44 protein-coding genes and 1 riboswitch (1 of these 45 only partly in view) are annotated in these 57,671 nt (G+C 73.1%); of the genes, 25 read left to right on the top strand and 19 right to left on the bottom strand.

Annotation, left to right across the window (positions count from 1 at the left end; genetic code table 11):
* Positions 1-922, top strand: partial view of an MFS transporter gene (locus ACIG47_RS14690; protein ID WP_397431651.1) — the 3' portion only. It extends 329 nt beyond the left edge of the window; only the last 922 of its 1,251 coding nucleotides appear in the window; the start codon falls outside the window, past its left edge; the stop codon is at positions 920-922.
* 12 nt (positions 923-934) lie between these two features.
* Here ACIG47_RS14690 and ACIG47_RS14685 read toward each other — a convergent pair whose 3' ends face one another.
* Positions 935-1,993, bottom strand: coding sequence for an SDR family NAD(P)-dependent oxidoreductase (locus tag ACIG47_RS14685; protein ID WP_397431650.1), 1,059 nt, complete (start codon positions 1,991-1,993; stop codon positions 935-937).
* A gap of 60 nt (positions 1,994-2,053) precedes the next feature.
* Between ACIG47_RS14685 and ACIG47_RS14680 the strand changes: the two genes are divergently transcribed.
* Positions 2,054-2,710, top strand: coding sequence for a TetR/AcrR family transcriptional regulator (locus tag ACIG47_RS14680; protein WP_397431648.1), 657 nt, complete (start codon positions 2,054-2,056; stop codon positions 2,708-2,710).
* Positions 2,711-2,834: 124 nt separating this feature from the next.
* Positions 2,835-4,487, top strand: coding sequence for a bifunctional phosphoribosylaminoimidazolecarboxamide formyltransferase/IMP cyclohydrolase (gene purH, locus ACIG47_RS14675; protein WP_397431647.1), 1,653 nt, complete (start codon positions 2,835-2,837; stop codon positions 4,485-4,487).
* Between the two features lie 193 nt (positions 4,488-4,680).
* Here the strand turns inward: purH and ACIG47_RS14670 are convergent, their stop codons facing one another.
* The gene (locus ACIG47_RS14670; RefSeq protein ID WP_397431645.1) at positions 4,681-6,114 is read right to left on the bottom strand and encodes an NAD(P)/FAD-dependent oxidoreductase; all 1,434 of its coding nucleotides are present in this window, start codon (positions 6,112-6,114) and stop codon (positions 4,681-4,683) included.
* Positions 6,115-6,223: 109 nt separating this feature from the next.
* On the opposite strand from ACIG47_RS14670, the gene ACIG47_RS14665 reads away from it, so the two are divergent.
* Positions 6,224-6,673 carry a DUF3017 domain-containing protein gene (locus ACIG47_RS14665; protein WP_397410501.1) on the top strand — a complete coding sequence of 150 codons (450 nt, stop codon included), beginning with the start codon at positions 6,224-6,226 and terminating at the stop codon, positions 6,671-6,673.
* Between the two features lie 69 nt (positions 6,674-6,742).
* Here ACIG47_RS14665 and ACIG47_RS14660 read toward each other — a convergent pair whose 3' ends face one another.
* Together ACIG47_RS14660 and ACIG47_RS14655 are read right to left on the bottom strand one after the other, a co-directional pair.
* On the bottom strand, positions 6,743-7,918 hold the full coding sequence (locus ACIG47_RS14660; RefSeq protein WP_397431643.1) for a septum formation family protein: 1,176 nt from the start codon (positions 7,916-7,918) through the stop codon (positions 6,743-6,745).
* Positions 7,919-8,119: 201 nt separating this feature from the next.
* Complete coding sequence (locus tag ACIG47_RS14655; RefSeq protein ID WP_397431642.1) at positions 8,120-9,091, bottom strand: MIP/aquaporin family protein; 972 nt, start codon at positions 9,089-9,091, stop codon at positions 8,120-8,122.
* 173 nt (positions 9,092-9,264) lie between these two features.
* On the opposite strand from ACIG47_RS14655, the gene ACIG47_RS14650 reads away from it, so the two are divergent.
* The 4 genes from ACIG47_RS14650 to ACIG47_RS14635 all read left to right on the top strand — a co-directional run bounded on the left by ACIG47_RS14650 (position 9,265) and on the right by ACIG47_RS14635 (position 17,666).
* Complete coding sequence (locus ACIG47_RS14650) at positions 9,265-10,254, top strand: malate dehydrogenase (RefSeq protein ID WP_397431641.1); 990 nt, start codon at positions 9,265-9,267, stop codon at positions 10,252-10,254.
* Between the two features lie 32 nt (positions 10,255-10,286).
* Positions 10,287-11,612, top strand: a complete 1,326-nt coding sequence (locus ACIG47_RS14645; protein WP_397431639.1) for an MFS transporter — start codon at positions 10,287-10,289, stop codon at positions 11,610-11,612.
* A gap of 48 nt (positions 11,613-11,660) precedes the next feature.
* Entirely contained in the window at positions 11,661-13,871 is a 2,211-nt protein-coding gene (locus tag ACIG47_RS14640; RefSeq protein ID WP_397431637.1) for an NADP-dependent isocitrate dehydrogenase, read from the top strand.
* A 147-nt stretch (positions 13,872-14,018) separates the two neighbouring features.
* Positions 14,019-17,666 carry an ATP-binding cassette domain-containing protein gene (locus tag ACIG47_RS14635; RefSeq protein ID WP_397431635.1) on the top strand — a complete coding sequence of 1,216 codons (3,648 nt, stop codon included), beginning with the start codon at positions 14,019-14,021 and terminating at the stop codon, positions 17,664-17,666.
* Positions 17,667-17,681: 15 nt separating this feature from the next.
* Here the strand turns inward: ACIG47_RS14635 and ACIG47_RS14630 are convergent, their stop codons facing one another.
* Positions 17,682-19,169 (bottom strand): MFS transporter, encoded by a 1,488-nt coding sequence (locus ACIG47_RS14630; RefSeq protein WP_397431634.1) that lies wholly within the window; start codon positions 19,167-19,169, stop codon positions 17,682-17,684.
* A gap of 46 nt (positions 19,170-19,215) precedes the next feature.
* Between ACIG47_RS14630 and ACIG47_RS14625 the strand changes: the two genes are divergently transcribed.
* From ACIG47_RS14625 to ACIG47_RS14605, 5 genes are all read left to right on the top strand, one after another.
* Complete coding sequence (locus ACIG47_RS14625) at positions 19,216-19,662, top strand: GNAT family N-acetyltransferase (RefSeq protein ID WP_397431633.1); 447 nt, start codon at positions 19,216-19,218, stop codon at positions 19,660-19,662.
* 296 nt (positions 19,663-19,958) lie between these two features.
* Positions 19,959-25,487: a pullulanase-type alpha-1,6-glucosidase gene (gene pulA, locus ACIG47_RS14620; protein ID WP_397431631.1), complete on the top strand. Its 5,529-nt coding sequence runs from the start codon at positions 19,959-19,961 to the stop codon at positions 25,485-25,487.
* A gap of 287 nt (positions 25,488-25,774) precedes the next feature.
* A complete protein-coding gene (locus tag ACIG47_RS14615; protein WP_397431630.1) occupies positions 25,775-27,124 on the top strand; it encodes an extracellular solute-binding protein in 1,350 nt (449 codons plus the stop codon).
* Between the two features lie 4 nt (positions 27,125-27,128).
* The gene (locus ACIG47_RS14610) at positions 27,129-28,004 is read left to right on the top strand and encodes a carbohydrate ABC transporter permease (protein ID WP_397431628.1); all 876 of its coding nucleotides are present in this window, start codon (positions 27,129-27,131) and stop codon (positions 28,002-28,004) included.
* Positions 28,004-28,891 carry a carbohydrate ABC transporter permease gene (locus ACIG47_RS14605; protein ID WP_397431626.1) on the top strand — a complete coding sequence of 296 codons (888 nt, stop codon included), beginning with the start codon at positions 28,004-28,006 and terminating at the stop codon, positions 28,889-28,891. Before ACIG47_RS14610 ends, ACIG47_RS14605 begins: the two co-directional genes overlap by 1 nt.
* Positions 28,892-29,044: 153 nt before the next feature.
* Here ACIG47_RS14605 and purU read toward each other — a convergent pair whose 3' ends face one another.
* Together purU and ACIG47_RS14595 are read right to left on the bottom strand one after the other, a co-directional pair.
* Positions 29,045-29,905: a formyltetrahydrofolate deformylase gene (purU, locus tag ACIG47_RS14600; RefSeq protein ID WP_397431625.1), complete on the bottom strand. Its 861-nt coding sequence runs from the start codon at positions 29,903-29,905 to the stop codon at positions 29,045-29,047.
* Between the two features lie 9 nt (positions 29,906-29,914).
* A complete protein-coding gene (locus ACIG47_RS14595; RefSeq protein WP_397431623.1) occupies positions 29,915-30,547 on the bottom strand; it encodes a GNAT family N-acetyltransferase in 633 nt (210 codons plus the stop codon).
* Positions 30,548-30,635: 88 nt separating this feature from the next.
* Here ACIG47_RS14595 and ACIG47_RS14590 point away from each other — a divergent pair, with 88 nt between their 5' ends.
* The gene (locus ACIG47_RS14590) at positions 30,636-31,151 is read left to right on the top strand and encodes a GNAT family N-acetyltransferase (protein ID WP_397410533.1); all 516 of its coding nucleotides are present in this window, start codon (positions 30,636-30,638) and stop codon (positions 31,149-31,151) included.
* Between the two features lies 1 nt (position 31,152).
* On the opposite strand, the gene ACIG47_RS14585 is transcribed toward ACIG47_RS14590, so the two are convergent.
* Positions 31,153-32,202 (bottom strand): hypothetical protein, encoded by a 1,050-nt coding sequence (locus ACIG47_RS14585; RefSeq protein ID WP_397431622.1) that lies wholly within the window; start codon positions 32,200-32,202, stop codon positions 31,153-31,155.
* A 132-nt stretch (positions 32,203-32,334) separates the two neighbouring features.
* A riboswitch (ZMP/ZTP riboswitch) is annotated at positions 32,335-32,421 on the top strand.
* A gap of 95 nt (positions 32,422-32,516) precedes the next feature.
* On the opposite strand from ACIG47_RS14585, the gene glyA reads away from it, so the two are divergent.
* The 4 genes from glyA to ACIG47_RS14565 all read left to right on the top strand — a co-directional run bounded on the left by glyA (position 32,517) and on the right by ACIG47_RS14565 (position 36,247).
* Complete coding sequence (glyA, locus tag ACIG47_RS14580; RefSeq protein ID WP_397431620.1) at positions 32,517-33,797, top strand: serine hydroxymethyltransferase; 1,281 nt, start codon at positions 32,517-32,519, stop codon at positions 33,795-33,797.
* Positions 33,798-33,801: 4 nt separating this feature from the next.
* Positions 33,802-34,686: a bifunctional methylenetetrahydrofolate dehydrogenase/methenyltetrahydrofolate cyclohydrolase gene (locus ACIG47_RS14575; RefSeq protein ID WP_397431618.1), complete on the top strand. Its 885-nt coding sequence runs from the start codon at positions 33,802-33,804 to the stop codon at positions 34,684-34,686.
* Positions 34,687-34,872: 186 nt separating this feature from the next.
* Positions 34,873-35,355, top strand: coding sequence for a VOC family protein (locus ACIG47_RS14570; RefSeq protein WP_397431617.1), 483 nt, complete (start codon positions 34,873-34,875; stop codon positions 35,353-35,355).
* Between the two features lie 67 nt (positions 35,356-35,422).
* Positions 35,423-36,247, top strand: coding sequence for an exodeoxyribonuclease III (locus tag ACIG47_RS14565; RefSeq protein ID WP_397431615.1), 825 nt, complete (start codon positions 35,423-35,425; stop codon positions 36,245-36,247).
* A gap of 164 nt (positions 36,248-36,411) precedes the next feature.
* Here the strand turns inward: ACIG47_RS14565 and galK are convergent, their stop codons facing one another.
* The 4 genes from galK to ACIG47_RS14545 form a co-directional block, all read right to left on the bottom strand.
* Entirely contained in the window at positions 36,412-37,644 is a 1,233-nt protein-coding gene (gene galK / locus ACIG47_RS14560; RefSeq protein ID WP_397431614.1) for a galactokinase, read from the bottom strand.
* Between the two features lie 83 nt (positions 37,645-37,727).
* A complete protein-coding gene (locus tag ACIG47_RS14555) occupies positions 37,728-39,830 on the bottom strand; it encodes a beta-galactosidase (RefSeq protein ID WP_397431612.1) in 2,103 nt (700 codons plus the stop codon).
* 76 nt (positions 39,831-39,906) lie between these two features.
* Positions 39,907-40,932, bottom strand: a complete 1,026-nt coding sequence (locus ACIG47_RS14550) for an NAD-dependent epimerase/dehydratase family protein (protein WP_397431611.1) — start codon at positions 40,930-40,932, stop codon at positions 39,907-39,909.
* Positions 40,933-41,291: 359 nt separating this feature from the next.
* The gene (locus ACIG47_RS14545) at positions 41,292-42,431 is read right to left on the bottom strand and encodes an Mrp/NBP35 family ATP-binding protein (RefSeq protein WP_397431610.1); all 1,140 of its coding nucleotides are present in this window, start codon (positions 42,429-42,431) and stop codon (positions 41,292-41,294) included.
* Between the two features lie 111 nt (positions 42,432-42,542).
* On the opposite strand from ACIG47_RS14545, the gene ACIG47_RS14540 reads away from it, so the two are divergent.
* Positions 42,543-44,654 (top strand): hypothetical protein, encoded by a 2,112-nt coding sequence (locus tag ACIG47_RS14540; protein ID WP_397431608.1) that lies wholly within the window; start codon positions 42,543-42,545, stop codon positions 44,652-44,654.
* 3 nt (positions 44,655-44,657) lie between these two features.
* Here the strand turns inward: ACIG47_RS14540 and ACIG47_RS14535 are convergent, their stop codons facing one another.
* Complete coding sequence (locus ACIG47_RS14535) at positions 44,658-45,173, bottom strand: DUF1003 domain-containing protein (protein ID WP_397410554.1); 516 nt, start codon at positions 45,171-45,173, stop codon at positions 44,658-44,660.
* On the bottom strand, positions 45,166-46,497 hold the full coding sequence (locus ACIG47_RS14530) for a magnesium transporter MgtE N-terminal domain-containing protein (protein WP_397431606.1): 1,332 nt from the start codon (positions 46,495-46,497) through the stop codon (positions 45,166-45,168). Before ACIG47_RS14530 ends, ACIG47_RS14535 begins: the two co-directional genes overlap by 8 nt.
* A gap of 72 nt (positions 46,498-46,569) precedes the next feature.
* Here ACIG47_RS14530 and ACIG47_RS14525 point away from each other — a divergent pair, with 72 nt between their 5' ends.
* The 3 genes from ACIG47_RS14525 (at position 46,570) to ACIG47_RS14515 (ending at position 49,197) form a co-directional block, all read left to right on the top strand.
* Entirely contained in the window at positions 46,570-47,502 is a 933-nt protein-coding gene (locus ACIG47_RS14525; RefSeq protein ID WP_397431604.1) for a general stress protein, read from the top strand.
* A 2-nt stretch (positions 47,503-47,504) separates the two neighbouring features.
* Positions 47,505-47,660, top strand: coding sequence for a hypothetical protein (locus ACIG47_RS14520; RefSeq protein ID WP_397431602.1), 156 nt, complete (start codon positions 47,505-47,507; stop codon positions 47,658-47,660).
* A 562-nt stretch (positions 47,661-48,222) separates the two neighbouring features.
* Entirely contained in the window at positions 48,223-49,197 is a 975-nt protein-coding gene (locus tag ACIG47_RS14515) for a hypothetical protein (protein ID WP_397431600.1), read from the top strand.
* 538 nt (positions 49,198-49,735) lie between these two features.
* Here ACIG47_RS14515 and ACIG47_RS14510 read toward each other — a convergent pair.
* Together ACIG47_RS14510 and ACIG47_RS14505 are read right to left on the bottom strand one after the other, a co-directional pair.
* On the bottom strand, positions 49,736-51,274 hold the full coding sequence (locus ACIG47_RS14510; protein WP_397431598.1) for an aminopeptidase P family protein: 1,539 nt from the start codon (positions 51,272-51,274) through the stop codon (positions 49,736-49,738).
* 12 nt (positions 51,275-51,286) lie between these two features.
* Entirely contained in the window at positions 51,287-52,123 is an 837-nt protein-coding gene (locus ACIG47_RS14505; RefSeq protein ID WP_397431596.1) for an alpha/beta fold hydrolase, read from the bottom strand.
* A gap of 175 nt (positions 52,124-52,298) precedes the next feature.
* On the opposite strand from ACIG47_RS14505, the gene ACIG47_RS14500 reads away from it, so the two are divergent.
* Positions 52,299-53,147: a PHP domain-containing protein gene (locus tag ACIG47_RS14500; RefSeq protein ID WP_397431594.1), complete on the top strand. Its 849-nt coding sequence runs from the start codon at positions 52,299-52,301 to the stop codon at positions 53,145-53,147.
* The gene (locus tag ACIG47_RS14495; protein ID WP_397414388.1) at positions 53,144-53,779 is read left to right on the top strand and encodes a MarC family protein; all 636 of its coding nucleotides are present in this window, start codon (positions 53,144-53,146) and stop codon (positions 53,777-53,779) included. Before ACIG47_RS14500 ends, ACIG47_RS14495 begins: the two co-directional genes overlap by 4 nt.
* Positions 53,780-53,797: 18 nt before the next feature.
* Here ACIG47_RS14495 and ACIG47_RS14490 read toward each other — a convergent pair whose 3' ends face one another.
* From ACIG47_RS14490 to ACIG47_RS14480, 3 genes are all read right to left on the bottom strand, one after another.
* Positions 53,798-54,094 carry a DUF1905 domain-containing protein gene (locus ACIG47_RS14490; RefSeq protein WP_397431593.1) on the bottom strand — a complete coding sequence of 99 codons (297 nt, stop codon included), beginning with the start codon at positions 54,092-54,094 and terminating at the stop codon, positions 53,798-53,800.
* A 142-nt stretch (positions 54,095-54,236) separates the two neighbouring features.
* Positions 54,237-55,916 (bottom strand): DEAD/DEAH box helicase, encoded by a 1,680-nt coding sequence (locus tag ACIG47_RS14485; protein ID WP_397431591.1) that lies wholly within the window; start codon positions 55,914-55,916, stop codon positions 54,237-54,239.
* 303 nt (positions 55,917-56,219) lie between these two features.
* On the bottom strand, positions 56,220-56,441 hold the full coding sequence (locus tag ACIG47_RS14480) for a DUF3107 domain-containing protein (RefSeq protein ID WP_397414380.1): 222 nt from the start codon (positions 56,439-56,441) through the stop codon (positions 56,220-56,222).
* A gap of 215 nt (positions 56,442-56,656) precedes the next feature.
* Here ACIG47_RS14480 and ACIG47_RS14475 point away from each other — a divergent pair, with 215 nt between their 5' ends.
* On the top strand, positions 56,657-57,643 hold the full coding sequence (locus ACIG47_RS14475) for a DUF3152 domain-containing protein (protein ID WP_397431589.1): 987 nt from the start codon (positions 56,657-56,659) through the stop codon (positions 57,641-57,643).
* Positions 57,644-57,671 lie beyond the last annotated feature (28 nt).

Raw genomic sequence — 57,671 nt, 5'->3', positions numbered from 1 at the left:
TTCGACGGTGAGCGCGTTCGTGAACCCGGCGTCGGGCGCAGCGTTGCGCGCCGTCGTGCCCGCTGCGCAGATGGCGGACGCGATGGCGGTCAACCAGGGGCGGATGGCGGCCGTCGCCCTGTTCGCCGGGCCCGTCGGCGGCTTCCTGTACGGCATGGCGCACGTGCTGCCGTTCACGGCGTCCGTGGTGGGGCACGCGATCGAGCTGGTGGCGGTCTCGTTCGTGCGCCGCCCGCTGGGCGAGGAGCGCACGGGTGCGACGCACCCGCTGGCCGATCTGCGCGAGGGGCTGCGGTTCGTGGGTCAGGTGCCGCTGTTCCGGGCGGTGCTCGTGCTCATCACGCTGCTGAACCTGACCTCGATCGCGCTGGTCGTGGCCGTCAACCTGGAGCTGGTGCGCACCGGCACCGACCCGCGGCTCATCGGCCTGGTCGACGCGTGCGCGGGGATCAGCATGCTGGCAGGCGCCGTCGTCGCGGGCCCGATCGTGCGGCGCGCGCGGGTAGGCCGGCTCGGTGTGCTGACCATCGGGCTGCTCGCCGTCGCGCTCGCCGTCATGGCGCTGGCGCCGACGTACTGGGTGTTCGTCGCGATGCTCGCCGTCGGCGTGTTCCTGTACCCGGCGCTCAACGCGGGCTTCACCGGCTACCTCACCGTGATCATCCCGGACCGCATGATGGGCCGCGCCACGTCGCTGCTCGGCCTGACCGGGCTGATCGCCGCGCCCGCCGCTCCCGTGCTCGGCAGCGCGCTGCTGGAGGGCTGGGGGATCGGCGGCACGCTCTGGGTGATGACGGGCGCCGTGCTGATCGTGCTCGTGGCCCTTGCCCTCACCCGTCCGCTGATGCGGATCGGCACGCCGGACACCTGGGCCGTCGATGCGATCGACTGGCCGGCGGCGCGGACGCCATCGGTCACCTGACGGCCGCTCCGCTCAGACGGCCGACCAGCCGCCGTCCGCCGCGACGATCGCGCCGTTGAGGTTCACGGAGTCCTGCGAGAGGAGGAACGTGATCGTCGCCGCGAGCTCCTCGGCCATCGCGAGGCTCAGGATGTTGACCTGGTGCGGGCGCAGCACCGCCGCGCCGAACTCCGCCTGGCCGGGCACGGGGATGCCCGTGGCGACGCCGCCGGGCGCCACGGCGTTGGTGCGGATGCCGTGCTTGGCGTACATCACGGCGTTCGACCTGGTCAGCCCGACCACAGCGTGCTTGGAGGCGGTGTAGGCCGCGCCGGCCGCGGAACCCCGCAGCCCGGCCTCCGAGGCGACGTTGACGATGCGGCCCTGGCCGGCCGCCAGCATGCCCGGCACGACGGCGCGGGTGAGTCGCATCGTGCCCTCCAGGTTCACGCGCAGCACCCGCTCCCACAGGGCGTCGCTGACCTCGTGGACCGCCGACATGTCGTCCATGATCCCGGCGACGTTGGCCAGCGCGTCCACGCGGCCCTCCGCGGCGGCGACGATCCGGGCGACGTCGTCCTCGTCCGAGATGTCGCCCGCCACGGGCACGACCTGCGCCCCGGAGGGCAGGTCGGTCAGCGTGGACGCGAGGTCGTCGAGCTTCTGCGCGGAGATGTCGGCGGCGATCACGCGGCCGCCCTCGCGGGCCACCCGGGAGGCGACGGCCCGGCCGATGCCGGAGGCCGCGCCCGTGACGACCACGGTCTGCCCGGCGAACCGGCCGGTCGTGATCCGCTCGGACCAGCCTGCGGCCGTGCCGGTGGCGGCGTGCTCGGCATCCGCGGTGTCCGAGTCCGCGGTCTCGCCGGCCTCCTCGGGTGCGGCCTCCCGGTAGGCGGCCATCAGGCCGTCGAGCATCTCGGCGGGGAACGCACCCCCGGACAGGGCGACGAGCTGTTCCAGCGGCAGGCCGCGGGCCGGCGTCAGGGAGTCCGGGGTGGCGCCGCCCTGTGCGAGGAGCCCGGCGAGGATCTGGCCGCCGACAGGGTGGTCGAGCCACTCGCCGACGGTGGAGTGAACGGTCAGTGCCATGGTGTGCTCCTCGAACGTGATCGATACCGGACAACGTTGTCCGGTATCTAGGATAGCGCCATGACCGGTGTGCTTCGCGACCCTCGACGCGGCGCGGTTCCTCGCACGTCCGCGGCGCGCGGTGGCGCGCTCAACCTCGGCCCCCGGGCCGCGGCGGGCAACCGGGCGGCGCTGCTGTCCGCGGCCCGCGAGGTCTTCGGCACCGCCGGGACCGGCGCCCCGCTGAGCGCGGTGGCCAAGCGGGCGGGCGTGGGGCAGGGCAGTCTCTACCGGCACTTCCCGGAGCGCCTGGACCTGGTGGTGGCGGTCTTCGAGGAGCAGGTCGTGCTGGTCGAGGAGCTCGCCGCGACCGGCGTCGCCCTGCCGGACCTCCTCGGGCTGGTCACGCGGCACGCCGTCGACTCGGTCGCATTCGTGGACCTCGTCCGCTCGGGGGAGCCCGACCGGCGGGTGGTCGCGCTGGGGGACCGGGTCGCCGCCGTGCTGGGCGCCCGGCTCGACGAGGCCGTCGCGTCCGGCGCGGCACCGGCCGGCACGACGCCGGACGACCTGCTGCTCGCCGTCGCGATGGTCGCGGGCGGGCTGTCGGGCTCTGACGGCGACGCCCGGGTGCGCCGGGCGGAGCGCGCCTGGGAGCTGCTGGGGTTCGAGGTACGGATCCCGGCCTCGGACGGCGCGGACCCGTCGCACGGCGGGGCGGGGCGCAGCCACCGGTAGACTGCCCGTGGCCGTGACTGGCGAGGGTGGGTCACCACCGGGGAGCGGCCGAGCGACCCGTGATGCGCGCCGCCCGCCTGGGTGCCAGGGTTTTCCGCGAAGCTACCTTGCGAGGAGAACCGCCATGTCCGGCGCCCCGTCCACCCCTGACGTCCAGCTCACCGACGACTCGCAGCGCCCCGTCCGGCGCGCCCTGCTGAGCGTCTACGACAAGACCGGCCTGATCGAGCTCGCCACCGCGCTCCACGAGGCGGGGGTCGAGCTGGTCTCGACCGGCTCCACCGCGTCGAAGATCGCCGACGCCGGCGTCCCCGTCACCCCGGTCGAGGAGCTCACGGGCTTCCCCGAGTGCCTGGAGGGCCGCGTCAAGACGCTGCACCCGCGCGTGCACGCCGGCATCCTGGCCGACACCCGCAAGCAGGACCACCTGGACCAGCTCGCGCAGCTCGACATCGCGCCGTTCGAGCTCGTCGTCGTGAACCTCTACCCGTTCGCCGCCACCGTCGCCTCGGGCGCCGGGCCGGACGCCGTCGTCGAGCAGATCGACATCGGCGGCCCGTCCATGGTGCGCGCCGCGGCGAAGAACCACCCGTCCGTCGCCGTGGTCGTCGACCCGGCCGCCTACCCGGCCGTCGTCGACGCCGTGCGGGCCGGCGGGTTCACCTACGCGCAGCGCAAGGCGCTCGCGGCCCAGGCCTTCGTGCACACCGCGACGTACGACGTCGCCGTCGCGTCGTGGATGGGCAGCGTCGTGTCCCCCACGGACGAGGTGACGGTCGACGGCGAGCCGCAGCACTCCGGCTTCCCGGCCTGGATCGGCGGCACGTGGGACCGCTCGGACGTGCTCCGGTACGGCGAGAACCCGCACCAGCGTGCCGCCCTGTACACCCGAGGCGACGGCGTGACGGGCCTGGCCCAGGCCGAGCAGCTGCACGGCAAGGCCATGAGCTACAACAACTACGTGGACGCCGACGCCGCGTGGCGCGCCGCCTGGGACCACGAGGGCCCCGCCGTCGCGATCATCAAGCACGCCAACCCGTGCGGCATCGCCGTGGGCGCGGACATCGCACAGGCGCACGCGAAGGCGCACGCGACCGACCCGGTCAGCGCCTACGGCGGCGTGATCGCGGCCAACCGCCCGGTGACCGCGGACGCCGCGCGGCAGATCGCCCCGGTGTTCACCGAGGTCGTCGTCGCCCCCGGCTTCGAGCCGGAGGCGCTGGAGATCCTCCAGGCCAAGAAGAACATCCGGCTGCTCGTCGTCCCGGAGGCGCCGGCCGTCGCCGTCGAGACCCGGCCCATCTCGGGCGGGCTGCTCATGCAGGCCACCGACCGGTTCCAGGCCGACGGCGACGCCCCCGAGCACTGGACCCTGGCCACCGGCGAGGCCGCCTCGCCCGAGGTGCTCGCCGACCTCGCCTTCGCGTGGAAGGCGGTGCGGGCCGCCAAGTCGAACGCGATCCTCCTGGCCAAGGACGGCGCGGCCGTCGGCATCGGCATGGGTCAGGTGAACCGCGTGGACTCGTGCCGCCTCTCGGTCGAGCGTGCCAACACCCTGGCCGACGGCGAGTCCGGGCTGGTCGAGCGCGCCCGGGGCGCCGTCGCGGCGTCGGACGCCTTCTTCCCGTTCGCGGACGGCCTCCAGGTGCTGCTCGACGCCGGGGTCACCGCCGTCGTGCAGCCGGGCGGGTCGATCCGGGACGAAGAGGTGGTCAAGGCCGCCGAGGCGGCCGGCATCACGATGTACCTGACGGGCACGCGACACTTCGCGCACTGAGGCCAACAGAGGGTCACCGCGGCGCCCGGCGCGATCGGGGTGCCGGGTCATGGTGCCCCGCGGAGCTCGGTTGCTCTGTGTAGACAACGTCTACGCAGAGCAACCGAAGCTCGCGAGAGAAGGTGTCCCTGGCGACCTACCGGGGCGTCTCGCCGCCGTGCGCGAAGATCCGGCTGCCGGAGCGCCCGCACGGTCAGAGCACGGCGTCCTTGAGCTTCGTGCCCGGGTCCAGAGCGCGGTCCAGGTCGATCTCCAGCGGGACGCTGCGGTTCATCAGCTTGCGTACCTGCCCCACCTCGCGGGGGGAGTCGACGAGCAGCACCGCCCGGACGGTCGCCACGCGGTGGCCGTCCGGGGTGCGGCGGGGGTGCCGGTCCAGCGCGCGCTCCAGGTAGAGCGCGGTCCAGCCGCCCGCGCTGCCGCCCGAGGCGCTGCCCGCCCCTGGCTCGCCGGGCGCCGGCGGCGCCCCGCGCAGCACCACCTCGTCGAACGGGGACGGCGCGCCGAACAGCGCCAGGTCGTGCCCGAGCTGCTGCGAGAAGACGTACGGCGCGTGCGCGGGGACGGGGGCCAGACCCAGCCGGGCGCGCACGTGCTCCGGCTCGGCGGCGCGCTCGTCCAGGCCGAGCAGCGCGCGGACGGTCGGCTCGGGGTCGTGCAGGGCGGCCGACCAGTGCCCGCCCGGCACCGGGCCGAACACCGGGTGCTCCCGGGTGGCGACGTCACCCACGGCCCACACCCGCCGCAGCGCGTCGAGGTGCAGGTGCCCGGCGGGGTCGGTGGGGGAGTGCAGCCCCATGAAGCGGCCCGCCCGGTTGACCCGCAGGCCGCCGTTGGACTCGAGCGGCAGCGAACCGGCCAGCCAGCCCGACGCCGGACGCGCGCCCACGGCCGCCAGCACCAGGTCGGCCTCCAGCACGCGGCCGTCGTCGAGGGTCACGCGGGCACCGTCCGGCGCACCCTCCTGCCGCCCGGCCAGCACCTGGTCGACGGCGATGTCGGTGAGCAGGGTGACGCCGGCGTCGTCGTACCAGGGGGTCAGCAGGCCGCCCACCCGGCGGCCGAGCTGGCGCTCCAGCGGGACCGGGCCCGCCTCCACGACCGTGACCCGCGCCCCGGCGCCCGCCGCGACCCCTGCGATCTCGGCACCGATCCAGCCCGCGCCGACCACCACGAGCCGGGCGCCGGGTACGAGTGCGGCGCGCAGCCGGTCGGCGTCAGCCGCGGTGTGCAGGGTGACGGCGGCGTCCCAGCCCGCCGGGCGGACCGGCGCGCTGCCGCAGGCGAGCACCACGGCGTCGGCCTCGACGTCGTCGCCCGACGCCGTCCGCACGACCACGTGCTCGCGGTCCACCCGGAGCCGGACGGCCGGGTCAGCGAGGCGCAGGTCGTCGGCGAGGGCGGGCAGGTCGATGCCGAGGTCGTCGGCCAGCCAGACCGGCTCGGTGCGCTTGAACAGCTCCTTGGACAGCGGCGGCCGGTCGTAGGGCGGCAGGCCCTCGGCGCCGAGCACCGTCAGGTGCCCCTCGAAACCGTGCGTGCGCAGGGCTGCGGCGGTCTGCGCGCCCGCCAGCCCCGCACCCACGACCACGACGCTGCTGGGGACCTGTGCTGAGGGTGAGGGCATGGACCTCACGGTAGCTCGCAGGCCGCCAACCTGGGAACGCGCTGGCATTCTGGTTGCAAGCAGGTCACGGCTCTCCTGAATCGCGACGTTTCGGTTGTACTCTCGTGCCGTGGATCTCAGTGAGACGCGGACCGCCCCCGGCGCACCGGGTGGCGCCACGACGCTCCTCGAGCCGGGCCCCGCCGGAACCGCTACGCTCGAACGCGCCGGACAGGCAGGCCTGGCCGGGGCCGCCACGACGACCACCCGGGAGCCTGACCGTAGTGAGCCAGCCAGCGGCGAGGCCGCCGACATGACGCTCCCGGAGCTGCAGCGCAGCAACCTCGCGATCTGGATGGTGCTCGGCGGCGTCGTGCTCTCGGTCCTGCTCGGCATGGTCGCCGGCGCGCGAGCCGGGGCGATCGGCATCGGAGTGGTGCTCGTGGTCTGCGCGATCTTCCGCGCGGTGCTCGACAGCCCGGTCGGCCTCGTGATCCGCACGCGGACCATCGACATCGTGCTCTACGGCTCGACCGCGGTGCTCATCGGCATCCTCGCGGTGGCGACGCCGAGCATCTGAGCCCTTTCCTCTGGTTCTTCCCCGTCCAGCTCTCCGGGCGCCCGGCTCCCGCGGCTCCCGCCGGACGGGTCAGCGCTCGGCGTCCCGCAGCGTTCCCGTCACCGGCGTCTCCGACTCGACGACGCACAGGATGCGCCGGTCACCCTCGGCCCAGCTCTCCTCCGACGGCGCGATGGGCCAGTACAGCAGCTCCGACCGCGCCCAGCGCAGCCCCACGAACCTCGCGAACTGCGGGTAGCAGTAGGCGTCGGCCGCGTCCCAGAGCGCCTGCTGGGTGGGCGCCTCGCCGTCCTTCGCCAGGCTGTCGTCGGCCGTCGTCTCCGCGTAGATCTCGCCGCCGTGCGCCGTGGTGCAGGACACCACGGGGATCCGGTACAGCGTGGACTGGCCGGACGTCGCACTGGTGTCGAAGCAGTCGCCGACCTCCAGGTCGGGGATCTCCGCTCCGGACGTGGCCGTCGTGTCCGGCCCCGGGTCCGCCGCGCCGCCGTCCTCCGGGGAGGTGCCGGGGTCGGTGCCGTCGGCCGGGTCCTCGCCGTACCCGCCCTCACCGGCGTCCTCGCCGGACTGGTCGTCCCCGTACGGGTCCTGGGCGTACGGGTCCTGCGCGGAGAGGTCCCCTCCGTACGGATCCTCTCCGTACGGATCCTCGGCGTACGGGTCGTCCGCGTACGGGTCGCCGGACGGTGCGGCGGTCGACGTCGGGGCGACGCCGTCGTCGGGCGCACCGATGCCCAGCGGGCCGGCCAGCGCCGGGGGCACGAACGACCGGGCCGCCGCGACGACGCCCGGCGGGAGCGACGACGCGTAGGTGGGTGCGGCCACGATGCCGACCGCCAGCGCGACCAGGCCGACCACGCCCGTGGTCACCGCACCGAGCGCGAAGTCGAGGGTGTGCACCGACGACTTCCTGGCGCGGCGGAAGCTGCCCGTGCCGTTGGCCTCGGCGGTCCGCATCGAGAGCACGAGCGCGGGGATCGCGAGCGGCCAGAAGAAGAGGAAGGCCGCGACGACCCAGCCGACCCGCGTCGAGGAAGGGCCGGTGGGGGCGTCGTCGTCGGTGCCGATCGTCTCGGCGCCAGCCGAGGTGTCGGCCGCCGTGTCAGTCGTCGTGTCAGTCGTCGTGTCAGTCGTCGTGCGAGCCGTCGTGTCCGCGTCGCCCGGCTCGTCGGCCGTCACCTGTGGCTCCGCCGCGGCCGGTTCCGGGGCGTCGGCGTCGCGGGAGCTCTGCGTGGTGTCGGCCATGATGCGCGATCGTAGCGGGGTGGAGTTTCGCGACGGAAGCCTGCCGGACGCCGTCCGGGCCGGGCCACCCGCCGGTCACCTGCTGGTCGTCCGCCGGTCACCGAGCGGGCCCACGACGCCGGGGCTCCACCCTCCGGGGAGAGAGTGGGGCCCCGCCGTCGTGCGAGCAGTGCGCGATCAGGTCTTGACCAGGCTGTGTGGTCAGGCCTTGTCGTCGGCCTTCTTCCCGGGCTCCGCGGACTCCTGCGCGGCCTCCTCGGCAACGGGCGTCGCAGCGGGCGTCGCAGCGGGCTCGGCGGCGGCCGGCTCGACGACGGACTCGTCGTCATCGTCCTCGTCGTCGTCCTCGTCGAGGTCCTCGAGCTCCTCCTCGGCCTCGGCCGAGCCGAACGCGCGGTAGAAGAGCGCGGCCAGGGCGGCGCCGACGAGCGGCGCGACCCAGAACAGCCAGAGCTGGCGGCCGGAGCCGTCGGCGCCCCAGCTGTTGGCGAAGAGCGCGGCGGCCGTGGAGCGGGCCGGGTTCATGCCCGCGTTGGTGACGAACCACGAGACCAGGGTGAGCGCGGCGATGGCGCTGCCGACGGCGACCGGGGCGTAGCCGACCTTGCTCCGCGGGTCGTTGACACCGAGGTACACGCCGACGAGCACGGCCGAGATGATGACCTCGACCAGCAGGGCCGGGAGCCAGTCGAACTGCGCCTGGCCCTGGGTCTGCAGGTAGAGCGGGGAGTTCTGCGCGAAGCCGTTGACCGCGGAGTCGAAGGCGTCGGGCGTGCTCTCCTTGCCGAGCAGCGTGAGGAGCGGCTGCGGCACGGTCGCGAACAGCACGGCCGCCGCGAGGATCGCGCCCACGAGCTGCGCACCCCAGTAGCTGAACATGCTGGAGATCGAGATGCGCCCGCCGAGCCAGGCACCCAGCGAGATCGCGGGGTTGAAGTGCGCTCCGGAGACGCGGCCGACGGCCGCGGCACCCGCGATGTAGGCGAACGCCCCACCGAGCGCCACACCGAGCCCGCCGACCGTGTTCAGCGGGCTGTAGACGAGCACACCCACGATCACGAGCGTCAGCAGGAACGTGCCGAAGGTCTCGGCGAGCAGGCGGGAGAGCAGGCTCGGCGTCCGCTCCTCCTCGACCTCGGTGACGCCGCTGGTCGCGGCGAGGTCCTGGGACATGAAGTCAGATCCTTTCAGTGGCGCACCGTCGGGTGCGCGTCGAGGCGGCGTGCGTGCGATGTCGCGCACATCCTGCCATTACCCGCCTGAACAAAACCTGAATCCACGCAGGCGTTTTCTTCATGATGCGCGAGGGCTGGGCGTATGGCCCCCGTCGATGCAAGAGTGGGGCCATGACTGAACCCGTGAATGTCACCGTCACCGGAGCCGCTGGCCAGATCGGGTACGCGCTCCTCTTCCGTATAGCCGCGGGCGAGATGCTCGGCGCGGACACCCCCGTGCGGCTCCGCCTCCTCGAGATCCCGCAGGCCGTGGCGGCCGCCGAGGGCACCGCCATGGAGCTCGACGACTGCGCCTTCCCGACCCTGGCCGGCGTCGACATCTTCGACGACCCGGCCAAGGCCTTCGACGGCGTGAACGTGGCGCTCCTGGTCGGTGCGCGCCCGCGTGGCGCGGGCATGGAGCGCGCCGACCTGCTGGAGGCCAACGGCGGCATCTTCGGCCCGCAGGGCCGCGCGATCAACGACGGCGCCGCCGCCGACGTCCGGGTGCTCGTGGTGGGCAACCCCGCCAACACCAACGCGCTCATCGCGGCGTCCAACGCACCCGACGTGCCCGCGACGCGGTTCACCGCCATGACCCGGCTCGACCACAACCGCGCACTCTCCCAGGTCGCCGCACGGACCGGAACCCCCGTGGCCGACATCCGCAAGCTCACCATCTGGGGCAACCACTCTGCCTCGCAGTACCCCGACCTGTTCCACGCCGAGGTCGGCGGTCGCCCCGGCGCCGAGGTCGCGGCCGACACGGCGTGGCTGACGGACGACTTCATCCCGACCGTCGCCAAGCGCGGTGCGGCGATCATCCAGGCCCGCGGGGCGTCGTCGGCGGCGTCGGCCGCGAACGCGGCCATCGCGCACGTGCGCGACTGGACGCTCGGCACGCCCGGCGGCGACTGGACCTCGGCGGGTATCTGGTCCTCCGGCGAGTACGGGGTACCGGAGGGGCTCGTCTCCTCGTTCCCGGTGACCTCGGACGGCAGCGGTGAGTGGAAGATCGTCGAAGGGCTGGAGATCGACGAGTTCTCGCGTGCCCGCATCGACGCGAGCGTCGCCGAGCTCGCGGAGGAGCGCGACGCCGTCCGGTCCCTGGGCCTGATCTAGCACCCCGGCTCCGGGTGCCGGGAGGAGGCCCGATGCTCGGGCGGGCGTTTCGCTGGTTCTGGGCCGGCGAGGCCGTGTCCGAGCTCGGCACGTACGTCACGACCGTCGCGCTGCAGGTGCTCGTGGTCCTCACGCTCGGTGCGAGCGCGACCGAGCTGGGCGTGGTCAACGCCGCGCGCTGGGTCCCGTACCTCGTGCTGGGACTGGTGCTCGGTGTGGTCGTCGACCGCTGGCGACGCCGGCCGGTGCTGATCACCACGGACCTGGCCAGGGGCGTCCTGCTCGGTGCGGTGCCGCTGCTCTGGTGGGTAGGGGCGCTGACCGTCCCCGTGCTCGCCGGGTTCATGGTGGTGCTCGGCGTGGCGTCGCTGCTCAACGACGCGGCATCCCAGTCGTTCGTGCCCCGGCTCGTGCCGCGTAGCGCCCTGGTCCGCGCGAACGCCCGGCTCGACCAGACGGGCGCGGTCGCACAGGCCTCCGGTCCGGCGGTCGGCGGCGCCGTCACGACGGCGCTGGGCGCCCCGCTGGCGGTGCTGGTCGACGCGGCCACCTACCTGCTCGCCGCGTTCGCCGTCTGGCGGGCGAAGGTGCCCGAGCCGAACCCGGTCCGCACCGCGACACGCGCCGGCGGCGGTCTGCGGCACGCCACCCGCCGGTTGCTCGACGACGTCCGCGAGGGCCTGCGCTGGGTGTACCGCCACACGACGCTCGCGCCGCTGGCTCTCGCCACCCACGGCTGGTTCCTCTGCAACGGCGTCGTGACCACGGTGCTCGCCCCGTTCGCTCTCGTCGGGCTGGGGCTGTCCGCCTTCCAGCTCGGGCTGGCGCTCGCGGCGGCGGGCGCAGCCGGCCTGGTCGGTGCGCTGTTCTCGGAGCGTGCCGGCCGTGTCTGGGGCGCGGGGCGCACGGTGGTCGTGGCCCGCGCGGCCATGGTCCCCGCCTGGTCGGTCGTCGCGCTGGCGCCGGTCGGCGACCCCGACGGCGCGGCGGCCTGGCTGACGGTGGCGGTCGTCGCGCTGGCGCCGGTCGGCGACCCCGACGGCGCGGCGGCCTGGCTGACGGTGGCGGTCGTCGCCGCCGGCCAGGCGCTGTACGGGTTGGCGATGGGTCTCGAGAACGCGAACGAGATGGGCTACCGCCAGGCGGTGACCCCCGATCACCTGCAGGCACGCACCAACACGACGATCCGCAGCGTCAACCGGGCGATGCTCGTCGTCGGTGCGCCGGCCGGGGGCCTGCTCGCGGATCATGTCGGCTACCGGCCCGCGTTGTGGCTGGGCGTGGCCGGTTTCACGCTGGTGGCGGCACTCCTGGGGTTCTCCCGATTCAGGACGGCGCAGCACCCTCAGGTATCTTGATATCGAGAGATCGGCACATTCCACTAACCCGGGGAGTCAGCCACACCCATGTCCACCATCATCTATACCCACACGGACGAGGCCCCGCTTCTGGCGACGTACTCGTTCCTGCCGATCGTCTCGGCTTACGCGGCCAAGGCCGGTGTGGACGTCGAGACCCGCGACATCTCGCTCGCCGGCCGCATCATCGCGCAGTTCCCGGAGCGCCTCACGGACGAGCAGCGCCAGCCGGACGCGCTCGCCGAGCTGGGTGAGCTGGCGAACGACCCGTCGGCCAACATCATCAAGCTGCCGAACATCTCGGCGTCGGTGCCGCAGCTCAAGGCGGCCATCGCCGAGCTCCAGGCCCTCGGCTACGACCTGCCGGACTTCCCGGAGAGCGTCGAGACCGACGAGCAGAAGGACGCGCGCGAGCGCTACGGCCGCGTCATGGGCTCCGCCGTGAACCCGGTGCTGCGCCAGGGCAACTCCGACCGCCGCGCGCCGGCGTCGGTCAAGAACTACGCGAAGGCGCACCCGCACCGCATGGGTGCGTGGACGGCCGACTCGAAGACCAACGTGGCGACGATGGGCCACGACGACTTCTTCTCGAACGAGAAGTCCGTGATCATCCCGGCCGACGACACCCTGCGCATCGAGCACGTCGCCGCCGACGGCACGGTGACCGTCCTCAAGGACGGGCTGAAGGTCCTGGCGGGCGAGGTCGTGGACGGTACGTTCCTGGACGCCGCCGCGCTGGACGCCTTCCTCGCGGAGTCGATCGAGCGGGCCAAGGCCGAGGGCGTGCTGTTCTCCGTGCACCTCAAGGCCACGATGATGAAGGTCTCGGACCCGATCATCTTCGGTCACGTGGTGCGGGCCTTCTTCAAGCCGGTCTTCGAGAAGTACGGCCAGGACCTGGCCGCTGCCGGGCTGTCGGCGAACGACGGCCTGGGCGGCATCTTCGCCGGCCTGTCGGCGCTGCCGAACGGTGACGAGATCCGCGCCGCGTTCGACGCCGCGCTGGCCGACGGCCCGAAGATGGCCATGGTGAACTCCGACAAGGGGATCACCAACCTGCACGTTCCGTCCGACGTCATCGTCGACGCCTCGATGCCCGCCATGATCCGCATCGGCGGCCACATGTGGGGGCCGGACGGCGAGGAGGCGGACACCCTCGCGGTGATCCCCGACTCCTCGTACGCCGGGATCTACCAGACCGTCATCGACGACTGCCGTGCCAACGGCGCCCTCGACCCGGCCACGATGGGCTCCGTCCCGAACGTGGGCCTCATGGCGCAGGCCGCCGAGGAGTACGGCTCGCACGACAAGACGTTCGAGATCGCCGCCGACGGCACCGTGCGCATCGTGAACGGCGCGGGCGAGGTCGTCATGGAGCACGACGTGCACGCCGGCGACGTCTGGCGCGCCTGCCAGACCAAGGACGCCCCGATCCGCGACTGGGTCAAGCTGGCCGTCACCCGCGCCCGGCTGTCGGACACGCCCGCCGTGTTCTGGCTGAACTCGCGCCGTGCGCACGACGCCAACCTGATCCAGAAGCTGGAGCAGTACCTCCCGGAGCACGACACCGAGGGCCTCGAGATCCACGTCATGGACCCGGCGGAGGCGACGGCGTTCTCGCTGGCGCGCATCCGCCAGGGCCTGGACACCATCTCGGTGACCGGCAACGTGCTGCGCGACTACAACACCGACCTGTTCCCGATCCTCGAGGTCGGCACGTCGGCGAAGATGCTCTCGATCGTGCCGCTGATGAACGGCGGCGGCCTGTTCGAGACGGGCGCCGGCGGCTCCGCGCCCAAGCACGTGCAGCAGCTCGTCGAGGAGGACTACCTGCGCTGGGACTCGCTGGGCGAGTTCTTCGCACTGGCCGCGTCCTTCGAGCACCTCGCGGTGAGCGAGGGCAACGCCCGGGCGCAGGTGCTGGCCGACACCCTCGACCGCGCCACCGGCACGTTCCTCAACGAGGACCGGTCCCCGGGCCGCAAGCTCGGCACGATCGACAACCGCGGCTCGCACTTCTACCTCGCCCTGTACTGGGCCCGCGAGCTCGCGGCACAGTCCGACGACGCCGAGCTGGCCGCCACGTTCAAGCCGCTCGCCGAGGCGCTGGGCGCGGGCGAGGAGAAGATCGTGGAGGAGCTGCTCGCCGTCCAGGGCAAGGCCGCCGACATCGGTGGCTACTACCGTCCGGACGACGCCAAGGCGACCGCGGTGATGCGCCCGAGCACCACGTTCAACGAGGCGCTCGCGTCCCTCTGACGCCGGTCTCCGCCGACGTGCCAGGCCCTCAGGTCGCTCCGGTGACCTGGGGGCCTGACACGTGAGGGCGGACGGGGAGTGACGTTGGTCGCCCGGTGCGAAAAAGAGGCAGGGACTGTCGGTGTCTCGACGTAGCCTCAGGAAACGATGATCGACGCGCCACAGACTCCCCAGACCTCGCCCGTTCCCGAGGCGTCGCCTCCCCCTGCCCGCGTGCTGACGGACGACCCTGCGCGCCGGCTGGACTGGCGCCGCCTGCGTGGCGTGGCCGCCGTGGTGGCGCTGCTCGCCCTCACCGCGGGCGCCGTCGGGCAGGCCCTGGGCACGGCCGCGGCCGGTCAGCTCGCGGCGCACGCGACCGTCGCGGGGTTGCTGCTCCTCGCCGCGTGCGTGGTCGGCGGCGCGGTGCTCGACGGCGTCGGCCAGGTGGTCTGGGCCGGTGTCGTGGACCGCGCCGAGGGCAAGCTCCGCAGCGACCTGCTCAGCGCCGCCCTGCGTCAGCCGCTGGCGACGCTCTCGGAGCAGGCCGTCGGCGAGGTGCTGGACCGGGTCGACGACGACACGCACGCCGTCGGCACGCTCGTGCGCCGCCAGCTCTGGAGCGCGGGCCGCACCGTCGTGGGCACGGTGCCGATGTGGATCGTCGCGGGCATCACCTGGTGGCCCGCCTGGTTCCTCTTCCCGGTGCTGGGCGTGCTCGTCGCGCTGCTGACCCGGCCGCTGCTCGGTGAGATCGCGCGTCGCAAGGTGATCGAGGAGGCCGCGTGGACCGACCACGCCGCCGCCTTCGAGGAAGCCGTTGCGGCTCGGAACGACCTGCGGACCAGCCTGGGGCAGGCGTTCGCGGTGCGGCGGGTCGCTCAGCTCTCGGCGGTCGTGCACCGCAAGTTCAAGGACGTGGTGCGCGTCGAGGAGCGGCTGCTGCGCCGGGCCGGCCTGGTGATGTACGCGTTGCTGGCCGGGACCGCCGTGGCGTGCGCGGTGGTCGCGTCCGGCGGTGGGCTGTCCGTGGACCAGCTCGTGACGCTCTTCCTGGTCACGGCCATGTTCGTGGGGCAGATGGACAACCTGGTGCACCACCTGCCGGACATCCAGGAGGGCCTCGGCGCCGTGCTCCGCATCCGCCAGATGCTCGCGGTGGAGCCGGAGCCCGAGGGCGGACGGGACGTGCCGGAGGGGCCGCTCGAGCTCGAGCTGCGCGACCTGAGCTTCGCCTACGCCGAGGGCACGTTCGCGCTGTCGGACGTCGACCTCACGGTGCCCGCGGGTGAGACCGTGGCCCTCGTGGGCCGCACCGGCTCGGGCAAGTCGACGCTGGCCGCGCTGCTCTCGCGCGCTGTCGAGCCCGAGCCAGGGTCGGTGTTCCTGGGCGGCGTCGACGTGCGCGACCTGGACCTGCAGAAGCTGCGCGGGGCCGTGGGCGTCGTCACGCAGCGCACGGAGATCCTTGCGGGCACTCTCGCGGAGAACATCGGCCTGTTCGCGGACGTGCCGCGCGACGACGTCGAGGGTGCCGTGCGTGAGCTGGGCCTGACCGAGTGGGTCGCGGGCATGCCTGACGGCCTCGACACCCTCCTCGGACCGGGCGGCACCACGCTGTCCGCGGGGGAGGAGCAGCTGGTCGCGTTCGCGCGGCTCCTCGTGCGGAACGTGCAGCTCGTCGTGCTCGACGAGGCCACGGCTCGTATGGACCCCCTCACCGAGGCGCGCGTCGTGGCCGCGTCCGACCGGCTGCTCACGGGGCGCACCGGCGTGCTCATCGCGCACCGGCTGGGCACCATCGAGCGCGCCGGGCTCGTCGCGGTGCTCGATCACGGGCGCGTGGTGCAGCAGGGACGGCGCGCCGCCCTCGCGCGCACACCCGGTCCGTTCCGCACGCTTCTGGAGGCAGGGGCGAGCGACGGGTCGCTCGACGGGGCTTCCAGCGACGACGGCGTGGCGGCTGCCGCGACCGGTGACGTCGCTGTCGATGCGGCGGAGGTGCGTGCTCAGGCTGTCACTGCGACCGCCGACGCCACCTTCACCGGTGCCGACGGGTCCGTTACCGACGGGGCCGACGCCGTCGGCGGCCGGCGCCGGACCGGGACCCCGCCTGACCTGCCGCAGCCCGGAACCGGCCCGAGTCTCGCGCGGGGCGTGCTGCACGCGCTGTTCGTGCGGCCGAAGTGGGGCGTGTTCGGTGCGGTCCTGTTCCTGCTGGCGAGCCTGGTCGCGGCGCAGGGCGCGGTCAGCGGCTACCTGTGGGGCCGCACGGTCGAGGAGGTCGGGTCGGGTGTGCTGCCGGTCGGCCTGCTCGTCGCGCTCGCGCTGCTGCTGATCGTGCAGCCGCTCTTCATCTCCCGTGCGCTGGGCGTGTACCCGCGCTGGTGGATCGAGATCCTGCTGCGTATCCGCATGTCCGTCATGCACGGGCAGACCCGGCAGTACCGGCTGCCGGCCACCCCGCCGGGCGAGGTCGTGGCCCGGTCCATGGACGCCGACCGGTTCGTGCGCTACGCCGACCGCTGGGTCGACTTCGTCAACGGGCTCCTGATCGTGGCGGCCACCGCGCTGATCAGCGGGACGTGGACGGCCGGCGCCGTGCTGCTGGCCGTCATGGTGGTCTCCGCCGCGGCGTCGGCCATCGGGCGGCCCATCGCAGGCCGGTCCGCGGCAGGCTCCTCGGCGGCCCGCGCCCGGTTCGGCCGCGCCCTCGTCTCGGCCCTGGACTCCGCGCGCACGGTGAAGCTCGCGGCCCGCACGCCCGACGTGCGCCGGCACCTGGGCACGGTGGACTCCGGCCGGGTGAAGGCAGCGATCTTCGAGCACCGGGTGCAGGCCGTCCTCGACTCGGTGCCGCTGGTGACGCTGTACCTCGGCGTCGTCGCAGCCTGGGGATTCCTGCTCACGGGCCGGTGGGACCTGGCCACGACCCTGCTGGTCGCCAACGCCGTCACCGGCTTCGCCTGGTTCGGCGTCGTGGCGGGCGCGGTCGTCACCGAGGCCCCGGGCACCCGGGCGTGGCAGGTCGCGACGGCCCGGTTCGCGGGCGGGGTCGACCTGGTGTCGCGGCAGCCGGGGGTGGACCTGGTGACGGGCGTCGCACCGGCGCCGGAGGCACCGCGCCGGGAGCCGCTCGACCGGCTGGACCTGCGCCACGTCACCGCCGTGCACGACGACGGCACCATCGGGGTCTCCGACGTCGACCTGGAGATCCGGCGCGGCGAGCTCGTGCTCCTTCTGGGGCAGGTCGGATCGGGCAAGTCGTCGCTGCTGTCCGCCCTGGCGGGGCTCATGGAGCACACGGGTCAGATCCGGTGGAACGGGACCGAGGTGACCGACGCCCAGGCGTTCCTGCGCCCCGGTCAGGTGGCGCACGTGGCGCAGGTGCCGCGCGTGCTGTCGGGCTCGTTCTCCGACAACGTGCAGCTCGACCACGCGCGCGACCTCGAGGGCCCGATCCGCGGCGCACGCCTTGCCCAGGACATGGCGGACGCCGGCGGCCCGCACGCCCTGGTGGGTCACCGCGGCGTCCGGCTGTCCGGCGGCCAGGTGCAGCGGCTCGCGCTCGCGCGGGCACTCGCCGCGGACACCGAGCTGCTGCTGGCGGACGACGTCTCCAGCGCGCTCGACGCCTCGACCGAGATCGAGCTGTGGGCCGCCCTGCGGGAGCGGGGCACCACGGTGGTGGGCGCGACGTCGAAGCGCGCCGCACTGGCCCGCGCCGACCGCGTGGTGGTCCTGGTCGACGGCGAGGTGGCCGACGTCGGGCCGTGGTCCGGTCTCGCGCCGAGGTGGGGTCACCTGGCGGGCTGACGCGGGCGGACCCGCCTACGCCGTCGGCGTGGGCGGGTCGACCCGCCGGGGCAGGGCGAAGACCAGCAGGAACGCCACCACCGAGAGTGCGGCGCTGGTGCCCATCGCCATGGTGGCCGCGTGGGCGAACGCGTCAGCGACCACGTCCGGTGTCGGGCGGCCCGGCGGGAACGTGAGCGACCCGAACAGCACGGAGCCGACGACGGCGATGCCCGCCGCCGAGCCGATGCGCTGCATCGTGCCGATCACGCCGGACGCGGCGCCGGCCTCGTCGCGGTCCACCGTGGCCACGATGAACTGGGCGTTCGGCGCGATGAAGAGGCCGCTGCCGATGCCACCGACCAGGAGCGGTGCCGCCAGGTGCCAGTGGTTCAGGTCGCCGGTCGGCACCAGCCAGAGCACCAGCCAGACGGAGACGAGGCCGAGGGCCACCATGCCGGTCCCGATCACGAGCACGCGCCGGCCCAGCCGGTGCGCCAGGCGTTCGCTCTGCGAGGCTCCCACGATCGAGCCGATGGCGAACGGGATGGACACCAGGCCCGATGCCAGGGCGGAGTGCCCGAGGCCCGTCTGCCAGAAGATCGAGATGGTGAAGAAGATGCTCGTGAACGCCGCGAAGTAGACCAGCGCGAGCACCACGCCACCGGTGAAGGCCGGGTGCGAGAAGAGGTGCGGCGGGACGAGCGGGCTGCGGCCGCGGTCCGCGACCCGGCGCTCCCAGAACGCGAACGCGACCAGCAGCAGGAGGCCCCCTGCCAGGGACGTCCAGGTCCACCACGGCCAGCCGGCGTCCTCGCCCTCGATGAGCGGCACGAGGATCGCGACCAGTGCCACCGTGACCAGCAGCAGCCCGAGCGCGTCGACGCCGCGGGCCGTGCCGCCGGCGACGATGCGGGGCAGCAGCACGATCGCGGCGACCACGGCGACCAGCCCGAAGGGCAGGTTGACGAAGAAGATCGAGCGCCAGCCCTCGTCGTCGCCGAACGCCTCGATGAGCAGCCCGCCGACGATCGGCCCGAGCGCCGTGGAGAACCCGATGGCCGCGCCCATCACGGCGAACGCCCGGCCGCGCGTGCGGCCCGTGAACATCAGCTGGATCAGCGCGGTCACCGCCGGGAAGAAGATGCCGCCGCACAGACCCTGGACCACGCGCGCCACGATCAGCTCGGTGGCGCCCGACGCGAGCCCGCACCACAGGCTCGCCAGCGTGAACCCGGCCAGTCCCACGACGAACACCCACTTGTGGCCCACCCGGTCGCCGACCCGTCCGGCGGGGATGAGGGCCAGGCCGTAGGCGAGCGCGTACCCGGAGATGATCCAGGACAGCGTGCCCTCCGAGGCGTCGAGCGACGTACGGATCGTCGGCAGGGCGACGTTCACGATGGTCGTGTCGAGCAGGGCCATCGAGACGCCGAGGATGAGCACCGCGAGTGCGATCCAGGAGCTGCGCGGGGCCGCGTCCGGGACGCCGTCGGGCGCCGCCGGCGCGGAGGAGGTGGTCACAGGAGGATCGTAAGCACCCCGACCGGCCCCACCTAGGGTTGGCGGCATGGATCTCACCTTCCGCGACGCCGTCCGCGCCGACCTGCGGCGCGTCGTCGAGCTGATCGCCGACGACGCCGTCGCCGCCCGCCGCACCGGAACCTACGGCGAACCGCACGTCCGCGGGTTCGAGGCCATCGTGGCGAGCCCGGACAACGAGCTGGTCGTCGCCGAGTCCGACGGCGAGGTGATCGGCGTCATGCAGCTCACCTACATCCCGGGGATCTCGCGCAACGGTGCGTCGCGCCTGCTGGTCGAGGCGGTGCGGGTCGACAGCGCGCTGCGGGGCCAGGGGATCGGCCGGCTCATGATGGAGCACGCCCACGAGCGCGGCCGGGCGCGGGGCTGTGTGCTGGCCCAGCTCACGTCGGACAAGCAGCGACCGGAGGCGCACCGGTTCTATCGGAGCCTCGGCTACGAGCAGTCGCACGAGGGCTTCAAGCTCCCGCTCTGACGCGGGCGGCATCGTCGTGACCGGGGGCAGGCCGGGATGCCGGACCTCGCCATCGCGCCCGACGTCCTCGGCGGTCGCGCCCTCGCGACCAGGGTGAGGGAACGTGGCCCGCGGGGGCCTGTCACGGGGAGTAGACAATGCCTACTCTCCGTGACGCAGCCCCGCGGGCCACCCTTGCTCCGGAGCCGCGCATCCGCAGTGCATCTTCCGGGGCGAGAGACCTTGCTGCAACGTTCTGCAAGCGTTACAGTCGCGCTCGGTTCACACTCGCGTTCCGGACGACGAAGGGGTCATCCATGTCTCGCACCGAGCGTCGGCGCCGGCCGCACGCCCGCCCGTTCCACACGTCGCGCGCAGCGCTTCGTGCGACGGCGGGGCTCGCCTCCGCCGCCCTGATCGCCTCGTCCGGACTCGCGGTGTCGGCGTCGGCGACCACCCCTGTACAGGAGACCGGCACGGCCGCGGTGCGGCAGGCGACCGGCACCGCCGCCGCGGACCGTACGGCGGCCCTCGTCGGCAGCCTCCAGGACGAGCTCGGCTGCGCCGCCGACTGGGACCCGGCGTGCCCCGCCACGGAGCTCGTGGCCCAGGGGGACGGCACCTTCGTGGCCGAGTTCGACCTCCCCGCGGGCACCTACGAGTACAAGGTCGCCCTGGACGACGCGTGGGACGAGTCCTACGGCCGCGACGGCGGCACCGAGAACGCCCCGCTCCACCTCGAGGGCTCGGCGCGCGTTCGCGTCACGTACGACGACACGACCCACCGCACCGCCCTGACCCCGCTCGGGCTGGCCGGCGACTACACCGAGGCGGACGACGCCCTCGTCCACGACCCCGTACGCCAGCCGGGCAGCGACGAGCGCTTCTACTTCGTGATGACCGACCGGTTCGCCAACGGCGACGCGTCGAACGACACCGGCGGGCTGGCCGGTGACCGGCTCACCACCGGCTTCGACCCGACGGACAAGGGCTTCTACCAGGGCGGCGACCTCGCGGGCCTGCGCCAGAACCTCGACTACATCGAGGGCCTGGGCACCACCGCGATCTGGCTCACCCCGAGCTTCCTCAACCGCCCGGTGCAGGGCTCCGGCAGCGACGTCAGCGCCGGGTACCACGGCTACTGGATCACCGACTTCACGCGGATCGACCCGCACCTGGGCACCAACGAGGAGCTGGCGGCGCTGATCGACGACGCCCACGCGCGCGGCCTCAAGGTCTACTTCGACATCATCACCAACCACACGGCCGACGTCGTCGACTACGCCGAGGGCACCTACGACTACGTGGACCAGGCCACCACCCCGTACCGGGACGCCGCCGGCAACGCGTTCGACCCCGCCGACCACGCGGGCACGGGCGACTTCCCCGAGCTCGACGCCGCCACGAGCTTCCCGTACACCCCCGTCGTCGACCCGGCCGACCAGGACGTCAAGGTCCCGGCCTGGCTCAACGACCCCACGCTCTACCACAACCGGGGCAACTCGACGTGGTCCGGGGAGTCGGTGACGTACGGCGACTTCAGCGGCCTGGACGACCTCATGACCGAGCACCCGCGCGTGGTGGACGGCTTCGAGGAGATCTACAAGGCGTGGATCGACCTGGGCATCGACGGCTTCCGCATCGACACGGTCAAGCACGTGAACTTCGAGTTCTGGGAGGAGTGGTCCGCCGAGATCGCCGAGTACGCCCGCGCGCAGGGCAAGGACGAGTTCTTCACCTTCGGCGAGGTCTACGACGCCGACGCCGCCAAGACCTCCCCGTACGTGCGCCGCACCGACATGAGCTCGGTGCTCGACTTCTCGTTCCAGTCGGCGGCCACGAGCTACGCCAGCGGCAACAGCGCCCGCCGCCTGGCCGACCTGTACGCCTCGGACGACCTGTACACGACGCCGCACAGCAGCGCCTCGGCCCTGCCCACGTTCCTGGGCAACCACGACATGGGCCGCGTCGGCTACATGCTGTCGGGCGCCGAGAACCCGCTGGAGCGCGACGAGCTGGCGCACGAGCTGATGTACCTCACGCGCGGCCAGCCCGTCGTCTACTACGGCGACGAGCAGGGCTTCGCTGGCACCGGCGGCGACAAGGACGCGCGCCAGAGCCTGTTCGCGACCCAGGTCGACGAGTACGCCGACCAGCCGCTGGTCACCGGCGAGCAGGCCGGCAGCACCGACCGCTACGCCACCGACGCGCCGCTCTACGAGCACATCGCCGCCCTCGCGGCCCTGCGCGAGGAGTACCCGGCCCTGGCGTCCGGTGCGCAGATCGAGCGCTACGCCGAGGACGGCGCCGGCGTCTACGCCTTCTCCCGCGTGGACCGCGAGGAGAAGGTCGAGCACCTCGTCGCGGCCAACAACGCCGCGCAGGAGCGCACGGTCACGTTCGACACGCTCACCCCGGGCGCCACGTACGCGCCGCTGTACGGCACCAGCGCCGAGGTCACGGCCGACGCCGACGGCGCGGTGACGCTGACCGTCCCGGCGCGCTCCGCGATCGTGCTCGTCGCCGACCGCACCGTGGGCGCGGACACCGCGGGTACCGTCACCGTGGTCCCGGGCACGAGCGCCCGGCCGGGTGCTGCGCTGAGCGGCGTCGCGCCGGTCGCCGCCGGCATCGACGACGCCTGGGCCGAGACCTCCTTCGCCTGGCGCGCCGTGGGCACCGCCGAGTGGCACGACCTCGGCACCGCCGAGGACACCTCGCCGCGCGTCTTCCACGACATCGCCGACGAGGCGGGCCTTCCGGAGGGCACCCTGGTCGAGTACCGCGCGGTCACCCGGGACGCCGACGGCGACCGCGCCGCGGCCAGCTCCTACGCGTCGGTCGGCGTGGACGTCAGCGGCGTCGTCGACGACCCCACGGACCCCGACGTCGACCTGGTGACCGTGCCGGGCTCGCACAACAGCGAGATGGGCTGCGCCGGCGACTGGACCCCGGACTGCGAGGCCGCGCGTCTCACCCTCGCCGACGACGGCACCTACACCGGCACGTTCGAGCTGCCCGCCGGGTCCTACGAGTTCAAGGTGGCGCTGAACGGCTCCTGGGCCGAGAACTACGGCGCCGACGGCGTGCGGGACGGCGCCAACATCGCCTACTCGACGGGCGGCGGCCCGGTCACGTTCACCTGGGACCCGGAGACCAAGGTGCCGTCCGTGCAGGCCGGCACCCCGGGCACGCCCGGCGAGGGCCAGCAGGCCGCGCACTGGGTGCGCCAGGGGCTCGTCCTGGTCCCGGCCGCCGGCTTCGGCTCCGGCGACACCTGGGCCCTGGAGACCGATGCGGCGTCGTACCCGCTGAGCCCGGCGGACGGCACGGGCGACGTGCCCGCGGACGTCGCCGAGGACTTCCCGCACCTGGCCGGCCACCTCGCCCTGGAGGCCGAGGGCCTGACCCGGGCCGCGGCGACGTCGGCCCTGCAGGGTGCGCTGCGCCTGACCCGGCACGACGGCGAGACCCTGACCGCCGCCACCGGCGTGCAGATCCCCGGTGTGCTGGACGACCTGTTCGCGACCGACCGCGCGCTGGGCGTGACGTGGCAGGGCGGCAAGCGGGCCTCCTTCGCGCTCTGGGCGCCCACGGCCCGCGTCGTGACGCTGCAGGCCTGGCCCGCCGGCCGGTCGCTCGACGCCGAGCCGCGCACCTTCGCGCTGACCCGGCAGAAGGACGGCGCCTGGACGCTCGACGGCGGCCGCGCCGACCGCCGGCTCGACTGGCGCGGCACCCGCTACCGCTACGCCGTCGAGGTGTACGTGCCGAGCACGGGCCAGGTCGAGACCAACGTGGTGACCGACCCCTACTCGGTGGGCCTCACGCTCGACTCGACCCACTCGGTCGCCGTCGACCTCGACGACACCGCCTGGCAGCCCAAGGTCTGGCGGAACACGCCCGCACCACGGGTGGAGCGCGCCGTCGACCAGACCATCTACGAGCTTCACGTGCGTGACTTCTCCAGCTCCGACGAGACCGTGCCCGAGCGCCTGCGCGGCACCTACGGCGCGTTCGGCATCAAGGGCTCGGACGGCATGAAGCACCTGCGCTCGCTCGCTGACGCCGGGCTCACCACCGTGCACCTGCTACCCACCTTCGACATCGCGACGATCCCCGAGGACCGCGCCGACCAGGCCATGACAGGCGACCTGTCGGGCTTCGCGCCCGACGGCACGGAGCAGCAGGCCGCCGTCGGCGAGGTGCAGGGCAGCGACGCCTTCAACTGGGGCTACGACCCGTACCACTTCATGGCCGCGGAGGGCTCCTACGCGGTCGAGGCCGACGGCGGGGCGCGCGTGGCCGAGTTCCGCTCGATGGTCGGCAACCTGCACGGCGCCGGGCTGCAGGTGGTGCTGGACCAGGTGTTCAACCACACCGCGGCCTCGGGTCAGGACCCGAGGTCGGTGCTCGACCGCGTGGTGCCCGGCTACTACCACCGGCTCAACGCGACCACGGGCGCCGTCGAGACCAGCACCTGCTGCCAGAACGTCGCGACCGAGCACGCCATGGCGCAGAAGCTGATGGTGGACTCCGTGGTCACCTGGGCCCGCGACTACCACGTGGACGGGTTCCGGTTCGACCTGATGGGGCACCACTCCCGCGAGAACATGGAGGCCGTCCGGGCGGGGCTCGACGCGCTCACCCTGCGCCGCGACGGCGTCGACGGCAAGAGCGTGTACCTGTACGGCGAGGGCTGGGACTTCGGCGAGGTCGCGGGCAACGCCCGGTTCGAGCAGGCCACGCAGGGTCAGCTCGGCGGCACCGGCATCGGCACCTTCAGCGACCGCCTGCGCGACGCCGTCCACGGCGGCTCGCCGGTCGACGGGTCGTCGCTGTTCACGCAGGGCTTCGGCACCGGCCTGTTCACCGACCCGAACGGGCGGGACGCGCGGCTCGATGACCCGGCGACCGTCAACGACGGCGGCGACGACGAGGCCGCGGACCTGGCCCACCAGACAGACCTGGTCAAGCTCGGGCTGGCCGGCAACCTCCGGTCCTTCGAGGTCACGACCGCGACGGGGGAGCAGGTCCGGGGCGACGAGCTCGACTACCGTGGCGCGCCCGCGGGCTACGCGGACTCGCCGGAGGAGGTCGTCACGTACGTCGACGCCCACGACAACGAGACGCTGTTCGACCTGCTGACGCTCAAGCTGCCGGCAGACACGTCGATGACCGACCGCGTCCGGATGAACACGGTCTCGCTCGCCACGGCCGCGTTGTCGCAGTCGCCGTCGTTCTGGCACGCGGGCACCGACCTGCTGCGCTCCAAGTCCCTGGACCGCAACTCGTTCGACTCCGGCGACTGGTTCAACACCATCGACTGGTCGGGCCAGGACAACGGGTTCGGGCGCGGCCTGCCGATGGCGGCCGACAACGAGGACAAGTGGCCGTACCAGCGGCCCCTGCTCGCCGACGCCGCGCTCAAGCCGGATGCCGACGACATCGGGTTCTCCGCGGCTCAGGCGCGTGAGCTGCTGGAGCTGCGGCACTCGACCGAGCTGTTCCGGCTGGGCTCCGCCGACCTGATCCGCGAGAAGGTGACGTTCCCCGGGTCCGGGCCGGACGCCGTGCCCGGCGTCATCACGATGTCGATCGACGACCGGGCGGGCCGGACCGACGTCGACCGCACGCTGGACGGCGTGCTCGTGGTGTTCAACGCGTCGCCGGACGAGGCGTCCGTCGAGGTGTCCGAGCTGGCGGGGCGGGACTACGCGCTGTCGCGCATCCAGGCACGCGGCGGGGACCCGGTGGTGCGGGGTACCGCCTGGGACGCCGCGACGGGCACCGTCACGGTGCCGCCCCGCACGGTGGCGGTCCTGACGGACCCCCGGGGCCGCTGAGCGGCCTGACCGGCCTGACCGGCCTGACCGGCCGCTGAGCAGCCGCTCATCAGGCGGGCAGCGACCGTAACCCCGCCCGTTACGGTCGCTGCCCGCCTGATGAGTGGCCGCTCACCAGGCGAGCGGGCGGGGGCAGGAAGGGTTGGGAGGGGGCGGGATCGGCGGGCGGGGGTGACAGCGCTGACAATTCCTCGGCGGAGTCCCTTGACTCGGGCCCGCCAGGGGTGAATCGTGTGCGTCAGTTGGTCCGGCGGCGTAGCCGGGCTCGCACGACGCAAGGGAGCTTCATGCGCACGGCACGATTCCTCATCGCACCCGTCACTGCAGCGGCACTCGCCCTCTCGCTCGGTGCCTGCGGCTCCGGTGGAGGCGGCTCCGACTCCTCCACGATCAAGGTGGCCTACCAGAAGTTCGGCAACTTCACGCAGGCCGACGAGCTGTTCAAGGACGTCAAGGCCGACTTCGAGGAGGCCAACCCCGGCATCACCGTGGAGCTGGTGCCCATCGAGGCGCAGCAGAACGACTACTTCACCAAGCTCGCCCTCATGAACCGGTCGCCCAGCACGGCGCCCGACGTCATGTACGAGGACACGTACATGATCAAGTCCGACGTCGAGGCCGGGTACCTGGCGCCGCTCGACGACTACCTGGCCGAGTGGGACGAGTGGGACCAGTTCGTCGACAGCGCCAAGGAGGCCGGCGCGGGCGACGACGGCAAGACCTACGGCGTCTCCATGGGCACCGACACGCGCGGCCTGTGGTTCAACAAGGACGTGCTGGCCAAGGCGGGTCTGCCGGAGGACTGGGCGCCGAAGTCGTGGGACGAACTGCTGGATGCCGCCCGGGCCATCAAGGAGTCGGACCCGGACGTGGTCCCGTTCAACATGTACTCCGGCAAGCCGCAGGGCGAGGCCGCCGTGATGCAGGGCTTCGAGATGCTCCTGTACGGCACCGGCGACACCCTCTACGAGGACGGCAAGTGGGTGCTGGGCTCGCAGGGCTTCGTCGACAGCCTCGACTTCATCACCACCGTGTTCACCGAGGGCCTGGCGCCGACGCCGCAGCAGGCGCTCGACACCAACATCGGCAACACGGTGCAGGCCGAGTGGCTGCCCGAGGGCAAGGTCGGCATCGCGCTCGACGGCTCCTGGGTGGCGGGCAACTGGCTCGAGTCCGGCGTCGCGCCGTGGCCCGAGTGGTCCGAGAAGATGGGCACCGCGCCCATGCCCACGCAGGACGGCGCCGCCCCGGGTGCCGTGAGCATGTCGGGCGGCTGGACCCTCGCGATGGGCTCCGGCTCCAAGAACCCGGACGCCGCGTTCGAGTTCATCTCGATGGCGCTGAACCGCGAGAACTCCCTCTGGTTCGACGTCGCGAACAGCCAGATCGCCGTCCGGACCGACGTCGCCGAGGACCCGGAGTACACGAAGACGAACCCCACCACGGAGTTCTTCACCGGCCTGGTCGACGTGACCAACTTCCGGCCCGCGACGTCCGACTACCCGAAGGTCTCGAACGAGATCATGGTCGCGATGGAGGCCGTGATGACCGGCCAGCAGACGCCGGAGGAGGCGGCTGCCGCCTACGACGAAGCGGTGATCGGCATCGTCGGCGAAGAGAACACGGTCCAGGGCTGACCTGATGGCCGTCACGTCCCGCGGCGTGGCGCGAGTGGTTCCGCTCGCGCCCGCCGTCGTCCTGCTCGCCCTGTTCATGCTCGGCCCCGTGGTGTGGTCGTTCTACGGTTCGTTCACCAACGCCGCCCTGACCGGGCCCGCCGCCCTGAGCCCGGAGTGGATCGGGTTCGACAACTACGCCGCGCTGATCGGTGACCCCGACTTCCCCAAGTCGCTGTGGCTCACCGTCGTGTTCGTGTTCCTGTCCGCCGTGGTGGGGCAGAACGTCATGGGCATCCTGCTGGCCGGCCTGCTCCGCTCGGCGGTCAAGCCGGTGCGCTCGATCGCCTCGACCGTGGTCGTCGCCGCGTGGGTGCTGCCCGAGATCGTCGCGGCGTTCGCGGCGTACGCGTTCTTCCACTCGGAGGGCACGCTCAACACGCTGCTCGGCGGCATCGGCATCACCGGACCCGACTGGCTCTACTCCACCCCGATGCTCGCGGTGATCCTCGCCAACATCTGGCGCGGCACGGCCTTCTCGATGATGGTCTACTCGGCCGCCCTCGCGGAGGTGCCGCCGGAGCTCACGGAGGCCGCCCAGCTCGACGGCGCCAACGGGCTGCAACGGCTCACCTGGGTGACCCTGCCCGTGATCCGGCGCAGCATCTCGACCAACCTGATGCTGACCACGCTGCAGACGCTCTCGGTGTTCACGCTCATCTACGTGATGACCGGCGGTGGACCGGGCACGGACAGCTCGACCCTGCCGATCCTGGCCTACCAGGAGGCGTTCAAGTTCGCGCAGGTCGGCTACGGCACGGCCATCGCGACCGTGATGATCATCGTGGGCGGGATCTTCTCCGTGATCTACATCCGCGCGCTCCGACCGGAGGTGGACTGATGGCGGACACTCTGACGAAGCCCGCGGCGCCGGCCCGCAGCGGCGGGCTCGGCACGCTGGCCGCACCCCGCGGCACGGCCACCAAGGTGGCCGCCAACGTGGTGCTGCTCGTGATCGCCCTGTGCTTCGTGCTCCCGATGGCCTGGGTGCTCGTGGCGTCCTTCGACGCGGAGGCGACCCTTTCCTTCGGCCTGCCCGACGCCGTGACCACCGCCAACTTCGCGGCGATCATGACGCCGGAGCTCACCTGGCTGCCGCTGTGGAACGCGTTCGTGCTGTCGGCAGGGTCGGGGGCGATCACGGTGGTGGTCGCGGTGCTCGCGGCGTACCCGCTGTCGCGGTACAGGATGCGGTTCGGCAAGTACTTCCTGTACTCGGTGCTGTTCGGCACCTGCCTGCCGATCACGGCGATCATGGTCCCGGTCTACGCGCTGTTCGTGCAGCTCAACCTGCTCGACTCGCTGCCCGGAACCATCTTCTTCATGGCGGCGACGTCGCTGCCCATGGCGATCTGGATGACCAAGAACTTCATGGACTCGGTGCCGATCTCGCTGGAGGAGGCCGCCTGGACCGAGGGGGCGTCGGCCATGCAGGCGCTGCGCCGGGTGGTGCTGCCGCTCATGCGGCCCGGCATCGCCGTGGTGTTCATCTTCGTGTTCGTGCAGGCGTGGGGGAACTTCTTCGTCCCGTTCGTGCTGCTGCTCTCCCCGGAGAAGCAGCCGGCGGCCGTGAGCATCTTCGCGTTCTTCGGGCAGTACGGGTCGGTCGCCTACGGGCAGCTCGCGGCGTACTCGCTGTTGTACGCGGCGCCGGTGCTCGGTCTGTACGTGCTGGTCACCCGCATCTCGGGCTCGGCCTTCGCCCTGGCAGGCGCGGTCAAGGGCTGAGGCGCCGGGCCGGGTAGGCCCGGCTGCCGCCGGCCCGCCCGAGTGATCGGCAGAATGTCAGGTGGTCGGTAGTCCGAGCTACCGACCACCTGACATTCTGCCGACCACCCAGCCCAGCCCGGCCAGCCTGCGCTGCCGGCTACCGCGGGGCGGTCAGCGGAAGACCACGGTGCGGGTGCCGTCCAGGAGGACCCGGCGTTCCGCGTGCCAGCGGACGGCGCGGGCCAGGGTGCGGCGTTCGACGTCCTCGCCGATGCCCACCAGGTCCTCGACGCTGCGGGAGTGGTCCACGCGCTCGACGTCCTGCTCGATGATCGGGCCCTCGTCGAGGTCACCGGTCACGTAGTGGGACGTGGCGCCGATGATCTTCACGCCGCGGTCGTGCGCCTGCCGGTAGGGCCCGGCCCCCTTGAACGACGGCAGGAACGAGTGGTGGATGTTGATGATCTGCCCGCTCAGGTCGCGGCACAGCTCGTCGGACAGGATCTGCATGTACCGGGCCAGCACCACCAGCTCGGCGTCGGTCTCCTTGACCAGGCCGCGCAGCGTCGCCTCCGCCTCGGCCTTGGTGTCCTTGGTGACGGGCACGTGGTGGAACGGCTTGCCGTAGAAGGTGGCGATGTCCTCCAGGTCGCGGTGGTTGCCCACCACGCCCACCACGTCGATCGGCATACGCTGCGACCGCTCCCGGTACAGCAGGTCCACGAGGCAGTGCGCGGCCTTGGACACCATGACGAGGGTCCGGATCCGCCGCCCGACGACGTCGAGCGTCCACGTCATCCGGAACTTGCCCGCCACCGGCGTCATCGCGGCGGTCAGCTCGTCGCGTGACGCCGTCGACTCGACCTGCACGCGCATGAAGAACAGGCCCGACGCCGGGTCACCGAACTGCTGCGACTCCGTGATGTTGCCGCCGTGCTCCGCGAGCATTCCCGCCACCGCGTGCACGATTCCCGGCTGGTCCGGGCAGGACAGGGTCAGGATCCAGTGGGTGGCTGCGGTCGCGTCGTTCACGCGGTCAGGCTAACCCGGCGCGGCCGACGGGACCCCGTCCTGTCCGAGCTCCAGGCGCATGACCCAGCGCCGCCGGCCCCCGCTGACGCCGCTCGTCTCCGTCGCCCGGACGAACCCCGCCTGCTCGAACATGCGCACCGTGCCGACGTACCCGCTGATCACGTCGACGCGGTCGGGGCCCGTGTCCGCCGGGTAGCCCTCGACCACCTCGGCCCCGTGCGCCCGCGCGTGCTCCACCGCCCCGGCGAGCAGGTGGTGCATGAGCCCGCGCCCGCGGAACCCGGCGCGGACCACGAAGCACACCGCGGCCCAGGCGTCCCGCTCGTCGACGAACGGGATGGTGCGCGAGTTCATGAGTCGCCGGTAGGTGGACCGGGGCGCGATCGAGCACCAGCCGGCCACGACGTCGTCCACGTAGGCCAGCACGCCCGGGCCGGGCTCGGCCGAGCACAGACCGCGCATGTAGCCCGGGGCCTCGTCGGCGGGGACGCGGCTGTCCCGGTAGGCCATGCACCAGCACCCTCGGCCGCCCGGTTTCTTGACGCCGACGACCTCGTAGAAGTCGTCGTACCGGCCGACGGCCGAGCGCACGTCGATCCGTACGTCGGGGTTGTCGGGCCAGCGTGGGCGTGTGCTGCTCATGCGCCGAACCTACGCCGGACCACTGACATCCACGTTCGAGCCACGGTCATCGTCGACCCGGGCGCGTCACCTCTGACACCATGGCCCCATGAGCAACTCCACCACGACGATCGCGCTGGTCGAGGACGACCATGCGGGCGAGCTCCTCACGTTGCGGCGCGCCGCGTTCGTGACCGAGGCCCAGCTGTACGACGACCCGAACATCCCGCCGCTGACCCAGACGCTCGCCGAGCTGCGGGAAGACCTGGCGCGCGACGACGTGGTGACGATCGGGGCGTGGGAGGGCCACCGGATGATCGGCTCGGTGCGCGTGGAGATCGAGGGCGAGAAGGCGACGCTCGGCCGGCTCGCGGTGGCCCCCGACAAGCAGGGGCGCGGGATCGGCACCGAGATGCTCTTCGCGGTGCTGCCGTACCTGCCGGAACAGACCACGGAGATCTGGGTCTTCACCGGCAAGGACTCCAAGCAGAACCTCGCGATGTACACGAAGCACGGCTACGAGGAGCAGTACGACAAGGCCGCGGGCGACCTCACGTACACCTACCTGCGTCGCGTGCTCGGTGCGGCCGGTGCGCAGAGCGCACCGAGCACGTCGCAGGGCTGACCTACTCGCCGAGGCAGATCGTCTCGTAGCTGCGTGACGGGTCGAAGCCCAGCTCGATCTCGTCGGCGGTCCCCTCGGGGCACTCGACGGCACCGACCATGAGGCCGGTGACCTTCCGTGCGCCGTCCGCGGAGCACGGCACCTCGCCGCCGTCGCCGTTCACGCAGTCGCCTGCGAGGAGCTGGCCGCCGCCCATCCCGGGGTCGCCCGGGTGGTCGTCCGAGAGGTTGCGGGCGCACACGGCCTGCGTGTCCCCGCCGGCCTGGCCGTCCTTCTGGAAGACGACATCGGTGCCGGCCGGGCAGTGGAGCTGTGCCACGGACACGGCGTCCTGGATGTCGAGGACCGTGACGGTGGCCTCCGCGTCGTCGCAGGTCAGCGGCCGGTAGGCGTCCGTGGGGGCGTCGGTGGCCTGCGCGGCCGGGTCGGGGCCGGCGCACGAGTCGACGGCCCAGGCCACGGTGGGCTCCTCGTCCGCGTCAGGTCCGAAGAAGTGGAACCCGACGGCACCGATGACCACGGCCGCGACCACGAAGGCGACGATCGACCAGATCCAGTCCCGGCGTGTGGTGCCCTTCCTGCCGCGCTCCTCGCCGACGCCGTCGGGTCCGGGGGAGCGGGGGTCCGGCGTCCGGGGGTCCGACGGCGAGGCCGCGCCGGGCGGGGTCGCGAACGGGCCGGACTGCGGCCTGCCGGGACCGAACGGGCCGGACTGCGGCTGGTTCCCGGCCGGGAACTGCCGGGACGGGAACTGCCCGGACGGGAACTGAGCAGACGGGAACTGGCCCGATGTGGCCTGCCCCGCCGGGAACTGCCGGGACGGGAGCTGCCCCGACTGGCCCTGCCCCGACTGGCCCTGCCCCGACTGGCCCTGCCCCGCCGGGAACTGCCGGGACGGAAGCTGCCCCGACGCGAACTGCCCCGACTGCGGCCGGCCGCCGGACGGCGGGGGGCCGTTCGGTTCCTGGCGGTGCGTTCCACCGGTCCGGGGGCGGCGCTGGTCTGGCTGGTGTTCCGGAACGCCTGCGTCCGGTGACACGGGGGAGGGCATGGCGGCACACTAGCGACGTCGCGGTGAATCGCAAAAGGGTCTCAGGTACTTTCGTTGATTTTCCGGGCTTCCCGAGCCCTTCCCGGGAGGCAGCCGGACGCCGCGTACGGGCTCCTTCCGCCGCTGCTACGATCATCGGGTCGCAACTGGCGTCAGGTGGATCACCACCGGGGAGCGACGAGTCATGCCGACGACGGGTCGTTCGCCTGGGCCCTGGGTCACCTGCAGAGGTGTGCACCCGGGCCGTCGTGTCGCGGCGCGTGTGCCCTCCACCGCCGTCCGACATTTCCCCGTCCCGCATGAATCGAGGAGCTATGAGCGCATCGACTCCCGACCCGCTCGCGACCCCGCTCGCCGAGCTCGACCCCGAGATCGCCGCCGTCCTGGACGGAGAGCTGGCCCGCCAGCGCGACACTCTCGAGATGATCGCGTCCGAGAACTTCGTGCCGCGTGCCGTCCTGGAGACCCAGGGTTCGGTCCTGACCAACAAGTACGCCGAGGGCTACCCGGGCCGCCGCTACTACGGCGGCTGCGAACAGGTGGACATCGCGGAGAACCTCGCGATCGCCCGCGCCAAGGACCTGTTCGGCGCCGAGCACGCCAACGTCCAGCCGCACTCCGGCGCCCAGGCCAACGCCGCGGTGCTGCACGCCCTGATCAACGCGGGCGACAAGATCCTCGGCCTGGAGCTGGCGCACGGCGGCCACCTCACGCACGGCATGAAGATCAACTTCAGCGGCAAGCTCTACGACGTCGGCGCCTACGGCGTGGACCCGCAGTCCTACCGCATCGAGATGGACGAGGTGCGCAAGAAGGCGCTGGAGCACCGCCCCGACGTCATCATCGCGGGCTGGTCCGCCTACCCGCGGCACCTCGACTTCGCGGCGTTCCGTGAGGTCGCCGACGAGGTCGGCGCCAAGCTGTGGGTCGACATGGCGCACTTCGCCGGGCTCGTCGCGGCCGACCTGCACCCCTCCCCGGTGCCGCACGCCGACGTCGTCTCCTCGACCGTGCACAAGACGATCGGCGGGCCGCGCTCCGGCTTCATCCTCGCCAAGGAGGAGTACGCCAAGAAGATCGACTCCGCCGTGTTCCCGGGGCAGCAGGGCGGCCCGCTCATGCACGTCGTCGCGGCCAAGGCCGTGGCGTTCAAGGTCGCCGGGACCGACGCCTTCAAGGAGCGCCAGGAGCGCACGGTGCGCGGCGCGCAGATCATCGCCGAGCGCCTGTCCCAGCCGGACGTCGCCGAGGCCGGCGTCTCCGTGCTGACCGGCGGCACGGACGTGCACCTGGTGCTGGTGGACCTGCGCAACTCGGACCTCGACGGCCAGCAGGCCGAGGACCTCCTGCACGACGCCGGCATCACGGTCAACCGCAACGCCGTCCCGTTCGACCCGCGTCCGCCGCGCGTCACCTCGGGCCTGCGCATCGGGACGCCGGCCCTGGCCACGCGCGGGTTCGGCGACGCCGAGTTCACCGAGGTCGCCGACATCATCGCGACGGCGCTGAAGGACGGCGCCGCGACCGACGTCGACGCGCTCTCGGCCCGTGTGGCGAAGCTGACGGCCGACTTCCCCCTCTACCCGGGGCTCTGAGCCGATGACCGCACAGATCCTGGACGGCAAGGCCACGGCCGCCGCCATCAAGGCGGAGCTCAAGGACCGCGTCACGGCCCTGCGCGAGCGGGGCGTCGTCCCCGGCCTCGGGACCCTCCTCGTGGGGGACGACCCGGGCTCGCAGTGGTACGTCGCGGGCAAGCACCGCGACTGCGCCGAGGTGGGCATCGCGTCGATCCGGGAGGACCTCCCGGAGACCGCCACGCAGGACGAGATCGAGGCCGCGGTCCGCCGGCTGAACGAGGACCCGGCCTGCACCGGGTACATCGTCCAGCTCCCGCTGCCCAAGGGCATCGACACCAACCGCGTGCTGGAGCTCGTCGACCCCGACAAGGACGCCGACGGCCTGCACCCCACCAACCTGGGGCGCCTGGTGCTGCGGGTCAACGAGGAGGTCACCTCCTCGCTGCCCTGCACGCCGCGCGGCATCATCGAGCTGGTGGAGCGGCACGGCATCAAGCTCGCCGGCAAGGAGATCGTGGTGCTCGGCCGCGGCGTCACCGTGGGCCGCCCGATCGGGCTGCTGCTCACGCGGCGCGCCGTGAACGCGACGGTCACCCTGACGCACACGGGCACGCAGGACCTGGCGTCGCTCGTCCGGCGGGCCGACGTCGTCGTGGCCGCCGCGGGCGTCAAGGGCATCGTGACCGGCGAGATGGTCAAGCCGGGCGCCGTGCTGATCGACGTCGGCGTCTCGCGCGAGACCGACCCGGCCACGGGCAAGTCGCGCGTCGTCGGCGACGTGTCGCCCGAGGCCGCGGAGATCGCGGGCTGGGTGTCGCCCAACCCGGGCGGCGTCGGCCCGATGACCCGGGCGATGCTCCTGGCGAACGTGGTCGAGTCGGCGGAGCGCTCGCTGGTCCCGTGACCTGTCCCCTGATCCGCCGCTGAACCGAGGAATGGTCGCTCTCTCAGTACCGAGAGGGCGACCATTCCTCCGTTCGCCGGTGGCCGACGGCGGGTGAACGTGCCCGCGATGAGTTGCGGGGCCGCGCGGCGTCTGAAGAGTTGATGCCGGGGCCGACCAGGGCCCCGGCCGACTCAGGAGGACATCATGGTGAGCGTTCGGACCCATCTCTGGTTCGGGAACAACAAGGCCGGCGAGGCCGCCGCCTTCTACGCCGAGCACATCCCCGGCTCGTCGATCGAGCGCGTCGTCAAGGCTCCGGAGAACGCGCCGGGCGCCGAGGCCGGCACCGACTTCGTGGTCGAGTTCACCGTGGCCGGGCAGCCGGTGATCGGCCTGAACGCCGGACCGCACCGCACGCTCGACGAGGCCTTCTCGTTCTACCTGTCGGTCGAGGGTCAGGAGGAGGTGGACCACTACTGGGAGGTCCTGACCGCCGACGGCGGCGAGCCCGGCGCGTGCGGCTGGTGCACGGACAAGTTCGGGGTGTCCTGGCAGGTGATCCCCAAGGAGCTCGAGCGGCTCAGCGGCTCGTACTCGACGCCCGCCGAGATCGCCACGATGAACGCCATGCTGAAGATGGGCAAGATCGACGTCGCGGCCCTGCAGGCGGCGCACGACGGCGCATGATGCCCCACGGCGGCGCCTGACCCGGCCGTGATCGGCCCGTGTCAGAGGCTCCGGTTAGGCTGCCCCGGTGCCTCTGATCGTCGCCACCGCCAATGTCAACGGGATCCGAGCCGCCGTCCGCCGCGGCATGGAGACCTGGATCGCCACCCGAACCCCGGACGTGCTGCTGCTGCAGGAGGTCCGCGCCCCCGACAAGCTGGTGCGCGAGCTGCTCGAGGGCTGGCACGTCGCGCACGCGGAGAGCGAGGTCAAGGGCCGCGCCGGGGTGCTCGTGGCGTCCCGGCTGCCGCTCGGCGAGGTCCGCACCGGCCTCGCGGCCCACGGCCCGGACGGCGCCCTCGAGGAGGGCGCCGACACCGGCCGCTGGATCGAGGCCGACATCAGCCTGCCCGGCGGCGGCACGTTCACCGCGATCTCCGCCTACCTGCACTCCGGGTCGACCAACCCCGGCCAGGAGCACACGATGGTCGCCAAGTACGCCTACCTGGAGAAGGTCACGGCGCGCCTGGCCCAGCTCGCCACGGCGCCGACGCCGGCCGTCGTGGCGGGCGACCTCAACATCGCCCACCAGAACGTGGACATCAAGAACTGGAAGGGCAACCAGAAGAGCGCCGGCTTCCTGCCCGAGGAGCGCGCCTACGTGACGCGCTGGCTGGACGAGCACGGCTGGGCCGACCTCGGGCGGATCCACGCCGGTGACGGCCCCGGCCCCTACACCTGGTGGTCCTGGCGCGGCGCGGCGTTCGACAACGACTCCGGCTGGCGCATCGACTACCAGCTCGCCAACCAGGCACTCGCGGGCGCGTGCCGCAAGATCGAGGTCGACCGCGCGCCCACCTACGCGGAGCGCTGGAGCGACCACGCCCCGGTCGTGGCGACCTACGAGCTGTAGGTCACCACGACCGGCAGCGGATCAGGCCACCACGACCAACGCCGGCTCAGGCCACCACGACCAACGCCGGCTCAGGCCGCCACGACCAACGCCGGTTCAGGCCGCCACGACCGATGGCGGTCGTGGCGGCCGGCGGCAGCTCAAGCCGCCGGGCCGACCGCGGTTCAGCCCGCCGGGGCCGACGGCGGGGCCAGCAGGAAGGCCGGCGCGGTGAGGCCGGCCTCGGCGAACGCGTCCGCGACGGCCTGGGCCACGGTGTCGACGTCGGACAGGCGGACCAGCGCGATGGCGCTGCCGCCGAACCCGCCGCCGGTCATGCGCGCGCCCAGGGCGCCCGCGGCCATGGCCGAGTCGACCACGAGGTCGAGCTCGCGGCACGAGACCTCGTAGTCGTCGCGCAGGGAGACGTGCGAGGCGACCATGAACGGGCCGACGTCGGCCGCGCGGCCCTCGCGCACCAGGTCGGCGAACCGCGCGGTGCGGTCGATCTCGGAGACCACGTGACGCACCCGGCGGCGCAGCACGCCGTCGGGGTCGTGCGGCTCGAGCTCGGCCAGGGCGCGGTCGATGCCCATGCCGCCCAGGGTCGGCGCGATGTCGCGCAGCGAGCTCAGGCCGAGCAGCTCTGCGGCGCGCTCGCACGAGGCGCGGCGCGCCCCGTACTCGCCGGAGACGTGCGAGTGCTCCGCCTTGGTGTCGACCACCAGGAGCGTGAGCCCGGCGGTGTCGAGGTCGAACGGCACGGGCACGCCCGACTCCAGGGGCTTCAGCCCGGGCCGGAAGTCCAGGAGCAGCGCGTAGCCCTCGCGGCACCGCAGCGAGGCCGACTGGTCCAGCCCGCCGGTCGGGGCGCCCGCGATCTCGTTCTCGGCCCGGCGGGTGGCGTCGACCAGCTCCGCGCGCCCGGCGTCGGACGCCGCCAGGCCGAGACCGGCGACCGCGTCGAGGGCGACGGCGACGGACGCCTCCAGCGCGGCCGACGAGCTCAGCCCCGCGCCGAACGGGACGCACGAGTCGACGGCGGCGTCGAAGCCGCCCACCTTGTGCCCGGCCTCGGCCAGGGCCCAGGCCACGCCGGCGACGTAGGCGCCCCAGCCCTGCACGGTGCCGGGCGCGATGTCGGCCAGGCTCGCCTCCCACACGCCCTCGGCCTGGGCCGACACGAGCCGGACCTGGTCGTCCTCGCGTGGCCGCAGCGCGATCCAGGTGCGGTGCGGCAGCGCCGTCGGCAGGCAGAGCCCGGCGTTGTAGTCGGTGTGCTCCCCGATGAGGTTGACGCGCCCGGGGGCGGACCAGACGCCCTCGGGGGAGCCGTCGAACGAACGGGTGAAGAGCTCGTCGACCCGGCGCGCGCCGTCCTCGGCGCTCCAGGCCTCGAGCCAGTTGATGGTGGTCACGGAACCGATTATTGCCCCCTCGGCGCGCAGGACCCACAGCCGGTCAGGCAGCGAGACCGCCGGGCAGGCCCGGCGGGCCGGCGTCAGGCGTCCTGGCGCAGCACGCGGACCGCGCCAGCGGGCACGTCCACGTCGCCCGCCACCGGGTTGCCGGTGAGCAGGTCGGTCGCGGGACCGTCCAAGGGCAGGCGTGCGTCGTGGTCCGTGTGGTTGATGGCGACCACGTACTCGGCGTCGCCGTGCCGCCGCACCACCTCCAGCCCCTCCACGGTGCCCGACGGCGTCAGGCCCGCGCCCGCGTACACGTCGGCCATGACCGTGGCCAGCGTGTCGACGTCGAGGCTCGTCGACACGTACCAGCCGGTGCCCGCGCCGTGCCGGTGCCGGGTGATCGCGGCGCCGCCCGGCTTGGGGCCGTCGGTGTAGGTGCCGACGGGCTCCGCGCCGGCGAGCACCAGGTCGTCCGCCCAGACCGTGCCGGTGAGCCCGGTGGTCTCCGTGGTCGCGGTGCCCGCACCGGCCGCGCCCGCGCGGTAGGCGACCGTCAGCGACTCCTCCTCCCGCAGCGGCAGGAACTCCTCGACCCACACGCCCAGGGCGTCGCGCAGCGGAGCCATGAAACCGCCGGGGTGCACCGCGTCGTGCTCGTCGACGATGCCGCTGAAGTAGCTCACCAGCAGCGAGCCCCCGCCCTCGACGTAGGCCGTGAGGTTTGCCGCGTCGTCCGCCCGGAGCAGGTACGACGCCGGTGCGACGACCAGCTTGTAGCCCGACAGGTCCTGTCCCGGCCGCACCAGGTCCACGGTGTGGCCGTCGCGCCAGAGCCGCTCGTAGTAGGTGTCGATCCGCTCGCGGTGCCGGGCACCGACGCTCGGGCGGAACTCCAGGTCCTGCGCCCAGAACGAGTCGTAGTCCCACACCAGCGCGACGTCGGCGTGCACGCGTGAGCCGCGCAGCTCCGTGAGCCGCCCGAGGTTCGCCCCCAGCTCGGTCACCTCGCGCCACACGCGGGACGCGGTGCCGGCGTGCGGCAGCATCGCGGAGTGGAACTTCTCCGCGCCGGACCGGGAGGCGCGCCACTGGAAGAACATGATCGCGTCCGCGCCCCGGCCGAGGTGGGCGAACGAGTTGCGGGCCAGCTCCCCGGGTCGCTTGGCCACGTTGCGCGGCTGCCAGTTCACGGCCGACGTCGAGTGCTCCAGCAGCAGCCACGGCTTGCCGCCCGCGACCGACCGGGTGAGGTCGGCGGCCAGGGCCAGCCCGACGTACCCCTGCGGGTTCGCGGCCCGGAGGTAGTGGTCGTTCGCGACGACGTCGACCTCCCGCGCCCAGGCGAACAGGTCCGTCGACGGGCAGCTCGCGGCCATGAAGTTGGTGGTCACCGGCGCGGAGGAGTGCTCGCGGACGGCGTCCCGCTCCGCGACGAAGCAGGCGCGCAGCGCGGCGTCGGAGAACCGCGCGAAGTCGAGCTGCTGGGCAGGGTTGACGGGTTCGAGGGCGGCGGCGGGGAGCTGCACGTGCGCCCAGTCGGCGTAGTGCTGGCCCCAGAAGGCCGTGCCCCACGCGGCGTTCAGCGCGTCGAGCGAGCCGTAGCGCTCGCGCAGCCAGTCCCGGAACGCGCGCTCGGCATGGACCGAGTAGTCCAGGGTGACCGGCGCCCCGTACTCGTTGTGCACGTGCCATCCGGCCAGCGCCGGGTGGGTGCCGTAGCGCTCGGCCAGAGCCCGCGTGATGCGCAGGGCGGCCTCGCGGTAGGCGGGGGCGGTCGGCGCCATGAGGCCGCGCCCGCCCGGGCCCATCGGCGTCCCGTCCCGGTCGACCACCCGGGCGTCCGGGTGCGCGGCGTACAGCCAGGCGGGCGGCGCGGCCGTCGGGGTGGCGAGCAGGATGCGGATCCCGCCGTCGTGCAGCAGACCGATGATCCGGTCCAGCCAGCCGAAGTCGAACTCGCCCTCGCGCGGCTCCAGCAGCGCCCAGCTGAAGATCCCGAGGCTGACGAGGTTCACGCCCGCCTCGTTCATGAGCCGGACGTCCTCTGCCCAGACCTCCTCGGGCCACTGCTCGGGGTTGTAGTCGCCGCCGTAGGCGATCTGGTCGACGCCGGTGAGCCAGCCGTCGAACTGCGGTCCGGGGACGAAGTGCTGGCTCGCGGGGCGGGGGTCTTCGGGCAGAGCAGGTGCGGTCACGGGACCACCGTAGGTGCTCGGGCCGCGGTGGGGAATACGCTTCCCGGCTGGTGGGCCTGATCGGCATCGCGACCGGTCAGCCCCGGACCGCGGCCAGCACCTCCTGCTCCTCGTCCCGCGTCAGGCCGGTGACCGTGGCGTCCGGTGCGGCGCGCAGCCACGCGAGGGTGTCGCGTGCGGTCTCGGCGAACGGCCGGATCGTCAGGCCCGCCTCCAGCGACTCCGTGACGTCGTGCGTCATGAACCCACCCTCGACCAGGCCGCCGGCCCAGAACGGGACCGACCGGGGTCCGGACCACGGGGCGACGTCGTGCTCGGCCAGGACGTCGGGCGCGACCGCGACCAGCTCCGGCGTGCTCCCCGTCCCGTCACCGACGCGGGCCAGCAGCTCCGAGCGCGGCACGGGCGGGCAGACCGCGTCGTAGTCTCCGGTGGTGCGCCGCTCGGCGGCGGTGACGATCCAGCCGGCCAGGTCGCGGACGTCGACGAGCTGCACCGGGTCGTCCACGGGCTCGGGCACCAGGACCGGCAGGCCGTCCTCGGCCGCCTGCGCGAACCGGGCCGGCCAGTAGGTGAACCGGCCGCTCGGATCCCCGGGCCCGACGATCAGGCCCGGCCGGATCACCAGGGCGGCGGCAGCACCGGCCCGGACCAGGTTCTCGCACGCGACCTTCATCGCGCCGTAGGTCTCCGGCCCGGACGCCGGGTCGTCGTCGGTCTCGATCGGGTCGAGCAGGGGCAGCGTGGCGGGTGTGCCGCCCACCGTGGCCGTGTCCGCGTACACGTTGATGGTCGACACGAACGTCCAGTGGGCCTCCGGGAAGGCGGCCACCGAGCGGCGCACGTGCGAGGGGATCCGGGAGACGTCGACGACGGCGTCGAACGGCGTCTCCGTGAGCTCCGCGGGCACCGCCTCGGCACGGTCCCAGCGGACGAGCGCGGCACCGTCCGGCACGGCGCCGCTCACACCGCGCGCCGCGCACACGACGTCGTGGCCGCGCGCGACGGCGGCCGCCGCGACCGCGCGGGAGAGGAAGACCGTTCCGCCGAGCACCAGGATTCGCATGCCCTCACCGAACCGCATCACGGGCGGGGGAGCCATGCTGATCTGCTCCTGGCGAATCTCCGGGTGGCACATCGACGCGAGACGCAATCAGGATGCCTCCGAGTGGGTCAGGTTCAATCGCGTGGCCTCCCACCAGCAGACCCAGTCGGTCCGGCTCGACCGGTCCACCCGGGTGCCGGAGCACCTCGACGACTTCGCGCGCCCACTGGGGCTGGGCGCTCGTGTGGTGAGTGCCCTGCACGACGTCGCACTGTCGGGCCGGGGTACGCCGCAGCCGCAACGAACGTTCGGAGAACCTCCGCGTTGCATCGGGATTCACCGAGTGCAGAGCTGGTTGCGGATGGCCGGCCCGTCACCGCAACCAGGTCTGCACTCACCGATCGCGGGTGCGGTCGTCAGACCGGGGAGAGGCCCAGGCTGCGGCCCGCCAGGCCGCGGCGGCGGCGCGCGAGGCCTCGTGCGACGTCGGCCAGGACCTTCGCGCCCGGGGATTCCGGGGCGGCGAGGACCACGGGGGTCCCGCCGTCCCCGCCCTCCCGGACGGCGACGTCCAGCGGCACCTGGCCGAGCAGCGGCACGTCCTTGCCGACCAGATCGGTGAGCCGGGCCGAGACCTGTGCGCCGCCGCCCGTGCCGAAGACCTCCAGGCGCGTGCCGTCGGGCTGCTCCAGCCACGACATGTTCTCGACCACGCCCACCACGCCCTGCGACGTCTGGGTCGCCACCGACCCGGCGCGCTCGGCGACCTCGGCGGCGGCGGCCTGCGGCGTCGTCACCACGAGGATTTCCGAGGACGGCAGGAGCTGCGCCACCGAGATCGCGATGTCGCCGGTGCCGGGCGGCAGGTCCAGGAGCAGCACGTCGAGGTCGCCCCAGAACACGTCGGCGAGGAACTGCTCCAGCGCGCGGTGCAGCATCGGCCCGCGCCACACGACGGGCTGGCCCTGCGGCACGAACATGCCGATCGAGACCACCTTGACGCCATGCGCGATGGGCGGCAGCAGCATGTTGTCGACCCGGGTGGGCTGGCGGTCCACGCCCAGCATGCGGGGGATCGAGAAGCCGTAGATGTCCGCGTCGATCACGCCGACCGACAGGCCGTCCGCCGCCAGCGCCACCGCGAGGTTGGCCGTCACGGACGATTTGCCCACGCCGCCCTTGCCGGATGCCACCGCGAACACCTTGGTCATCGAGCCCGGCTGGGAGAACGGGATGACGGGGTCACCCGCGCCGCCGCGAAGCTTCGAGCGCAGGGACGAGCGCTGCTCGGGGGTCATGACGCCCAGCTCGACGTCGACGCCCGCGACGCCCTCGACCCCGCTCGCCGCGGCGGTCACGTCCTTGACGAGCGTCGACTTCATCGGACACCCGGCGACGGTGAGGTCGACGCCGACGGCGACGTGGCCGCTCGTCGACACCTCGACCGACCGGACCATGCCCAGGTCGGTGATGGGGCGCCGGATCTCGGGGTCGAGCACGCCGGTGAGCGCGTCGCGCACACGGGCCTCGAGGGCGGGGGAGTCGACGGGGGTCATGGTTCGATCCTAGGACGGGGGTCCAGCGGGTCCGGCACGCGCTTTCATGCTTTTGCAATGAAGCTCAGTTGAAACGGTACGCTGCGTCACCACCACCGGTGAGGAGGCCCGATGACCGAGGCACGCGTCCCCGCGCGAGTTCGGCATGTCGCCTCCGAGGGGCAGGCGCGTGAGCTCGCCTCCGCGCTCCAGCGCCCGGGCCGCGACCGGCCGGTGGTCGTCATCTCGACGCCCGCGGGCCACGACACGCCCTTCGTGGACCCGCAGAGGGTGCTCGACGACGTCGCCGGCCTGGCCGAGGTGGTGGTGATCCCCACGGGTGACGTGTCCTGGGCGTTCTCGTCGGGCATGCCCCCGGACACGCAGGTCTACGGCGGCGCCTCCCGCGTCTACGGCACCGACCTGGAGTGGGTGCACCACCCACGCCGTTCGCCGCTGCACTTCGCCTACTCCCCGGACGAGGACGCCCGGGTGCACGACCGGCTCGTGGGCGACGTCATGCGGCTCGCGGTGCGCGCGGGGATCGTGGGTTCGCCGCGGGCCGCGGCGGACGCGGCGGTCACGGGCGGCACGGTGCTCGGCCTGCTCGGGTCGCGCGCCCTGGTCAGCACCGACGACGGCGGCCAGGCGACCGTGGCGGAGGAGCTCGTCCTGCCCGACGTGCCGCTGGGGAGCGTGCTCGCGCCGGGCATGCGGGTCACGGGCGTGCTCGACCCGGCCCGCCGCCTCCTCGACATCCGCGGCATGCTGCCCGACGGCGCCGCGCTGCGCCGCGCCGTGCACGCCGCCTACCGGGTGGGCCAGGTGGTGCTCGGCCGGATCGAGACCGTCGAGGACGACGCCGTCCGCATCGCCCTCGCACCGGGCGTGCTGGTGCGCGTGCGCCGCGCGGAGATCACCGGCAACGACCTGGACCTGCTCGGCGACCTGTTCACGCCGGGGGAGGTGGTGGCGGCCCGCCGGGTCCCCGCGCCGCTCGACGGCCTGGCGCTGCGGCTCGACGACGTCGACGAGTCGCAGGACGAGCCAGTGCCGGCGATCGCCCTGCTGGACGGGGGTCCGCCGTGGCTGGAGCCGGATCATTCGGCCGCCGAGGAGCCGCCGCCGGAGCCACCGGTCCGGCTCGGGCCGGTCCGCGTGCGGCCGGACGGTGTGCAGCCGGGCGGTGTGCAGCCGAGTGGTGTGCGGCTGAGTGGTGTGCGGCCGGGCGGTGTGCCGGGGGCGAGCGTCTCGGACGGGAGCGGCTCGGACGGACGTGGTCTCGACGCGGATGCCCCGGATCAGGCTGTCGTGGACGGCGCGCCCGGCGAGCGCGCCCCGCACGGCGGCGCGCCCACGCCGGCCGACCTGTTCGGTGTGCGACCCACGCCGGCCGGCCCCGGGTCCTCGCCCGTGCCCGAGCCCGGGCCCCTCCCCGCAGACGGTCCGCGCGCCCCCACGCCGGCCGACGTCGCCGCGTGGCACGCCGGCGAGCAGGACGCCCTGCCCTCGCCGTCGGCTCCGTCCCCCGGCGCGGCCGACAGCCCGGCGGAGCCGCCGGGCAAGGCCGCACGTGACCTCAGCCTCTCGCTGGACGCCGCGAAGTCACAGGTCGCGGCCCTCGCGAAGGAGCTGCTGGACGACAAGGTCAAGCGGCACCAGGTCGAGCTGGAGGTCGACCGGCTGCTCGGGCGCGTCGGTGAGCTCACCGAACGGCTCGAGCGTGCCGAGCGGCGCGCCGAGCAGCAGGCGACCGCGCTGCGCAAGGCCCGGCAGGAGGCCGCACGGCTGCGTCGCCGGCTCGGCGACGCGGGGGACGAGCCGCCCGAGGAACGGTTCTTCCCCGACGACGAGGACCAGCTCCGGTTCGAGGTGCTGACCGAGTGGGCCCGGGCGATCCCCGCCGCCGAGAAGGCGGGGCGCCCCCTCGCCCCGTACACGCTCGGCCCGCGGTTCCTCGCCTCCCTGGCCGACGTCGAGGGCGTCAGCCGGGAGCGGGTCGTGTGGACGCTGGTCATGGTGCTGACCGGGCTCGCCCCCGAGATGAACGGGCTCCAGGTGCACCGCCTGCGGACCGGCTCCGGAGGCGACGACCCCGTCCGGCAGCGGGACGACGGCGCGGTGTGCTGGCGGGTCGCCCTCCAGGTCAACACGCCGTCCGCCCGCCGGCTGCACTACTGGCGGCTGCCGGGCGGGTCGTTCGAGCTGTCCCGCGTGGTGCTGCACGACGACGTCGAGCCCTGAGCCTCAGCCCGGCTGGTCCTGCTCGCCGGACCGGTCCCGCTCCCGGCCCTTCTCGTCCAGCTCCTCCAGGAGGTTGCGGATCTCGGAGCGCACGAAGTCCCGCGTGGCGACCTCGTTCAGCGCGATGCGCAGCGCCGCCATCTCCCGCGCCAGGTACTCCGTGTCGGCGAGGTTGCGCTCACCGCGCTGCCGGTCCTGCTCGGCCGTGACCCGGTCGCGGTCGTCCTGCCGGTTCTGCGCCAGCAGGATCAGCGGGGCCGCGTAGCTGGCCTGCAGCGACAGCATGAGGGTGAGTGCCGTGAAGCCGTTGGCCGCGCTGTCGAACCGCAGACCCTCCGGGCCCCACGAGTTCCACGCGAGCCACAGCAGGCAGAAGACCGTCAGGTAGATGAGGAACCGCGGCGTGCCCAGGAACCGGGCGATCGCCTCGGTGGCCTTCCCGACGGCGTCCTGGTCCACCCGGAACCGGGGCACCAGACCGCGGCGCTGGGCGAGCGGGGTGTCGAGGCGGTCAGCCACGGTGCGGCCCCCGTCCCGCCGGGCGCTGCGCGGGCCGACGCCGCGCTGCCGGGGCGGCCTGCGCCGACACCGCCTCCATCCGCTCGTCGTCGCTGTCGCGCCAGTCGTCCGGGAGGATGTGGTCCAGCACGTCGTCGACGGTGACGACGCCCAGCAGCCGGCGCTGGGCGTCCAGCACGGGCAGCGCGAGCAGGTCGTAGGCGGCCAGGAGCCGGGTCACCTGCCCCACCGACGCGTCGTGGGTGAGCCACTCGGTCTCGGCGTCCAGCACCGACCCGACCGCCGCGTGCGGCGGCTCGCGCAGCAGCCGCTGGAAGTGCGCGACGCCGAGGAACCGGCCGGTCGGTGTCTCCAGCGGCGGGCGCACCACGAACACCATGGACGCCAGGGCCGGCGGCAGCTCCGAGCGCCGGATGGAGGCCAGGGCGGTCGCGATCGTGTCGTCCGCGCCCAGGATCACCGGTTCGGTGGTCATCAGGCCGCCGGCCGTGTCCTCGGCGTACTCCAGCAGGCGCCGGACGTCCGCGGCCTCCTCCGGCTCCATGAGGTTCAGCAGCTGAGCGGCCTGCTCCTCGGGCAGCTCGTGCAGCAGGTCGGCGGCGTCGTCGGGCTCCATGACCTCCAGCACGTCGGCCGCGCGGTCGACGTCCAGGCCCGACAGGATGGACACCTGCGCGTCCTCCGGCAGCTCCTCCAGCACGTCGGCCAGGCGCTCGTCGTTCAGCGCCGTGGCGATCTCCAGGCGGCGCGCCGTGCCCAGGTCGCGGATCACGTCCGCGAGGTCCGCCGCGCGCATGTCCTCGTACGCCTCCAGCAGGCGCGCGGCACCCTGTTCCGCCGAGCGGGCGGTGAGGTCCGCCACGGCGTCGACCGGCACCGTCAGGGTGGACCCCCGGCGGAACGGCGCCGAACCACGGGCCGACCGCCGCCGCACGAAGAGCTGGTCCACCAGCCAGTCGCCCGTCCGCTGCTGCGCGATCGACACGTCCTCGATGGTCACCTCGCCCGAGCCGTCCTTGAGCTGCACGCGGCGGTCCAGCAGCTCGCCGAGCACCACCGACTCCATGGCCCGCTGCTCGAACCGCCGCATGTTCACCAGGCCCGTGCTGATCACCTGCCCGGGGTCGATGCTCGTCACCCGGGTCAGCGGCAGGAAGACCCGGCGCCGGCCCGGCACCTCGACCACGAGGCCCACCGCCCGCGGCGCCCCTTTCGCCCGGACGAGCACGACGACGTCCCGGACGCGGCCCACCTGGTCCCCGATCGGGTCGAAGACCACGGTGCCTGCCAGACGTGCCACGAAGACCCTGCTGCCGGCGCTCACGCTGGTCAGCCTACGACCCGCCCCACACCCTCGCTCCTCGCCACTTCCGCCCGGGTGGGGGAGACTAGGGGTATGAGCATGTCTCGCCCGGGTGCCGTCCCGAAGGTCCCGACCCTGCCGGCCGGTGACGAGGTCGCCGCGTACTCCACCTACCTGGAGGCGCAGAAAGCAGTCGACTACCTCTCCGACAACAAGTTCCCCGTCGAGAACGTCACGATCGTGGGCACCGACCTGCGCATGGTCGAGCGCGTCACGGGCCGTCTCACCTACGGCCGCGTGGCGCTCGCGGGTGCGCTGTCGGGTGCCTGGTTCGGTTTCTTCGTCGGGCTCCTGCTCACGCTGTTCGCAGGTTCGTCGGGGTTCCAGGTGATGTTCGCGGGCATCGCGCTCGGTGCCGGTTTCGGTCTGCTGTTCTCGATCCTGTCGTACTCGTTCACGGGCGGACGCCGCGACTTCACCTCCTCGTCGCAGATCGTCGCGGCCACGTACGCGATCCTCTGCGGCCACGACCATGCGTCGGACGCACGCGCCCTGCTGGCGCAGTCGCCGAGCGGACTGGGCAAGTCCCGGGGCACGGCCACCGTCGGGGTCCCGGCGCCCACGGCCCCGCCCGCGTACGGTGCGCAGCCGCCGGCCGCCGCGCCGTCGGCGCCCGCCGCTCCGGCGACCCGCCCGGCCGACCCGCGCTGGGTCACGCCGTCGGGCGAGCCGCGGTACGGCGCGATGCGCCCGGGGTCGCAGGTGCCGGCTGCTCCCTCGGCGGACACGACCCCGGGCGCGCCTGGTGCGACACCGGCCTCGGGCACGCCGAGTGGCGGGGTCGGGGCTGGGGCTGAGGCTGAGTCCGGGCAGCCGGCTCCTGGCGCCCCGACGGATGCGCCGACGGCGCAGGACAGCGGGTCCGACCGGCCCACGGCAGCGGCCGCCGACCAGGACGACGTCCCGACGTCGCGCACCACACCACCGGCCAACCCGTACGCGCCGCCGAACGACGATCAGAAGTAGGGGTGGCGCTCGCTCCGGAGGTCGGGCTTGTTGCGGAGGAGATGGCGCTAGCTTCGGAGGTCGGGCTTGTTGCGGAGGAGATGGCGCTAGCTTCGGAGGTCGGGCTTGTTGCGGAGGAGGCGGCGCGAGCTTCGGAGTTCGGGCTTGTTGCGGAGTAGGCGGCGCTAGCTTCGGAGGTCGGGCTTGCGGCGGAGGAGGCGGCGCCAGCTTCGGAGGTCGCGCTCGCTGCCCCGACGGTCGGCATGGTGCTCGCGCACCGTCCGGGGCTGCCCCGGGTGTCCTGTGTTCCCGCTGCATTCAGCCCGTTCCTGCGGCGTTCGTGATTAGGTGCTCCGGGGTCGCTGGGCACGCGGCACGTGTTCGGTTCCTCGCGGTGTGACCCCCGCCGACTTCGGTCCCTTGCACCGAGATCGGTCAACCAGTCGACCGATCTCAGCGCAAGGGACCGAAGTCGCGCTGCTGCCGCTGACGGATGACCGAGTTCGCGCTGCTGCCGCTGACGGATGACCGAGTTCGCGCTGCTGCCGCCGGCAGATGACCGAGCATGTTCTGGGTTCTGGGTTCTGGGTTCTGGGTTCTGGGTTCTGGGTTCTGAGCCGGGACCCTGTCCCAGACCCACGCTCGGCCCGAGCTCGACCACAGCGCGCCGTAATCCGTGCTGGTGCACAGGCGGCTCGGTCCAGGTCTCTTGAGCGGTCAGCCATGGTGGACCGTCGAGGCATGACCACAACGACCACCACCATCACGATCCCCGCCGTCACGCTGACGTTGGAGCATGATCGCAACCGACTTGCCGCATCCGCCCGGGCCGGCGACATCCTCCGGGTCCGGCGCGGAGCCTACTGCCCACCGGACCAGATCCAGGCCGAGGGCCGAGGCCGGGCGTACCAGGAGGCGCGCCGACTGGCGCTCGCGCGGATCAGCGCTCTGCATACCCAGCTCAGGGCCGACCACGTGTTCGGTCACGTCTCGGCGGCCCTGCTCCTGGGGCTCCGCCTCTGGACCATGCCCACCGTCACCCACGTCTACCAGCGCTACCGTGCGTCGGCCCATGCCGCGGCGGACGTCCGTCGCCACGCCTGGACGATCTCCGCGCAGGACGTCGCCGTCGCGTCGGGCATTCCTGTGACGTCGTTGGCGCGCACCGTCGTCGACTGCGCACGGACCCTGCATCCTCTCGAAGCACTCGTGATCACCGACTCCGCACTGGCCATGGGTCTCGCGCGGGAGACGTTGCTCGAGGTGCTCGCCGCCACGCCGGACCGACGCGGCACGCGCCGGGCCCGCCGGGTGATCGAGCTGGCCGACGCCGGTGCCCAGTCCGCCTGGGAGACCTGGGTCAGGTACGAGATCCTCCGTCGCGGACTGCCCCGGCCCGTCACGCAGATGCCGGTCCGCACCGCGGCGGGTGTCTTCCACACCGACCTCGGGTACGACCGGTGGGCTCTCGGTATCGAGTTCGACGGGCGTGTGAAGTACCGTCCCGACGGCGTGCGCCCGGGACACGACCCGGCGCAGGAATACCTGGACGAGAAGGCCCGGGCGGACGCGATCCGGCAGGCCGGCATCACCATCGAGAGCGTCAGCGCGTCGGACAGGCGCGACGTGCCCGCGATGATTGCGCGATTCGTCCGGCATCTCCCGCGCGACGCCGTGGACGCGGCCCGCCCGGATCCGTTGCTCCGCCCGTCCTGACACGCGAAACCGGTCAGATGCACCTCGGCTGAGGACGGTTTCGGTCAGATGCACGACGGGCACCTTCGGTCAGACGCACGTCGACCGGACTCACCTTCGGCCAGATGCACGTCGACAGGGCTCATTTTCGGTCAGATGCATGACGGACAGCTTCGGTCAGATGCACGTCGACGAGACTCATCTTCGGTCAGATGCACGTCGACCGGATTGATCTTCGGTCGGTTGCCCTGAGATCGGTCCATCAGACGACCGATCTCAGGGCAACCGACCGACCGCAGCTTCCCGCGGTTGGCATGTGACCGAGTTCAGGGCAGGAACACGCACCGGCGTCGGTGATTCGGCGCCCCCGCACACCCCCGTCAGGCATCCCGGGTCAGCACGCCAGGTCGGCACCCCAGATCAGCCGCGCCATGTCGGGCACGCCAGATCAGGCACCCCCGTCAGGCACCCCAGGTCAGCCGTACGAGGCTAGCTGCACCAGGTCAGCCACCCTAGGTCAGCCGTACGAGGCCAGCCGCACCAGGCCAGCCACCCCAGGTCAGCCCCGCAGCGACGCCATCCAGGCCTCGACCGCATCAGGGTCGCGGGGGAGCGCCGCCGAGAGGTTCTCGTTGCCGTCGGCGGTGATCAGCACGTCGTCCTCGATGCGCACGCCGATGCCGCGGAACTCCTCGGGCACGGCCAGGTCGTCGGCCTTGAAGTACAGGCCCGGCTCGATGGTGAACACCATGCCCGGCTCCAGCACGCCGTCGAGGTACAGCTCGCGGCGTGCCTGCGCGCAGTCGTGCACGTCGAGGCCCAGGTGGTGCGAGGTGCCGTGCACCATCCAGCGGCGGTGCTGCTGGCCGTCGTCGCCCAGGGCGTCGGCGGCGGTGACGCCGTCGGGCAGGAAGCCCCACTCCTCCAGGCGGGCCGCGATGACCTCCATCGCCGCCGCGTGCACGTCGCGGAACTTCGTGCCCGGCTTCGCGACGGCGAACGCGGCGTCGGCCGCGTCCAGCACGGCCTGGTAGATCTTCCGCTGCACCTCGGTGTACTCGCCGTCGACCGGCAGGGAGCGCGTGATGTCGGCGGTGTACAGCGAGTCCACCTCGACGCCGCCGTCGAGCAGGAGCACGTCGCCCGAGCGGACCTCGCCGTCGTTCCGGATCCAGTGCAGCGTGGTGGCGTGCTCGCCCGAGGCCGCGATGGTCTCGTAGCCCACCGCGTTCCCCTCCAGGCGGGCGTGCCCGTCGAAGGTGGTCTCGACCACGCGCTCCCCGCGCCGGTGCGCCACCGCGCGCGGCAGGGCACGGACCACGGCCTCGAACCCCTCGATGGTGCGCGCGACGGCCTCGCGCATCTGCGCGATCTCGTACTCGTCCTTGATCAGGCGCAGCTCGGAGGTGGCCTCCACGAGGGCCTCGTCGGTCAGGGCGTCCTCGTCCTCCCCGGCCTCCAGGCGCAGCTCCTCGACGAGCGCCTCGACGGCGTCGTCCGCGCCGGTCACGACGAGCAGCCGCACGCCGCCGTCGCCGACGTCCTTGGCCAGCGCGTCGCCCAGCCCGTCGATGTGCCGGGCCTCGATGCCGGTCAGCGCCTCGACGTCGGCCAGGGAGGGCCGGGCGCCGACCCAGAACTCGCCGTAGCGGGCGTCGGCGTAGAACTCCTCGTTGTCGCGGGGCGCGAGCGGGCGCACGTACAGCACGGCGTGGTGGCCGGACCCGTCGTCCCCCGCGCCGTCCTCGACCGGGTGGAGCACCAGGACGGCGTCCGGCTCCTGGTCGGTACCCAGGCCCGTGAGGTGCGCGAACGCCGAGTGCGGGCGGAACCGGTAGTCGGTGTCGTTGGAGCGGGTCTTGAGCGAACCCGCGGGGATCACCAGGCGCACGCCCGGCAGCCGCTCCGACAGGGCGGCGCGGCGCGCGCCGGTGTAGGCCTCGGCGGCCGACGGCGTGAGGCCGAGCTCGGCACGCGGGGCCCACTGCGACATCACGAAGTTCTTGAACGCGGTCGAGGCGGGACGGTGCGAACGGTTGGACCCGCGGTCGGCGGTTCCCTGCTCGTCGGTCTGCGACGTGGTGGTGGGCTCGCTCATACGCCCAGTGTTTCACGCACCCCGCGCGAAGTCGGACAGTGCCCGGGTGAGCACCCGGTTGAACGCCGCCGGAGCCTCGGTGTTGACGTCGTGCCCCGCGCCGGGGATGACCACGAGCGCGCCGTCGCGGGCCGCGGCGAGGTGACGCTGCTCGCCGATGCGCATGGCGTCGCGCGCACCGTTGACGAACCAGACCGGCACCCGCGCGGCCCGCACGTTGGCGACCGAGGAGAGCCCGGCGAGGTGGGTCAGCGAGTCGGTGACGACGTCCCAGGTGGGGCGGTACATCTCGGCGGTCTGGCGGGGCGCGATCTCGACCTGGCGCAGATCGGCGCCGCCCGGGGCGCTGCGGGGTGCGCGGAACGGCAGCCGGAACGTGGGCACCGACAGCCGCGCCCGGTGCACGCTCGGGTGCACCACGCGGCCGGTCAGGCGGCGGCCGAGGTAGGCGGCACCGGCCACGGTCTTCGCGACGTCCCGGTAGAGCCGCACGGGCTTGCCCCGCGGGTCGGAGGTGCAGCCGGCGGCGAGCACGCCCACCAGGCGGTCGGTGGTGTGCGGGCGGGCGGCCCAGGCGAGCGACGTGTAGCCGCCGAGCGACAGCCCCACCACGGCGACGGGACCCGGGAGCGACTCGACGGCGTCGTCCAGCGCCTCGAAGGCGCCGGCCAGGGTGAACCGGTCGTGCCGGCGCGTGCCGTGCGCAGGCAGGTCGACGGCGACGGCCTGGTGACCGGCCTCCTCCAGGTGCTCGACCTGGCTCTCCCAGATCGCGCCGGAGCTGCGCATGCCGTGCACGAAGACGACGCTCGTGGGGGCGGGCTGCGGGTTCTGGATGCTGCTGTTCATCCCTTCGATGATGACCGGCGCTCGCGGGCGCCCGGCGTACGACGGCGGAACAGCCCGTGAACGTGCTGTGTGGGCTTGACGGCGCGCCCCGAGCGGCGTGCGGTACCGCCCCGGGGTGCCGCACCTCACGCCGCTCGGGGCGCTCAGGAGGCCGGGGCATCTCTACCCTGGTGGAGTGATCGACCTCCACACGCACTCCACGGCGTCCGACGGCACCGACTCGCCAGCGCGCCTGGTCGAGGTCGCCGCGCAGGCCGGCATCACGACGCTCGCCATCACGGACCACGACACCACGGCCGGCTGGGCGGAGGCCGCCGAGGCGGCGGGCCGCGCCGGCGTCGGGCTGGTCCGGGGCGCCGAGATCTCCGCGATCGCCGCCACCCGGGGCTGGGGCACGGGCGTGCACCTGCTGGCCTACCTGCACGACCCCACGCACCCCGACCTGCTGGCCGAGACCGAGCGCACCCGGGACGACCGCGAGTCGCGTGCCCGCCGCATGGTGGACCTGCTCGGCGAGGACTACCCGATCACCTGGGAGGACCTGCTGGCCCAGACGCAGCCCGGCACCACGCTCGGCCGCCCGCACATCGCGGACGCCCTGGTGGCGGCCGGTGCGGTCCGCGACCGCGACGAGGCGTTCGCCACCATCCTGCGGCCCGGCACCCGGTACTACGTGGGCCACTACGCGCCCGACGCCGTGGCCGCCGTCCGCGCGGTCCGGGCCGCCGGTGGCGTGCCGGTCTTCGCCCACCCGGGGGCCGACGCCCGGGGCCGCGTCGTGCCCGACTCCACCATCGAGGAGCTGGCCGCGGCGGGCCTCGCGGGGCTGGAGGTGGACCACCGCGACCACACCCCGGACACCCGGCGGCGGCTGCGCGACGTCGCCGAGTCCTTGGGACTGCTGGTCACGGGGTCGAGCGACTTCCACGGCGCGGGCAAGCAGAACCGCATCGGGGAGAACACGACGGCGCCCGAGGTGCTCGACGCGATCGTCGAGCAGGGAGCACTCGAGGTGCTGCGGTGAGCTGGTTCGACGTCGCGCTGTTCACCGAGGTGTTCGTGACGCTGTTCGTCATCATGGACCCGCCGGGCACGGTGCCCGTGTTCCTGGCGCTGACGTCGCGGATGACGGCGCACGACCGGCGCCGCGCGGCGCGTACCGCGATCCTCGTCGCGTTCGGCGTGATCGTGGTGTTCGCGCTGTTCGGGCAGCTTCTCCTGGAGCACATGGGGATCTCGCTGGCGGCGCTCCAGGCGTCGGGCGGTCTGCTCCTGCTCCTGGTCGCCCTGGAGCTGCTGATGGGCAAGATGGACGCCGGCGAGTCCGAGCCGGGCGGTCCCGCCCGGAACGTGGCCCTCGTGCCGCTCGCCACGCCGCTGCTGGCTGGGCCGGGCACGATCGTGGCCACCATGGTCTTCGTGCAGCAGGGTGTGCACGCGGGCGAGTCGCGGATCGGGCACTACGCGTCGATCGGTATCGGCATCGTCGCGGTGTGCATCTGCACGTGGGCGGCGATGCGGTTCGCGGGCGTGGTGCACCGGGTGCTCAAGGACTCCGGCGTCACGCTGGTGACCCGCATCGCGGGTGTGCTGCTCGCCGCGATCGCCACGCAGATGATCGCCAACGGCGTCATCGAGTTCGTCCGCACGGTCTGACGGCGGGGCGGGTCCCGCTCAGACGTCCAGGGTCTCCAGGGAGACCAGGACCGGTGTGGAGGGTTCGAGGCTCTCGGCCTGCCGCACCTTCTTCTTCATCGGCAGCACATAGCCGCCGTCGCGGTCGCTGGGGAAGACCGACGTGGTCCACGTGGTGCTCCCGACGGTGACGCGCACCCGGATGGAGCCGAACCCGCGCGGCGGCAGGGGCAGGTCGGCCAGCTCGTCGGACTGCTCGGGCGGCACGGTCACGAACCACCAGGCGTCGGTCCGGGCCTGCCACTGCCACAGGGGCGCCGTGAACTCGATCTGCACGCCCCGAGTGTGGCAGACGAGCGGGGAGCACGAGAGCCGGGTCCCCACGTCGCCCGACGTGGGGACCCGGCTCTCGTGCGCGCTGGGCTCGGCCGGCTTCGGCCGGCCGGTCTCAGGTGACCGGCCTCAGCCGGCCGGTGGCTCAGTCGGTGGTCGCCTGGCCGCCGTCGGTGGCCGGCCGGCCACCGCGGGTGCGGCGGCGGGTCCGGGTCCGACGCCGACGCTGGCCGCCGTCGCCCTCGCCGTCACCCGCGTGCTCGCCGCCGTGGCCGGCGGGAGCACCGCCGGGCTGGGCGCCGCCGTCCGACGCGGCGCCGCCGTCGGGCCGGGACGACGAGCGCGACGCGCCGCCCTGCCGGCCGCCGGAACGGTGCCCCCCGGAACGGCCGCCACCGGAACGCCCGCCGGAGCGGGACCCGCCGTTGCGCTTCCCGGTCTCGCCGAGGTCCTCCAGCTCCTCGGCGTCGAGCCCGGCCAGGTGCTGCGCGGAACGCGGCAGCCGGCCCTTGGTGCCCTCGGGGATGCTGAGGTCGGAGTACAGGTGCGGCGACGTGGAGTAGGTCTCGACCGGCTCCGGGAAGCCGACCTCGAGCGCCTTGTCGATGAGCGACCAGCGCGGCACGTCGTCCCAGTCCACGAAGGTGACCGCGGTGCCGGTGTTGCCCGCGCGGCCGGTGCGGCCCACGCGGTGCAGGTAGGTGCGCTCGTCCTCGGGGCACTGGTAGTTGACCACGTGCGTGACGTCCTCGACGTCGATGCCGCGGGCGGCGACGTCGGTGGCGACGAGCACGTCGATCTTGCTGTTGCGGAAGGCGCGCAGGGCCTGCTCGCGGGCGCCCTGGCCGAGGTCGCCGTGGATGGCACCGGCCGCGAACCCACGGCTCTGCAGCTCCTCCGCGACCTTCGCGGCGGTGCGCTTGGTGCGCGCGAACACGATGGTGCGGCCGCGGCCCTCGGCCTGCAGCAGGCGGGCCAGCACCTCGACCTTGTCCAGGGCGTGCGCCCGGTACACGACCTGCTTGATGTTCTTGACGGTCGCACCCTCGTCGTCCGGCTCGGCGGCGCGGATGTGCGTGGGCTGCTTCATGTAGCGGCGGGCCATCGAGACGACGGCGCCCGGCATGGTGGCGCTGAACAGCATGGTGTGCCGCTGCGCGGGGGTGCGGGCGAGGATCTTCTCGACGTCGGGCAGGAAGCCCAGGTCGAGCATCTCGTCGGCCTCGTCGAGCACGACCGTCGCGGCCCGCAGCAGCGTGAGGTGGCCCTGGTTGAGCAGGTCGATCATGCGGCCCGGGGTGCCCACCACGACGTCGACGCCGGACTTCAGCGCCTCGATCTGCGGCTCGTAGGCGCGGCCGCCGTAGACCTGCACGATGCGCACGTTGCGCCGGGCGGACGCCGTGCCCAGGTCGTTCGCGACCTGCACGGCGAGCTCACGGGTGGGAACCACGACGACGGCCTGCGGCTTGCCGGGGGCCACGAGCTGGTCGTAGCCATCCTCGCCGGGGGCGACGACGCGGTGCAGGAGCGGCACGCCGAAGCCGAGCGTCTTGCCGGTTCCGGTCTTGGCCTGGCCGATGATGTCGTGCCCGCTCATCGCGACGGGCAGCGTCATCGCCTGGATGGGGAAGGGGTGGGTGATGCCCGAGTCCTTGAGCGCCTCGACGATCTCGGGGCGGACGCCGAAGTCCGCGAACGTCACGTTCTGCGCCTGGATGGCGGACGGGCTGGAGTAGTCGGGACCCGAGCCGATGGTCGGCTCGGGGGTCACGGTGGCCGCGTTCGCGGCCGGGGTGTCTGTGGTAGTCACTGGCGCCTTCATCTCTCGCGGCGCGGTGGGCCCTCATGGCCCGGCGATCGCGCCTTCGTGCGGCAGCCGATCGTGGAAATCATCGCGCGCCAGGGCCCAGGGCCCCGGCTGCGCGTCCTGTCGGGGCGGCCTCGGGTGAGGCCGGAGCACAGGCTCGGGGGTCGGAACGTGACGACCGGGCAACCGATGTACGCCAGTCATGGTACGCGCACGATGTTTCCGCGTGGTTAGCGAAACGCGTCCAGGGACCCGGTTAGTAACGAACGCCACGTGGCGGACGGCGCATTCGGGCGCAATCCGCCACGTGCCGACGGGTCAGACCGCGCCGAAGCCGACCTTGCGCTGCTCCTCGGAGCCGATCTCGACGTAGCCGATGGCGCTGCCGGGGATGATCACGCGGCGGCCGCGGGAGTCGGTGAGCTCGAGCGGGCCACCGGACAGGGCCTTCTTGACCGCGGTCGCGACGGCGTCGGCGGTCTCCTCCGTCTCGACCGTGACCTCGCGCGGGAGGTTCTGCACACCGATGGTGACGTCCACGTTTACTCCAGTTCGGTCGGGGATTGCGCCGTGTGCCCGGGGGTCCGGGGACCCGGCCACACGATCCTAGTCACGGCGGGCGGCCGTCGGCCCGCGGTTTCGCCGTGAGCCGATCGGCCCTGTGCGCGCGGGAGACCTCGCGGGCGAGACCTCACGGGCGAGACCTGTGGACGAAGCCATGGGCGGGCGGCCCGGTGCGTGGCACCATGGTCGGCGTGAGCGGTCCGACCTCCCCCCGCCGCGCGATGGTGACGCTCGGCCTGTGCCTCGCGCTCGGGCTCGGCGCGGGCGTGGTGGTCACGATGTCCACGGAGCCGGACGCCTCCGCCGCCGCCGTCGCCGGTGCGGTCGAGGACAGCCTCGGCGACGGTGCGGCCGACGTGGTCCGGGACGCCTACGAGGCGGCCCGGTCGGGCGACCGCGTCTCGCCCCCTGCGCCGGCGGCACAGGCGGCACCGGCGCGGCTCCCGACCCCGGACCCCGCCGAGGTGGCGAGCTCGCCCACGCCCTCCGGCACCGTCGCGTCGCCATGGGCCGCGACGTCCGCCCCGGGGCCGGGCAAGCAGGCGCCGCCGTCGCCCGGTCCCGTCCCGAGCCCGACCGCCGACCGGTCCCCGGCGCCGGACCCCGGCTCCGGGCTGGTCGGTACGCGGACCGTCGTCGAGGAGAAGCTCTCGGGCCGGCTGGTCGTGGCGCGCGGGTCCCGCCCCGCGCCCGCCGAGGGCAGGAGCAAGGGCAAGGTCTGGCGCGTCCAGGTCGCCGTGGAGCGGGGCCTGCCCGTGGACCGTGAGATCTTCGCGGCGGCGGTGCTGGCGACCCTGAACGACCCGCGCGGATGGAACGGGGCGGACGGCTCGACCTTCGCCCGGACCGACTCCGACCGCTACGACGTGCGCGTGGTGCTGGCGAGCCCGGGAACCACCGACGAGCTGTGCCTCCCGCTGGACACGATCGGCGAGCTCTCCTGCGGCATCGAGGAGACGGCCGTGCTCAACTTCAAGCGCTGGGCCACGGGGTCGAAGGCCTGGGGGAGCATCGTCCGCTACCGGCAGTACCTCGTGAACCACGAGGTCGGGCACGTGATCGGCTACCACCATGACCTCTGCGCGGGCGAGGGGGAGCACGCGACCGTGATGGTGCAGCAGACCACCACGACCAGTGGCTGCGTTCCCGAGCCGTGGCCCGCCCCGGACGCCCGCTGAGCCGTCGGGCACGAGCCCACGTGCGGAA

Origin of the sequence: Promicromonospora sp. NPDC052451 (assembly GCF_044547525.1) — a bacterium.
In the GTDB taxonomy this organism is placed as follows: domain Bacteria; phylum Actinomycetota; class Actinomycetes; order Actinomycetales; family Cellulomonadaceae; genus Promicromonospora.
The sequence above is the reverse complement of the archived record's forward strand: the minus strand, read 5'-3'. Positions and strand labels throughout refer to the sequence as shown.

What these genes read in the sequence shown, in the direction of transcription:
- ACIG47_RS14540 (WP_397431608.1), top strand. Translation starts at nt 42,543, where the DNA reads ATGACCGAGGCACGCGTCCCCGCGCGAGTTCGGCATGTCGCCTCCGAG.
- ACIG47_RS14660 (WP_397431643.1), bottom strand. Translation starts at nt 7,918, where the DNA reads ATGGCCGACACCACGCAGAGCTCCCGCGACGCCGACGCCCCGGAACCG.
- ACIG47_RS14650 (WP_397431641.1), top strand. Translation starts at nt 9,265, where the DNA reads ATGACTGAACCCGTGAATGTCACCGTCACCGGAGCCGCTGGCCAGATC.
- ACIG47_RS14550 (WP_397431611.1), bottom strand. Translation starts at nt 40,932, where the DNA reads ATGGCTCCCCCGCCCGTGATGCGGTTCGGTGAGGGCATGCGAATCCTG.
- ACIG47_RS14525 (WP_397431604.1), top strand. Translation starts at nt 46,570, where the DNA reads ATGAGCATGTCTCGCCCGGGTGCCGTCCCGAAGGTCCCGACCCTGCCG.
- ACIG47_RS14625 (WP_397431633.1), top strand. Translation starts at nt 19,216, where the DNA reads ATGGATCTCACCTTCCGCGACGCCGTCCGCGCCGACCTGCGGCGCGTC.
- ACIG47_RS14655 (WP_397431642.1), bottom strand. Translation starts at nt 9,091, where the DNA reads ATGTCCCAGGACCTCGCCGCGACCAGCGGCGTCACCGAGGTCGAGGAG.
- ACIG47_RS14510 (WP_397431598.1), bottom strand. Translation starts at nt 51,274, where the DNA reads ATGAGCGAGCCCACCACCACGTCGCAGACCGACGAGCAGGGAACCGCC.
- ACIG47_RS14635 (WP_397431635.1), top strand. Translation starts at nt 14,019, where the DNA reads ATGATCGACGCGCCACAGACTCCCCAGACCTCGCCCGTTCCCGAGGCG.
- ACIG47_RS14615 (WP_397431630.1), top strand. Translation starts at nt 25,775, where the DNA reads ATGCGCACGGCACGATTCCTCATCGCACCCGTCACTGCAGCGGCACTC.
- ACIG47_RS14575 (WP_397431618.1), top strand. Translation starts at nt 33,802, where the DNA reads ATGACCGCACAGATCCTGGACGGCAAGGCCACGGCCGCCGCCATCAAG.
- glyA (WP_397431620.1), top strand. Translation starts at nt 32,517, where the DNA reads ATGAGCGCATCGACTCCCGACCCGCTCGCGACCCCGCTCGCCGAGCTC.
- ACIG47_RS14595 (WP_397431623.1), bottom strand. Translation starts at nt 30,547, where the DNA reads ATGAGCAGCACACGCCCACGCTGGCCCGACAACCCCGACGTACGGATC.
- ACIG47_RS14505 (WP_397431596.1), bottom strand. Translation starts at nt 52,123, where the DNA reads ATGAACAGCAGCATCCAGAACCCGCAGCCCGCCCCCACGAGCGTCGTC.
- ACIG47_RS14515 (WP_397431600.1), top strand. Translation starts at nt 48,223, where the DNA reads ATGACCACAACGACCACCACCATCACGATCCCCGCCGTCACGCTGACG.
- ACIG47_RS14645 (WP_397431639.1), top strand. Translation starts at nt 10,287, where the DNA reads ATGCTCGGGCGGGCGTTTCGCTGGTTCTGGGCCGGCGAGGCCGTGTCC.
- purH (WP_397431647.1), top strand. Translation starts at nt 2,835, where the DNA reads ATGTCCGGCGCCCCGTCCACCCCTGACGTCCAGCTCACCGACGACTCG.
- ACIG47_RS14680 (WP_397431648.1), top strand. Translation starts at nt 2,054, where the DNA reads ATGACCGGTGTGCTTCGCGACCCTCGACGCGGCGCGGTTCCTCGCACG.
- ACIG47_RS14545 (WP_397431610.1), bottom strand. Translation starts at nt 42,431, where the DNA reads ATGACCCCCGTCGACTCCCCCGCCCTCGAGGCCCGTGTGCGCGACGCG.
- ACIG47_RS14485 (WP_397431591.1), bottom strand. Translation starts at nt 55,916, where the DNA reads ATGAAGGCGCCAGTGACTACCACAGACACCCCGGCCGCGAACGCGGCC.
- ACIG47_RS14670 (WP_397431645.1), bottom strand. Translation starts at nt 6,114, where the DNA reads ATGCCCTCACCCTCAGCACAGGTCCCCAGCAGCGTCGTGGTCGTGGGT.
- ACIG47_RS14605 (WP_397431626.1), top strand. Translation starts at nt 28,004, where the DNA reads ATGGCGGACACTCTGACGAAGCCCGCGGCGCCGGCCCGCAGCGGCGGG.
- pulA (WP_397431631.1), top strand. Translation starts at nt 19,959, where the DNA reads ATGTCTCGCACCGAGCGTCGGCGCCGGCCGCACGCCCGCCCGTTCCAC.
- ACIG47_RS14640 (WP_397431637.1), top strand. Translation starts at nt 11,661, where the DNA reads ATGTCCACCATCATCTATACCCACACGGACGAGGCCCCGCTTCTGGCG.
- ACIG47_RS14585 (WP_397431622.1), bottom strand. Translation starts at nt 32,202, where the DNA reads ATGCCCTCCCCCGTGTCACCGGACGCAGGCGTTCCGGAACACCAGCCA.
- ACIG47_RS14685 (WP_397431650.1), bottom strand. Translation starts at nt 1,993, where the DNA reads ATGGCACTGACCGTTCACTCCACCGTCGGCGAGTGGCTCGACCACCCT.
- ACIG47_RS14610 (WP_397431628.1), top strand. Translation starts at nt 27,129, where the DNA reads ATGGCCGTCACGTCCCGCGGCGTGGCGCGAGTGGTTCCGCTCGCGCCC.
- ACIG47_RS14590 (WP_397410533.1), top strand. Translation starts at nt 30,636, where the DNA reads ATGAGCAACTCCACCACGACGATCGCGCTGGTCGAGGACGACCATGCG.
- ACIG47_RS14570 (WP_397431617.1), top strand. Translation starts at nt 34,873, where the DNA reads ATGGTGAGCGTTCGGACCCATCTCTGGTTCGGGAACAACAAGGCCGGC.